Origin of the sequence: Prescottella agglutinans (assembly GCF_004011865.1) — a bacterium.
In the GTDB taxonomy this organism is placed as follows: Bacteria; Actinomycetota; Actinomycetes; order Mycobacteriales; family Mycobacteriaceae; genus Prescottella; species Prescottella agglutinans.
In genome coordinates this window covers 113,428-170,598 of sequence record NZ_RKLP01000010.1, presented here as the reverse complement: position 1 = coordinate 170,598, position 57,171 = coordinate 113,428, and the positions used below count along the sequence as shown (strand labels likewise).

Genomic DNA, 57,171 nt, shown 5'->3' with positions numbered 1-57,171 from the left:
GGAAGCTACCGTCGGCGACGCCGGCCTCGAGCACCCCGACCCACAGGTCGCGGAACTCCTGGTTACGCTCGGCGAGGTATGCGAACCGCTCGTTGGCGGCGAGGTGCTTGACCTCGTCCTGGTAGATCGCGACCGCACTGTGCGAGGCGTCGATGGCCTCGAACGACGCGATCACGAGGGCCTCGAACGTCTCGCGCGAGCCCATGCCCGCGCCGACGATCTCGTGGTAGCGGCCGAACAGGTCGTCCTGGAAGCCGCGCAGGATCTCGTCCACCATGGACTCCTTGGAGTCGAAGTGGTGGTAGAGGCTGCCGGACAGGATGCCCGCCGCGTCGGCGATGTCACGCACGGTGGTGGCGCGCAGACCACGTTCGGCGAAGAGGCCCGCGGCGAGTTCGAGGAGTTCGGCGCGACGCCCGGACTTGTTCGAAGACTCGTCGGCGTCTCGGGGTGGAGTCATGCCGGACATCCTACCAACCAAGCGATTGCTAGGGTATCGGCGCATTTCGCCCAGCGGGCGCTTTTGCGCAGCGGCCGAATGTCGCATCGGTTCAGTTCAACTGCACCGATGTGACATTCGGCCACCACGATCACGGTCGGCTACCTACGCGCGCTGGCTGGAGACCGAGACGATCTCGCCGGTCATGTAGGTGGTGTAGTCGCTCGCGAGCATCGCGATGACGGACGCGATCTCCCACACCTCGGCGGCGCGGCCGTAGGCCTCACGCGACGCCAGGTTGTCGAGCAGTTCGTCGCTGGTGACCTTCGCCAGGAACGGGTGCTTGGCGATGGACGGCGAGACCGCGTTGATGCGGACACCGAACTCGGCGGCCTCGATCGCGGAGCAGCGGGTCAGCGCCATGACGCCGGCCTTCGCGGCCGCGTAGTGCGACTGCGAGTGCTGTGCACGCCATCCGAGGACGGAGGCGTTGTTGACGATGACGCCGCCGTGCTCGACGCCCTTGAAGTAGCGCAGGGCGGCGCGGGTGGCGCGGAAGGTGCTCGTCAGCGTGATGTCGACGACGCGGTCCCACTGCTCGTCGGTCATGTCGACGATCGGGGTCTCGCCGCCCAGGCCGGCGTTGTTGACCAGGACATCGATGCGGCCCAGCTTCTCGGCGGCGCCGGCGATCAGCGCGTCGACCTGCTCGGTGCTCGACACGTCGCACACGAACGACTCGACCTGCTGGCTGCCGAACTCGGCCGACAGCTTCTCGACGGTCTCGCCGAGACGACGCTCGTGGAAGTCCGAGACCAGGACGTCGGCGCCCTCGAGCAGCGCGCGGCGCGCGGTGGAGTAGCCGATACCGGTGCCGGCCGCGGCGGTCACGACGACCTTCTTGCCCTTGAGCAGGTCGTGGCCCGCGACCTCTTCGGGGGCGACGGCGAGCGGGGACTTGATGGTGGCGGTCACGGGCGTGCCTCTCGGGGAAGGCCGAGCACACGCTCGGCGATGATGTTGCGCTGGATCTCGTTGGATCCGCCGTAGATAGTGTCGGCGCGCGTGAACAGCCACAGGCGCTGCAGGTCGTTCAGTTCCTCACCCGGCTCGGTGTTCTCCACACCGACCAGCGAGGCGGCGCCCTGGACCTCCATGGCGAGTTCGCCGAGACCGCGGTGCCAGTTGGCCCACAGCAGCTTCGCGACGGACGCCTCGCCACCGTTGGCGCTCGCGTCGACGCTCGCGAGGGTGCGCAGCGCGTGGGCGCGGATGACCTGCAGGCTCATCCAGGCGCGGGAGATCTTGTTGCGGATCGCCAGGTCCTCGGCGGCGCCGTTGCGCTCGGCCAGTTCGACGATCGACTCGAGCTCACGCGCGAAGCCGATCTGCTGACCGAGGGTCGAGACGCCGCGCTCGAAGGTGAGCGTGCCCATCGCGACGCCCCAGCCGTTGCCCTCGCCACCGACGACCAGGTCGGCGTCGGTGCGCGCGTTGTCGAAGAACACCTCGTTGAACTCGGAGGTGCCGGTCAGCTGGATGATCGGGCGAACCTCGACGCCCTCCTGGTTCATGGGAACCAGCAGGTACGACAGGCCCTTGTGACGCGAGGAGCCCGGCTCGGTGCGGGCGACGACGAAGCACCAGTCGGCCAGGTGAGCGAGCGACGTCCAGACCTTCTGGCCGTTGACCGACCACTGGTCGCCGTCGAGGCGCGCGGTGGTCGACACGTTCGCCAGGTCGGAGCCGGCGCCGGGCTCGGAGTAGCCCTGGCACCACAGCTCGGCGACGGTCTTGATGCCCGGCAGGAAGCGCTGCTTCTGCTCCTCGGTGCCGAAGGCGATGAGCGTCGGGCCCAGCAGCTCCTCACCGATATGGCTCACGCGCGCAGGTGCATTCGCGCGTGCGTACTCCTGATGGAAGATGATCTGCTGGCTCAGCGTCGCCTCGCGGCCGCCGTACTCCTTCGGCCACCCGAGGCAGGTCCAGCCGGCGGCAGCCAGGTGACGGTCCCACTCGAGGCGTTCCTCGAACGCCTCGTGTTCACGTCCCGGCCCGCCCAGACCCTTCAGCGAGGCAAACTTCCCGGAGAGGTTCTCTTCGAGCCATTCACGAATTTCCTTCGCAAAGGCCGCGTCGGCGGCCGCGTTCTCGCTGGTCGCACTTCCCTGGCTAACGTCCACAGCGATACGGTACCCTACCAAGCACTTGCTTTGTATAGAGGTTCCGCCTCGCCTTAGGAGAGATTGTGAGCACGAATGTGACCACCGAGCCCCGGACGACCCCGGCCGCGCTGTGGCGCGCCGTTGAACAATTCGGATCGAACGAGGCTGTAGCGGACGGATCCGACCGCACTACTTACACCGAACTGCTCGAGCGCGTGCGCCTCGCGGCCCGCGCACTGATGGCCAAGGGCGTCGAGGCGGGTGACCGCGTTGCGGTCTGGGCGCCCAACACCCATCACTGGATCGAGGCGTTCCTCGCCGCGCAGTACGCCGGTGCGACGCTGGTGCCGATCAGCACCCGCTACACCGGGCACGAGGCTCTGGACCTGCTCGAGCGCACCCGGGCCAAGGTCCTGGTCGTGCCGGACCGGTTCCTCAAGAACGATCGCCTCGCGGCCGTCCTCGACGCCGCCGGCCCCGGGGGCATTCCCACGCTGGAGCTGGTGCTGCGCACCCCGTCCGACGACCCGACGTCCGGCGCCCCCACCACCGAGTTCCCCGGTGGCGAGATCCTCGAGTGGGATCAGCTCGCCGCGGCCGCCGCGCCGGTCACGGTGGAGGAGGCCGACGCTCGTGCCCGCGCCGTCTCCCCCGACGACGTCGCCGACATCCTGTTCACGTCCGGCACCACCGGTAAGAGCAAGGGCGTCATGACCGCGCACCGCCAGACCGTCGGCATCGCCGATGCGTGGGCCGACTGCGCCGAGGTCGACGAGAACGACCGCTACCTGGTCATCAACCCGTTCTTCCACACCTTCGGCTACAAGGCCGGACTGATGGTGTGCATCCTGCGCGGCGCCACTATGGTCCCGGCGGCGGTCTTCGACGTCCCCACGATCATGGCGACGATCGCGAACGAGAAGATCAGCGTGCTGCCCGGCGCCCCGACCATCCACCAGACGATCCTCGACTTCCCGACCCGCGACGACTACGACCTGTCGAGCCTGCGCGTCGCGATCACCGGCGCTGCCGCGGTGCCCGTCGTCCTCGTCGAGCGCATGCAGGCCGAACTCGGCTACGACGCCGTCATCACCGCCTACGGCCAGACCGAGGCGGTCGTGGTGACGATGTGCCGCATGGACGACGACCCGGTGACGGTGTCGACGTCGTCCGGCCGGGCGATCCCCGGCATGGAGGTCAAGATCGGCGAGCACGGCGAGATCCTGGTGCGCGGCGAGAACGTCATGCTCGGCTACCTCGACGACCCCGAGTCGACGAAGAAGACGATCGACGCGGACGGCTGGCTGCACACCGGCGACGTGGGCGTGCTCGACGAGCGCGGCTACCTCGACATCACCGACCGCCTCAAGGACATGTACATCTCCGGCGGGTTCAACGTGTACCCCGCCGAGATCGAGAACGCCCTCGCCCGAATGGATTCCCTCGCCGAGGCTGCCGTCATCGGCATCCCGGACGAGCGGATGGGCGAGGTCGGCCGCGCGTACGTCGTGCCGAAGCCCGGCGTCGCCGTGACCGTCGAGGACGTCATCGCGTTCTGCAAGGAGCGCCTGGCGAACTTCAAGATTCCGCGCGAGGTGACGATCGTCGGCGCGCTGCCGCGCAACCCCTCGGGCAAGGTGCTCAAGAACGATCTGCGGGAGGGCAAGGCATGACCGTCCCCCACAGTGTTTCCGACAGGGGCGGTGTTCCCGACGAGGGGGACGTCGTCACCTACGAGGTGCGCGACCACGTCGCGTTCGTGACGCTGAACCGTCCCGACTACCGCAACGCCCAGAACTCGGTGATGACGTACGCCCTCGACGCCGCCTTCGAGCGGGCCGTCGAGGACGACGACGTCAAGGTGATCGTGCTGGCCGGCAACGGCGAGCACTTCAGCGCCGGCCACGACATCGGCACGCCCGGCCGCGATCACCACGTGCACTACGAGAACAAGGCCGCGCTGTGGTGGGACCACCTCGGCAAGGCCGGCGGTGACCAGCGTTTCGCCCGCGAGACCGAGGTGTACCTGGGCATGTGCCGTCGGTGGCGGGAGATCCCGAAGCCGATGATCGCGCAGATCCACGGCGCCTGCATCGCCGGTGGCCTCATGCTCGCGTGGTGCTGCGACCTGATCGTCGCATCCGAGGATGCGTACTTCTCGGATCCCGTTGTGCGCATGGGCGTTCCGGGTGTCGAGTACTTCGCGCACCCGTGGGTGCTGGGATCGCGGTTCGCGAAGGAGATCCTCTTCACGGGCGATCGCTTCTCCGCGCAGCGCGCGTACGAGGTGGGCATGGTCAACCGGGTGGTGCCGCGCACCGACCTCGAGACCGAGACCCTCGCGCTGGCCGCCCGCGTCGCTGAGATGCCGCGGTTCGGCCTGGCGCTCACCAAGAAGGCCGTCAACCAGTGCGAGGACCTCATGGGTCAGCGCGCCGGCATGGATTCGGTGTTCGGCCTGCACCACTTCGCCCACGCACACAATGCCGAGGTGGGCAGGGACTCGCTGGGTGGAATGGACGTCAACAGTATGAAAGCGAAGGCGAAATAGTGGATCTCGAACTGGATGAAAAGGCCCGCGCCTTCCAGCTGGAAGTGCGCGAATGGCTCGCTGCCAACGTCCCGGCGGAACCGCTGCCGTCGATGGACACCGCGGAGGGCTTCGAGGCCCACCGCGAGTGGGAGCACAAGCTCGCCGACGCCCGCCTGTCGACCGTCGCGTGGCCGGAGGAGTTCGGCGGCCGCGACGCGTCGATGATCGAATGGGTGCTCTTCGAGGAGGAGTACTACAAGGCCGGTGCCCCCGGCCGCGTCAGCCAGAACGGCATCTTCCTGTTCGCGCCGACGCTGTTCGAGCACGGCACCGAGGAGCAGCTCGCGCGCATCATGCCGCGCATGTCCCGCGCCGACGACATCTGGGCGCAGGCGTGGTCCGAGCCGGAGGCCGGCAGCGACCTGGCGGGCATCCGTTCGACGGCCCGCCGCACCGAGGGCGGCTGGATCCTCAACGGCCAGAAGACGTGGAGCTCGCGCGCCGTGTACGCGGACTGGGGCTTCGGCATGTTCCGCACCGACCCGGAGGCGCAGCGCCACAAGGGCCTGACGTACTTCATGTTCCCGCTGAACCAGGACGGCGTCACCGTGCGCGCCATCCCGCAGCTGGACGGCGAGCCGGGCTTCGCGGAGATCTTCTTCGAGGACGTCTTCGTCCCGGACACCGACGTCGTCGGCGAGGTCAACAACGGCTGGCGCGTCGCGATGAGCACCGCGTCCAACGAGCGTGGTCTGTCGCTGCGCAGCCCGGGGCGCTTCATCTCCGCGGTGAACCGCCTGATCGAGGTGTGGAAGGCAAACGCGGACGACACCGACACCGCCGCCCGGGACCGCGTCGTCGACGCGTGGATCGGCGCCGAGGCGTACCGCCTGCACACGTGGGGCACCGTCACCCGCATGCTCGAGGGTGTCCCCCTCGGCGTCGAGGGCTCGATCAACAAGATCTTCTGGTCCGAGCTCGACGTCCGCATCCACGAGACGGCGCTCGACCTGATGGGCGCCGACGGCGAGCTCGCCGGCAAGTGGCAGGACGGGTACCTCTTCTCGCTGTCCGGCCCGATCTACGCCGGCACCAACGAAATTCAGCGCAACATCGTTGCCGAGCGGATGCTCGGACTCCCGAAGGCGGATCGATGAAATTCTCTCTGTCCACCGAGCAGCGCGATTTCGCGGAGAGCCTCCGCGGCCTGCTCGCCAACGCCAACACCCCGGCCGTCGTCCGGTCGTGGGGTGAGAACGACACCGCTCCGGGCCTGGCGCTGCTGCAGCAGCTCGCCGAGACCGGCGTGACCGCGCTCGCCGTGCCCGAGGAGTTCGACGGCATCGGCGCCCACCCGGCCGACCTGGCCGTCGCGTTCATCGAGCTGGGCCGCGCCGCGGTTCCGGGTCCGATCCTGGAGACGGCCGCCGCCGTCCCCGCCCTGCTGTCGGCGCTGAACGACCAGCAGCTGGCCAAGCGCTTCCTGCCCGGCATCGCCGAGGGTTCGCTGGCGTCGCTGGTGCTCGAGCCGTCCACGCCGCGTGCCCTCGATGCCGATGTCGCCGAGCCGGTCCTGCGGGTCTCGGGCGACACGCTCGAGCTGGTCCGCCCGACCACGCAGCTCGAGTCGGTCGACCCGGCCCGTCGCCTGTTCGAGGTCGAGTCGGTCGAGACGCTCGCGCAGGGCGCGGACGTCGCCGCCGCCGCGGAGAAGGCGTACGACCTCGCGGTGCTGGCCGCGTCGGCGCAGCTGATCGGCGCCGGCCACGCGATGATCGAGACCGCCACCGAGTACGCCAAGAACCGCTCGCAGTTCGGTCGCGTCATCGGCAGCTTCCAGGCCGTCAAGCACCACATGTCCGACGCCCTCGTGGCCGTCGAGATGGCGACCCCGCTGGTGTACGGCGCGGCGATCTCGATCGCCGAGGGCTCCGACACGATCGCCCGCGACGTCTCGGCCGCCAAGGTCGCCGCCGCGAACGCCGCCTACGTGGCGTCCCGCAAGGCGCTGCAGGTCCACGGCGCGATCGGTTACACCCTCGAGTGCGACCTGTCGCTGTGGCTGACCAAGACGCGGGCGCTGCAGTCCGCGTGGGGCACCGCCGCCGCACACCGCGCACGGATTGCGAGCGCGCTGTGAGCGGGGTCGGAGTGTTCGCGGAGGAGCAGATCGAACTCCGCAAGACGGTTGCCCAGCTGCTGGCCAAGCGCGCCGACGCGGCCGCGCTGCGCAAGACGCTCGAGTCGGGCGAGGCGTTCGACCGCGGCCTGTGGGACGTGCTGTGCCAGCAGGTCGGTGTCGCGGCGCTCGCGATCCCGGAGGAGTTCGGCGGCTTCGGTGCCACCCTCGTCGAGCAGCACCTGGTGCTCGAGGAGCTCGGCGGCGCGCTGACGCCGTCGCCGATGTTCGGCTCCGCGGTCCTGGCCGCGCAGGCGATCCTGGCGACCGGCAACGACGAGGCGTGCGAGCGCCTGCTGCCCGGCATCGCCGAGGGCTCGTCCATCGCCGCGCTGTGCTGGGTGGGCCCCGAGGGCCACTGGCGCAGTGACGAGGTCGCGTGCACGGCCACCGGCAGCGACGCCGACGGCTACACCGTGTCGGGCACCGCGCACTACGTGCTCGACGGCGCGCACGCCGACGTGCTGATCGTGGCCGCGTCGGTGGACGGTGCGATCGCACTGTTCGAGGTCGACCCGTCCGCCGACGGCGTCGCCCGCCGTCAGCTGCCGACGATGGACCTCACCCGTCCGATGTCGTTGGTGGAGTTCGATTCCGCCCCGGCCGTGCGGCTCACCGCCGACGACGCCACCGCGGCGCTCGAGAAGGTCCGCACCATCGCGATCGTCGCGCTGTCGGCCGAGCAGGTCGGTGCCGCCGAGCGCTGCCTGCAGATGACGGTGGACTACAGCAAGGACCGCGTCCAGTTCGGTCGCGCGATCGGCAGCTTCCAGGCGCTCAAGCACCGCATGGCGGACCTGTACTTCCTGGTGGAGACGGCCCGCTCGGCGTCGTACGCGGCCGTGTACTCGCTGAGCGAGGGCCTGCCGTCGGCGGCCGCCGACGCCGCGGTCGCGAAGGCGTACTGCTCGGAGGCGCTGCTCGCGGTCACCGGCGACTCGATCCAGCTGCACGGCGGCATCGCGATCACGTGGGAGCACGACGCGCACCTGTTCTTCAAGCGGGCCCACGGCAGCGCGCAGCTGCTCGGCCAGCCGGAGGAGTTCATCAAGGAGATGGAGACGCTCGCGGGTCTGCCCGCCTGATCCCGTCCCCAGCACGAGGGCCGGCCCGGAATCTCCGGGCTGGCCCTCGGCGTATCGCGGTTCGGCGGTTCGGTTCAGCCCTCGGCCGGCGGGGTCCAGCGGGCCGCGCGGATCCGATCGATCTTGTGTCGGCGCCGCGGAGGCATGATCCCGGGCAGCACCAGCGTCAACATCTGGTCGATGCGCTCGTACAGGTCTTCCCGGCCGGTCAGCACGTTCGACACCATCTGCACCCCGGTGAAGGCGCCGACGATGAAGCGGCCCAGTTCGGCGGGAACGACCGTGTCGACGACGTCCCCCTCCGCGACCGCTGCGGCCGCGACGTGTTCGCAGCTGGCGATCCAGTCGACGTACGGTTCGCGGGGACCACCCACCGCACTCATCTCCAACGTCAGGCGGATTCCCGCCCGCACAATCGAGTCCTCGATGATCTCCCGGCTCATCTCGTAACAGAGCATGACGAGTTGCTCGAGTGCGGGCGCACCCGACGACGAGATGGCTTCGACGGCCTTCATGGAGATGGCGTGCTGTTCCTCGATGACGACACCCGCCAGGTCATCCTTCGACTTGAAGTGGAAGTACAGCGCTCCCTTGGTGATCCCGGACAGCTCGACGATCTCGGCGAGGCTGGCCCGCTCGTACCCGACGCGGTCGAACATCTCGGCAGCACCGTTGACGATCTGCTGCCTGGTGATCAGCGCCCGCTCCTGCTTGAGCATCGGACCGCCCTTCGTCTCGCTTTTCCGACGAATGCATCATTGCCGACGACAACGAATCGGGCCAGTATCAATCCTGCCGACTGGTCAGGCCACGAGTTCCTCGAGATACTGCGCGACGCCGTCGTCTTCGTTCGACGGCAACACCCGGTCCGCGAGCGCGCGCACCTCCGGCAACGCGTTGTCCGGACACAGCGCGGTGCCGGCCCACATCAGCATCGGGATGTCGTTCACCGCATCCCCGATCACGGCAACCTCGTGCGCCGCAATCCCTCTCACCGCACACAGCCGCGCGAGGGCGCTGGCCTTCGACACCCCCGTCGCCGCCATCTCGACGTACGGGGCCCCCGAGTGGGTCAGTTCCACGCCGTCGACACCTGCCGCGACGGCGAGCCGGTACAACTCGTCGCTGGGCAGCTCGGGATGCCGGGCGACGATCTTGACCATCGGCTCCCCCATCCGCGGCAACTGCTCCTCGAGGATCATCTCGTCCAGCGTCCGGTGGTGGTCGGCGTAGTCGCACAGTGCCGCATACTCGGGTTCGGCCACGAACGTCGTCGGCCCGACGTTCGCGAACACCACGCCCGGCACCAACGTGCGGACCCGCTCCATCGCGGCCAGGGCCTCGGTGACCTCGATCGAGACCGTGCCGGTGATCGCGGCGGTGCCGTCGGCCAGGTCGAGCGTGACCGCACCGTTGGCGCAGATCGCCTCCCCACGGAAGCCGCACGACCGCGCCAGGGTGTCCACCGAGTGCCGCGCGCGGGCGGTCGCCCACACCACCTCGATGCCGGCGGCGCGGGCTTCGGCCATGGCCCGGGTGGTTCGCTGCGAAACCGTCCGGTCGGACCGCAGCAGGGTCCCGTCGAGGTCGGATGCCACCAGTCTGATTCGCGTCACCCGACGATGATCCCAGCCTCCCTGATCGCGCCCCCATCCGGACGGCTCCGCGCGCTCGTCGACGGATTCTGCGCACTGCGGCGAAATCGTCGGAAGCTGCCCGGACGGACGGCCCGCCGTGTGATGCTCCGCGAGTGACCAGATCCAGTGAAGAACTCGGCATCCTGGAAGACCTCCGTCAGCTCAAGTACCGCTATTTCCGGACCCTGGACCTCAAGCGCTGGGACGAGTTCGCGGACACGCTCGCCGAGGACGTCGTCGCCGAGTACGGGACTCATGCGCTTCGTGAGCCGCTCGTCTTCGAGGGGCGCGACGCGCTGGCCGGGTTCATGCGGAAGGCCCTCGGCCCGGCGGTCACGTCGGTGCACATCGCCAACCATCCCGAGATCACCGTCGACGGCGACATCGCCGAGGGCTCGTGGGCGTTCGAGGACACGGTCATCGTCCCCTCCGCCCGCCGCCTCATCCGGGGCGCCGGCTACTACCGGGACCGCTACCGCCGCGACGACGATGGCCGGTGGCGCATCGCGCGGACGTCGTACGAACGCATCTACGAGTCGATCATCTCGCTCGACGACCTCCCCAGCTTCGAGTTCCTCTCGCACATGTGGGCCGAGCCGCCGGCGAAGGGCGCCTGAGCTCGACCGCAGCCGCCACTCCCAGTGAGGGCGTCATCGGCGAGATCCTGGCGCAGGCCACGGTCGACGGTCGCGACTACGTTCTGCGCCGCATCACGATCGCGTCGGACGGCACCACGGGCTGGCACTTCCACGACGGAATGCTGTGCGGGCTCGTCACCGAAGGCACACTGACGCACTACAAGTCGGACTGCAGGGTCGACGGCGTCTACAACGTCGGCGGCACCATCGTCGAACCGAGCGGGCACGGCTACGTCCACATGGGACGCAACCTCGGTCCGACGCCGATGGTGCTGCACGTGCTGTAGGTGAATCCGGCGGGCAGCCCGCTGTCCGAGGACGACCCGGCGCCGGCCTGCGCGTAGCCTCTCGCCCCGCGGCCCGACACCGGTCCGGGCGTTCGCTCACGCCCGTGCCGCCCGCTCCGTAGGGTGCCCGTTATGGGGGCTTCGAAGATCTTCGTGGGGTTGCTGGCGATCGGATTGGCCGCGGGCTGCGGCGCATCGGACGACACCGACGAGACGGCTGCACCCGCGCCACAGTCGACGACGGCGGGCCTGGTGGAGCCGACCTGCCTGGCCGGCAATCTCCTCGGCTTCTCGGGGCTCCCCCAGGAGGCGCCGCCCGCGCCCGACCCGATGCCGATCGCCGCCGACTTCGTCCCGGTTCGCGCCGTCGTCTGCGAAGGCGACTGGGGTTCCGGTGTCGCCGACGATCACACCGTCTCGTGGGTCGAGGAGCGGCGCGAGGGCGACATGACCGCGGTCCTCGCCGGGTACGCGTTGCCGTCGGATCCACCACCGGAGCAGTTGACCTGCCTGGCCGATCAGCCGACGCCGCCGATCGTCTGGCTCGTCGACGAGAGCGGGCTCGGCATGCGGGCGCCCGGGCTGCCGACCGGCGAGTGCGGCGTGTTCAAGTGGGACGCGATCACCGCGATCCGCGAACTGCCGCTCACCGAACGGATCGTCCACCGGATTCCCGTGTCTCCGGGGACGGAATCCCTGTTCCGGGGCGAACCGGGCTAGATCAGCTGCGCGGCACCGCCGCGGTTTCAATTGCGCGGCACCGTCGCGGTGAACTTCACCGGCATCGCCTCGAGCCCGGACACGAAGTTCGCCGGACGGCGCGGCAAGGGCTCCGACGTCGCCGGTGTCATGTCGGGCAGGCGCGCGAGCAGTCGCTCGAACATCATCGCTCCCTCGAGCCGTGCGAGTTGGTTGCCGAGGCAGAAGTGGGTGCCGAAACCGAACGCCACGTGTGGGTTCGGGGATCGTCGGGTGTCGAACCGGTCGGGGTCCTCGAACATCGTCTCGTCGAAGTTCGCCGACTCGAACAGCAGCAGCACCTTCTCGCCCTGCCGCAGGTCGGTCCCGAAGAACGTGGTGTCGCGGGTGACGGTCCGCGCCATGTTCTTGATGGGCGACACCCACCGCAGCATTTCCTCCACCGCGAGGGGAATGCCCGAGGGGTCGGACACCAGCCGATCCCGTTGATCGTCGTGGCGCATCAACTGCTCCATGCCGCCGCTGAGCACGTGCCGGGTGGTCTCGTCGCCGCCGATCAGGATCAGCAGCGACTCGTTGACGATCTCCTGGTCGTCGAGGCGCTGTCCGTCGATCTCGGCGTGCACGAGGACGCTGATCAGGTCGTCGGCGGGCTCCTTGCGACGCTCGGCGATGGTGCGGAAGGTGTACTCGTTGAACGCAACGTACGCGTCCATCATCGCCTTCAGCTGCGCCTCGGTTGCGTTGCTGCCCAACGCCTTCACCAGATCGTCCGACCACTGCAGGAAGGTGTCCCGTTCTTCGGGCCGGACCCCGAGCATGTCGCCGATCACCGCCATCGGCAGCGGCGCGGCGAGGTCGGCGACGAAGTCGCACTCCCCGTTCCCGCACACCGCGTCGATCAACTGTTCGCAGATCTCGCGGATCCGACCGATCTTCGCCTCCACCTTCTTGCGGGTGAAGCCGGTGTTGACGAGTCGACGCCGCTGCAGGTGGGCCGGATCGTCCATGTCGATCATCTGCGGCAGCGGCCCGGTCTCCGGTCGGATGCCGCCTGCGTTGGAGAACAGACCGGGATCGCGCTCGGCAGCGATCAGCGCCTCGTACGTCGACACCCCGGCCACACCGTTGCGGTCCCGGAACACGGGCCGATGCGTCCGCATCCACGCGTATGCCTCGCGAGGATCACCGAACTCGCCGGCGTAGAAGCGCCCGTCGAGCAGATCGGTCTCGTCCCAACTCGTCATTCCGCATGCTCCTCGGTCTCGCACCGATACATCCGAAAGCCTCGAGAATCTCCCAAACCTTTCCCGATAGTAGAACTTGTTCCTACTATCGGCGGGGTATCGGACGCACGAGGGGAGAGGCCATGACTTCGGATGCGAAACCCGGAGCGTTTGCGGGCAGATCGATCCTGGTGACGGGCGGCGGCAGCGGCATCGGACTCGGTATCGCGCAGACCCTCGTCGCCGACGGCGCACACGTCACGATCTGCGGCCGCAGCGCAGACAAGCTGTCGGCCGCCGCCGAGAAGATCGCTGCGTCCGGCGCGTTCGCGTCCGGCGGATCGGTCACCACCGTCGCGGCCGACGTCACGAACGAGTCAGACGTCGAACGCGCCGTCGCCCGGGCGATCGAGACCACCGGACGCCTCGACGGTGTCGTCGCCTGCGCGGGCGGCAACGAGACGATCGCGCCCGTCACGCAACTCGACACCGACGCGTGGCGCCGCACGGTCGACCTCAACGTTACCGGCACGATGCTCACGATCAAGCACGGCGCGCGGGCCCTCGTCGCGGCCGGCGGCGGCTCGATCGTCGCCATCTCGTCGATCGCGGCCGGCAACACGCACCGCTGGTTCGGCGCGTACGGCGTCTCGAAGTCCGGCGTCGACCACCTGGTGCAGCTCGCGGCGGACGAACTGGGCGCCAGCAATGTTCGGGTCAACGCGATCCGGCCCGGACTCACCCGCACCGACCTGGTCGCGCTGATCACCGACGGCGGACCGATCCTCGACGACTACATGGAATGCACTCCCCTGGGCCGGGTCGGCGAGGTCGAGGACGTCGCCGCGCTCGCCGCTTTCCTCCTCGGCCCGCAGTCCACGTGGATCACCGGACAGGTCATCAACGTCGACGGCGGTCAGATGCTGCGCCGCGGCCCGGACTTCCGGTCCATGCTCGAACAGGTCTACGGCGCCGACGGTCTGCGCGGGGTGGTGTCGCAGTGAGCTCGCACATGGTGCTCGGCAAACGGGTCGACATGCCGGTCCAGATCCGGACCGCGTCGGCGTTCATGGCCATGTACTCGGTCCCCACGAAGGCTGCCCAGCGGCTCATCAGCCACACCGGCCTCGAGATCCTGCAGTACCGCCCCGGCCGCGGACTGTGCGGGCTGGTGTTCGTCGACTACGTCGACGGCGATCTCGGGCCGTACAACGAATTCGGCGTCACGTTCATGGTCCGGAACCATCGCCGCCGCGGGCGGTCGTCGGTGCTCGGCGACCTCCGCTCGCTGGCCGGAGGCACCGCCGGCGCGCTGATCCATCAGCTCCCCGTCGACGGCGAGTTCACCCTCGCCGCCGGCCGCGGCATCTGGGGCTTCCCGAAGATCCTGGCCGACTTCGAGGCCGACCACGTCAGCCGGGTCCGACGCGGCGCGGTCAGCCAGGACGGCCGGCTCATCGCGGAACTGACCGTCAAGCAGGGCATCCCGACACCGGGGGCCGGCACCAACACCTCCGTGGAGGCCTACTCGCACCTCGACGGCATCACCCGCCACACCGCCTGGGACATGAATCCCTCCGGGGTCCGCACCCGGATCGGCGGTGCCGAACTGCACCTCGGCAGCCATCCGATCGCCGACGAGCTGCGCTCGCTCGGCCTGCCCCGACGGGCCCTGATGACGACCACGATCCCGGATCTGCGGATGACGTTCGGCGACGCGGCCGTCGCCTGATCGGGCTCCGGACTTCGGCGCCACACCCCTTGCGAATCCCGACCAACTGGTGTGTGCTGAAGACTTGGACATTTGATCAACTTCGGTATTCCACCTCGCGCAAAGGATTACGTCTTGACGATCAGCCGACGCAGCGTGCTGGCCGGAGCCGCGGCCGCACCGGCGCTCGCAGCCATTGCCAACGCAACCGGTTCCACCGCTTCAGCTCAGCCCCGTTCCGCGTCCGCCCCCGTTCGCCGCGCCGGATCGGAGCAGGGATTCCGCGTCGGTGTGGGCCTCTCGGACATGACCGGGCCCGTCGCCGAGAACGGCATGATGGGCTACTCGCAGTTCGACCAGCGGGCCGAGGGCCTGCACCAGCGGACCCGCGTGCGCGCGTACGTCTTCGCCGACGCCGACGACAACCGCGTCGTCTACACCTGCGCCGATACCTGCATGGTCTTCCAGGCCGTCCACGACGCGGTCCTCGCCCGACTGGCGGCCAAGTACGGCGACCTGTACACCGAGAAGAACGTGATGCTCACGGCCGTGCACTCGCACGCGGCGTGCGGCGGCGCGTCGCAGGACTACGCGTACAGCCTCGCGACGCTGGGCTTCCAGCCGCAGGTGTTCGACGCCGAGGTCGACGGCGTCGTCGAGGCCATCAGCGCCGCGCACGACAACCTCGCGGCGGGCACCGTCGCCTACGGCCGCAGCGAACTGAAGGACGCCAGCGTCAACCGGTCGCGTGCAGCCTTCGATCGGAACCCACAGCGCGACAGGGACTACTACCCGCTCGGCATCGACACCGCGATGCGGGTCCTGCGGATCAGTCAGGGTGACACCAACGTCGGCGGCATCGGCTGGTTCCCCACCCACGGCGCGTCGCTCACCAACAAGAACCACCTGATCTCCGGTGACAACAAGGGTGCGGCCGCGTACTTCTGGGAGCACGACATCGCCGGGGTGCGTTACCTCGACGGCAAGCCCGGATTCGTCGCCTGCTTCCCGCAGACCAACACCGGCGACATGTCCCCCAACCTCGACCTGGAGCCCGGACACGGCCCCACGGACGACGACTTCGAGAACACCCGGATCATCGGCGAACGCCAGGTCGCCGCAGCACGCCAGGCGTTCAAGCAGGCGGCGCCCCTGTCGTCGACGACGATCGACAGCCGAATCATGTACCTGGACATGGCGAATCAGCTGGTCGACGGCAAGTACACCTCCGACGGTCAGCCGCGCCGCACGGCACCGGCCTGCATCGGCGCCGCGATGGCCGCCGGCAGCACCGAGGACGGGCCCGCGATCGAGATCTTCACCGAGGGCACGCACAACCCGGTGATCGACGCACTCGGCGGCATCGACGCCGAGACCCCGCAGTGGCTCGCGGACGCGCAGGCCCCGAAGCTGGTGCTGGTGCCCGTCGGTCTGCTGCCCCCGGACGGCTGGGTTCCGCACGTGCTCAAGATCCAGATCATCCGCATCGGCGACGTCTACGTCGTCGGCGGCCCGGCCGAGTTCACCATCGTCTCGGGTCTGCGTATCCGCCGCACGGTCGCGGAGGAACTGGGCGTGCCGCTCGAGAACGTCATCTTCAACGGCTACGCCAACGCGTACTCGAGCTACTGCACCACGCCCGAGGAGTACGACGCCCAGCAGTACGAGGGAGGCTCGACGCTGTTCGGCCGCAACACCCTTCCCGCCTACCAGCAGGGCTTCGCGGCACTCGCGGCGGCGATGAAGGCGGGCGCCGACGTCCCGCGCGGACCGGCGCCGCGCGACATGTCCGGCTTCCAGCCCGGGTTCGGCCGCGACTTCCCGTTCGACGCACCGCTTCCCGGACGCAACTTCGGCGACGCCGTCGTCCAGCCGGCGGGCGGCGTCGGCGCAGGCGAGCAGGTGGCCGTCGAGTTCGTCACCGGACATCCCAAGAACGACCTGCACCGTCGCGGAACGTTCTTCGAGGTGCAGCGGCGCGACGGCGACCGCTGGATCCGGCACGCCGACGACGGCGACTGGGCCACCAAGTACCGGTGGCGCCGCGAGGGCCTCAACGCCTCCGTCGCCCGGATCACCTGGGACGTCCCGTCGGGCACCCCGTCGGGCACGTACCGGATTCAGCACTTCGGCAACTGGAAGAACCCGGCCGGCGAGGTCTTCCCCCTCACCGGCACGTCGGCGGAGTTCACCGTCCGCTAGGTCCTGGAGCTGAAGGGTCCCTTCGTGCGCTGCCCGCGCGTGAAGGGACCCTTCAGCCGTTCGGGGTCTCGAGGATGGTCTTCGCGTTCTCCAGATTGCTGCGGATGTCGCGGGAGTACAGCTTCAACGCGACGGCGTCTGCGAACTTGAACAGACCCGTATTCGGCTCGGCGCCCATGTGGAACGACACTCGCGTGGCACCGTCACCGCCGCTGTCGAAGTCGAGTTCACGCTCGTACTCGACGCGCGAGTCCTTGGACTTCAAGCCGATCTTCTTGTTCCGCTCGAAGGCGGTGACCTCCTCCGTCGCGTGAACCTTCGCGCCGGCCACCCGCACGTCGATCGACGCCAACGCGCCCACCTCGTCCGGTGCACCCGAGAGCATCTTGTAGTCGGTGACGTTCGTACCCCATTCCATCGCGTGGGCGGGGTCCGTCATGTACTGGAAGACTTCCGGAAGCGGGCGGTTGATGACGATGGACTCGTCCGTCCGCAGCGTCTTGGCCATGGATCTCACATCCTCGGGCTAGAGGCGACCGTCGACGCGTCACGCAAGCGGTGAGCACACCCGCGCCGATTCGGCACTCGGGCAATATATTTCGCGGTAGGCATACAATCCGAGGGATGCGCTGACCGCCGGATCACGCGGCTCATCGAGCTGACCTGCGTGTACCAGTACCGATCCTAGCCCCGGATCCGAGTCAACTGAAGGCCCCGACCGGCTCGAGGGCCCCTTCCTGCGCGCAGAGCGCGCGAAGGGGCCCTCCGGCCTTCGGTGAATCAGTTCAGTGGGAGACTGCAACCTCGGCGCCGATCCCGGTCTCCGCTCGGACCAACATCTCCGCGAATTTCTCCTCGGAGTCCTCCCGCACCTCGATCCGCCGCTCCCCCAGCAACGAGCCGACGATGCAGGCCACGAGGCCGAGGGGCAACGTGATGATCACCGGCAGCTGGATGTGCAGCGGCGCCGAGCCACTGCCCATCCACAGCGCTTCGGTGAACATCAAACTCACGATCGTCGACACCAGTCCGACGACGATGCCCCACACCGCACCGGTGCTGTTGAACCGTCGCCAGTTCAGGCTCAACAGCAGGCTCGGCAGGTGAGCGCTGGCCGCGACCATGAACGCCATACCCATGAAGTACGTGATGTTCGTGCTGTCGCCGATTGCCATGGTCAGCAGAATCGCGATGACGCTGAACCCGACTGCGCCGAATCGCGCGACCTTCGCCTCCTGCACGTCGTCGACGGCGGTATCCGTGGGGACCCCCGCGTTGTTCCCACGGTCGCGGCGGACCAGTGTCGGCCACACGTCGTGTGCGAAGGTGCCGGCGGCCGAGATGACCACACCGGCGACCACTGCCACGATGCTGGCAAACGCAACTGCGGATACCAGGGCCAGTGCGATCGAGCCACCGACCGTTCCGATGCCTCCGCCGAGTTCGGTCACCAGCACCGGTGCGGCGAGATTTCCTCCGGCACCGACACGTTCGGCGCCATCGTCACCGAGCAGCGCGGCGGCGCCGAACCCCATGAGCACCACGATGAGGTAGAAGCCGCTGCACAGTGCGACGGTCCAACCCAGCGAGCGCCGAGCCGTCGCCGCCTCGGGCACAGTGAAGAATCGAATCAAGATGTGCGCCATGCCGGCTGTGCCGAGCGCGAAGGTGAGGCCGTACGAGATGAGATTGACGGCGCCACCCGACGCGAAAATCAGCCCGGGCGACAGGACCGCGTCGCCGGCAACCGCATGCTCGGTGGCGTTCGACAACACCTTCGGGAAGCTGAAGCCGAACTTCGACAGGATGCCCAGTCCGACGATCAGTGCCAGCACCGACAGGATCGACGACTTGATCACCTGCACCCAGGTGGTGGCGAGCATGCCTCCGACGAAAACGTAAATGCCCATGAGACTTCCGGCGACGATCACCGACAGCCAGAACGGAATCCCCGACACGGACTCGAGCAGCACGCCGGCCGCCACGAGCTGCGCCAGCAGGACGAACATGCCTGTCGCGATGGTGCTGAACGCGACGACCACCCGCACCCGCCGTGCCTGGGTACGGAACACCAGCACGTCGGCGAGCGTGTACTTGCCGACGTTGCGCATCTTCTCCGCGAGTAGGAACAGCACCGGCAAGAAGGAGACCACCGACGCGCACAGGATTACCGTGCCGTCGACGCCCTTGTAGAAGATCAGGCCGGTTGTTCCGAGGAAGCTTCCAGCCGAGATGAACTCGCCCGCGATCGCGAAGCCGTTCTGCCAGCCTGTGATCGAACGGCCGGCGGCGAAGAAGCCGTCTGCACTGCGACTGCGACGTGACGCTGCGAAGGTGACCCACAGCGTCAGGGAGATCACCGCCGCGCAGATGGCGATGGCAAGGAAGTCGGGTTCGCCCGTCATGCCACGTGCTCCTGTCGGTAGTCGTCGATGGCCGTGAGAGCTGCGTCGGCAGCGGGCTGGATGTACGTACGGGTGAGACGGAAGTACAGGTAGACCAACACCCATGTTCCGGCGAACTGCGAGAACATCAGCCACAGCGACAGCGGGACGCCCGCCACCGAGGTGCCGCCGAGCTGGTCAGGGAAGTACGCGAAGCCCAGCAGGAAGACCGCGAGCAGCACGATCGCCGCGGTTCCGAGACTGTTGGTGACCACCCGCCGGCGCCGGCGCAGTTCGACGAACTCGGCGATGGTGAGCATGTCCGACCACCGCCCGTCCGCGGCCGAGGCCGGACGGTCCCCGTGGACCGGCGCGCTCACGGGTTGACCGCCGCACGCCGCGCGGTGTCCAGCGCGAACAGGTTCTCGTCCCAACCGTCGGCGAGGGGGCCGAAGAAGTGGAAACGGACCTGCTTGGTGCGATAGAGCCAGCGATCGCCGATCCTGACCACCTGATCCTCGTAGCGGCCGGCGGCGATCGACGGTGCGCCGTCGGTGACGCACGGCTGCCACAGGAATGACCGGACGGTCGCACGATCGCCATCGAGCTCGATCTCCATGTTGGTGATGAAGTGCCAGAACGACGTGAGACCTCCCTCGGCCAGCCCGGCGAAGAACTCCCGCATGGCCGTGCGGCCCTTCGGGTGTGAGAGTCCGTCGAACTCGCCGTCCTCGGTGAACAGGGCCATCAGGTCGTCCCAGTTGCCGTCGTCCAGGTGACGGCAGTACCGGGCGTCGAGTTGCCGGATGGCTTCGATGTCCTCCAGTCGACGGATCCGGTCTTCGAGTCGGTCTTCGGAAGTGCTCATGGGGATAAGCCTCCTCGTGAGGGGTATGAGCAGCGGGATCGGGAAGATTCGTCGGCGTGTTGGTTAACGCACGTTCATGTGATGCAGACCATAAGTCGCCGGCATCGAATTGGTCAAGCCCGCGAGGATCGTCCTTGATCAGCGGGGTCGAGCCGCTCTACCCTCCGAGGCATGAACACTCGATCGGGCGCGAAGGCCCTGACCAGGACGCGAAGCGCGGCATACGAGGGCGTACGCGAACGCATCCTCGACACCGCGCTCGACGAGTTCTATGCGGCCGGTTTCCACGGCGCAACGATGCGGAACATCGCCACCAACGCCGGTTGCAGCGCCGCCAACGTCTACAACCATTTCGAGAACAAGGCCGAGTTACTGGTCGAGATCTTGCGGGCCGCCAGCGACGAACAGTTCACCGCCACACGCAATGCGCTGCGCAAAGCCGGTTCCGAGCCGGCCGAGCAGTGGCGAGCGGCCGTCACCGCCCATGCGCTGTACACGGCCCGCAACCAGCGGGCCTGCCTCGTCGCGAACACCGAACTGCGCTATCTCGAAGAGATCGACCGCAAACGCGTGGTGGGGTCCCGCGACGCGCAGGAGCACCTGTTCGTGACGATCGCCGAGGAAGGCATCGCCCAGGGGGCATTCGATGTTCCCCACGTTCACCAAGCAGTGACCGCCGTACTGACCATGTGCGCGGGAATCGCACTGTGGTTCCGCCCGGACGGCGCCCTCTCGGCCCAGGAAGTCGCCGACACGCACGGGATTTACGCCCTCAACCTGGTCGGATACCGACCCGCCTGAGGGAACGCACGCTCCCCCTGCCACGTTCGCCCGACACCGGATCCGTTGACTCGCCGCGCGATTGCATGCTCTACTTGGTTAACAAGCGTTAATCTTTACTAGGGAGAGCGCATGACTCACCGACCTTCACAGCCGCGTGTCGATTCCCCGCGGTACCTCACCGAAGAACGCCTCGCCATCCGCGACCTGGCTCGCGAGTTCGCCATGAAGCAGGTCCTGCCGGTCGCCAACGAACTCGACCCGGTGCAGGGCACGATTCCCGACTCGCTGAAGCAGGCGATGGCCGACATCGGCTTCTTCGGAATCATGATCCCCGAGGAGCACGGCGGCCTGGGCCTGGGCGTGTTCGAGTACTGCCTGGTCGCAGAGGAGCTTTCGCGCGCCTGGATGAGCGTGTCGGGCCTGCTGGCCCGCGGGAACGGGATGGGCGGCGGTTTCACCATCGAGCAAGAAGCGGCGCTGCTGCCCAGGGTCGCACGCGGCGAGTACCTCGGCGCGTACGCACTGTCCGAGGCCGAGGCCGGATCGGACGTCGCGAACATCTCGTGCCGCGCGGTGCGTGACGGTGACGAGTGGGTGGTGAACGGCACCAAGATGTGGTGCACGTATGCCGACGACGCCGACTACCTCGTGCTGTTCGCCCGCACGGATCCGAACAAGGATCCCGCCAAGCCGCACCGCGGCATCAGCGCCTTCCTGCTCGAAAAGGAGCGGGGCTCGTTCCCCCGCGGCATTTCCGGGACCAAGGTCCGCAAGATCGGCTACTTCGGTTGGAGCACATGGGAGTTGTCTTTCGACAACTTCCGGGTTCCGGCCGACAAGATGCTCGGCGAGGAAGGCAAGGGCTTCTACCTCGCCGTGAGCGGTCTCGAGGTGGGCCGCGCCCACACCGCTGCTCGCGCGATCGGCCTGGCCCGCGCCGCCCTCGAGGACTCGATCGAGTACGTCCACACCCGACGCCAGTTCGGCAAGCCGATCGGCGACTTCCAGCATCTGCGGTTCAAGATCGCCAAGATGGCCGCAAACATCGAGGCGGCCCGCCAGCTCATGTACTCCGTCGCCACCGACATCGACACCGGTCGACGCTGCTCGCTCGAGGCCTCGATGGCCAAGCTCGTCGCCACCGAGATGGCCGAACAGGTCACCAGCGAGGCCGTGCAGATTCACGGCGGCGCCGGCTACACCACCGACTTCCAGGTCGAGCGGCACTGGCGTGATGCTCGTCTGACCAAGATCTTCGAAGGCACCAGCGAGATCCAGATGCGGATCATCTCCGACGAGCTGCTCGGTCGGGCCACGTCATGAGCATCGGCACAACCTCACGCGCCGTGCTCCGCGTCGGTACGCGGACGCAGAGCCGGTACGCGCGGGTCAACGCGCTGCTCGCCGAGTCCGACATCGCGCTGCCCGCGGGCAGCGCACTCCTGGGTCCCACCGTCGCCGAGCTGTTGACGCCGCGTCCCGGGTCCGCGTCGGCGGTGCGCGAGCGTCTCTCGTGGCGCGCGCACGATCCCATCGATCCCGACGACAGCGTCCGCACCGAGTCGGTGATCACGCAGGTAGCGGCGGACGGCGACACGGCCGTGGTGGTACGTCGGGTTGTCTTGCGGGACAATGTGAACACCCTGCGCGAAGAGATCGTCGAGACGTGGCGGGTTCGCGATGGCGACACCGCTCCCACCGTGCCCGCCACCGACTTCTGCACCGACCGATGGGGTGTGCTCGTGCGCGACTCCCTTGCGGCAGACCCTGACTTCGCCTCGTCCCTCGCGACGTGGGACGGGACGATCGGATTGCGCTGCGACGACCGTGAGATCCACCTACGCGTCTACCGCGGCCGGATCATCGACGTCACCCGGCGGACCCCGGGCGGCGCGACGTTCACCTTCATCGCGCCCGGACACACGTGGGTGGACCTGATGCTCGGTGAGCGCAACGACTTCATGCGCCGCGCCATCACAGGCGAATTCTCCTCCGCTGGAGATGGATACGAGTATCTGCGGCTGACCAAGCCGCTCAACATCGTCATCGCGCACGCTCGCGCGATCGCTCAGGAGGCACAGTCGTGATCGAAGCCCGCTACCTGACGATCGACTCTGCGCTGGGCTTCGTCGAGATCGTTCATCCGCCAGTCCGAACCGATGTGACCGACGAGGATGCACCGACGGTGTTGTGCATCCACACCGCCGGCCAGAGCGGTGCGCAGTGGCGTCACGTCGCTTCCGCGATCGCCGACAAGGGCTACCGAGTGATCGTGCCCGACCTGCCCGGCCACGGCCGATCGGAACCGGCCGCCGGAGGTCCGGTCGTCGATCTCGCGGTGTACGGCGACTGGCTGTGGAAGCTCCTCGACGCCCTCGACATCGAGCGCCCGTTCGTGATCGGCTGCTCGATCGGGGGGAAGCTGACGCTCGACCTCGCCACGCGACCCGAGCGCCCCCTGGCCGGCGCGATCGCCATGGCTGCCGAAGCCGGGCCGGGCCGGGTGAACGTGTCCGGCCTGCGACGGGAACTCGAGGACGTCGCCGGACCGTCCCGCGGCGAACGCACGTACCTCGGCACCCTCGCCTCGGTGGGCGACACCGTACCCGTCGACCGAGCCCGACTGATCGCGACCATGCACCGTCGCGAGGATCCGGTCATCTCGTCTTCCGACCTGATCGGCTGGGGTGGCCACGACGTCCGGGACCGCCTGTGCCTGACGACCTGCCCTGTGCACCTGGTTGCGGGAGAACAGGACCCGTGGATCACACCGGAGACCGTCAAGGCCGACGCGTCCCGCGTTCGCGGCGCCCGCTTCACACTGTTGGCCGGGATCGGCCACTATCCGATGGAGGAGGTCGAGAGCTTCGCCGACGTCGCGGCCGCATGGCTGAGCGAACTGGCGTCAGCGGCACGAGTGGAGGCCGCATCATGACCCGTGCAACTCTCGCGTCGTTCCTCGACGAGTTCGTCGCCGCGGCCCCGGAGGCGGCGGCGGCGATCGACCTGATCGGCACGAGCACCGTCACGAGTACCCGCGACCGGCTACGGACGCGTGTACGACTCCTCGAAGCCGAACTGGCCGAAGTCGGACTCGGGCGTGGTCAGTGCGTCGCGGTGTTCCTGCCCAACTGGTCCGACGCCCTGGTCTGGCAGTTCGCGGTGTCGGCGCTCGGAGCCCACGTCATCGGCATCAACACCCGCTACAACATCGGCGAGGTCGAGCACGTTCTCCGAGCCGCGCGGCCCGCCGTCGTGGCGGTTGCCGACAACTTCCATGGCCTCGACCTGTTCGGCACGCTCCGCCAGGCACTGTCGGCCACCGGCGGCGAAGTTGATCCCCCGGCCGTCGCGGTGGTGCCGGCACCCAGCCATGAACCTGCACGCCAGGCCGATTTCGACTCCACAGCATTCGATCTCGGCTCCGGATCGTGGCTTGCCGGTGGCGGACACACGCATACCGCGGCAGCGCCTTGCACACCTGCGACCGTGGCCGCGACTGCGGCGGGCCTCCTCGGTGCCCCGGATGACCCGTTGGCCGTCGCCTTCACCACCTCGGGTTCGACAGGCATCCCGAAGCTGGCCGCTCACAGGGAGTCAGCCGTAGTGGCGCATGCCCGTGCCGACGCCGCCGGGATGGGCATCGTCCCCGGCAACGTGACGCTGTGTGTGCTGCCGCTGTCCGGAGTGTTCGGCTTCAACACGGCGTTGGCGACCCTCGCGGGCGGCGGCGCCGTCCTCATGGTCGCGGTGTTCGATCCTGTCGCGACACTGCGCGCCATGGAGGCAGAACGGGTGTCGCACATCGTGGGCGGTGACGATCTCTACGGCAGGCTCCACGACACATGGCGAGACGTCCGCGCGGACCTGTCGTCACTCGAGTGGCTCGGCATCGCGGATTTCCTCGGACGCTCGCACGCGATCGCGCGCTGGGCGCGCGACGAGTTCGACGCCCTCACCACCGGCGTGTTCGGGTCGTCGGAGATGTTCGCGCTCATGCTCTTCTGGAACGCCGACGATCCGGAATCGGTGAGGTGGAACGGCGGTGGCCGGCCGGTGAGCCCGGAGATCTCGGTACGTATAGCCGACCCGTACGACGACTCCGTGCTGCCCTACGGTGAGCAGGGCGAACTCCAGGTCCGGGGGCCGAACGTCGTGGACGCGTACCTGGGCGATCGCGAGGCGGCAGCGCAGGCGTTCACGACGGACGGCTGGTTCCGCAGCGGCGATCTGGCGATCGCGACCGGCGACGGCGGGTTCACCTATGTGTGCCGCGCCGGGGACGCCCTGCGGCTGCGCGGTTTCCTCGTCGACCCCGCCGAGATCGAGACCCGTCTCGCCGCACACGCCGACGTACGGACCGCCAAGGTCGTGGGGATCACCGGGCCCGGAGGCTACGCCCAGGCGGTCGGGTTCGTCGTTCCCGCCGAGGATGCGACGGTCACGGCTGCCGACCTCAGGCAGTGGTGTGCGAACTCGCTGGCGCCATTCAAGGTGCCGTCGGCCGTTCACGTGATCGCGAAGATGCCCACCACCGTGGGCGGAAATGGCACCAAGATCCGAGCCGTCGAACTGCGCGAGTGGGCGCAACAGTGGACCGATCGTGAAAGGGATTTTCGCAGTGAGTAACTCAGCCACCGATATCGTCGTCTGCGAGCCGCTACGAACCCCAGTCGGGCGCTACGGCGGGGTCTTCCGCGACGTTCCCGCCGCCGACCTCGGCGCCCGAGTTGTCTCGGAGCTGGTGCGACGCACGGGGATTGACCCCGAGTCCGTCGACGACGTGATCTTCGGTCAGTGCTACCCCAACGGTGAGGCCCCGGCGATCGGCCGGGTCGCCGCGCTCGACGCCGGACTGCCCGCTACCGTGCCCGGCCAACAATTGGACCGGCGCTGCGGCTCCGGTCTGCAGGCGGTACTCGACGCGGCCATGCGCGTCCAGACCGGCGTCGCAGACCTGATCATCGCGGGCGGCGTCGAATCCATGAGCCGCGCCGAGTACTACACCGAGACCATGCGCTGGGGAGCCAAGGGCGGACCCGCGGCTCTCCACGACCGTCTGGCCCGCGGGCGCGTCACCGCCGGCGGCCGGAACCATCCGGTTCCCGGCGGCATGCTCGAGACCGCCGAGAACCTGCGTCGTACCTACGGCATCGGCCGGCAGGAGCAGGACGAGCTCGCCGTGACGTCCCATCGACGCGCGGTGGCGGCAATCGAGTCCGGGGTGTTCGCGGAGGAGATCGTGCCGGTCGACATCCCGGTCAGGGGCGGTACCGAGACAGTCACACGGGACGAGCACCCGCGCGCCGACACCACCATCGAGTCGCTCGCCCGGCTGCGGCCGGTCATGGCGAGGACCGACTCGAAGGCCACAGTCACCGCGGGCAACTCCAGCGGCCAGAACGATGGCGCGGCAGCCTGTCTCGTAGCGACGCGAGCCACTGCGGAGCGGCTGGGGCTGAATCCGCTCGCTCGCCTGGTCACATGGGCCGTTGCAGGCGTGCAGCCGTCGATGATGGGCATCGGCCCGGTCCCGTCGACGGCGCGCGCACTCGAGCGGGCCGGACTGGGCCTGTCGCAGATCGATCTGATCGAACTCAACGAGGCCTTCGCGGCACAGGCCCTCGCGTGTATGCGGGAATGGAACTTCGGTGCGGCCGATCACGAGCGCACCAACGTCAACGGATCCGGAATCTCGCTGGGGCACCCTGTCGGGGCCACCGGCGTGCGTATCCTCGCCACACTGTTGCGCGAGATGCAGCGCCGCGATGCGCGCTACGGCCTCGAGACGATGTGCATCGGCGGCGGGCAGGGACTGACCGCGATCTTCGAGAGGGTGTCATGACCGCACGGCCACTGGACGGTACCCGCGTCGTCGACATGTCGTCGTTCGTCGCCGGCCCCACCGCCGGGCGCATCCTCGCCGAACTCGGCGCCGAGGTGATCCGAGTCGATCCGATCTCCGGCGCCGTCGACGGCGCCCGCTGGCCCGTCACCGACGACGGCGTCAGCCTCTATTGGGCGGGCCTCAACCAGGCGAAGAAGTCGGTGACCGTGAACCTGCGCAGCGACGCCGGTCGCGAGTTCGTCACCGGCCTCGTCGCCGAGGCCGGAATCCTGTTGGAGAACGCGGCCCACGCGCGGTGGCTGGACAACGACGTCCTCGCCCAGCGCTGTCCCGATCTGATCCATCTGCACATCGAGGGTCACGCCGACGGCACACCCGCCGTCGACTACTCCGTCAACGCCGAGGTCGGGTTGCCACTCATGACGGGACCGCGGGGTTCCGACTCTCCCGTCAATCATGTTCTGCCCGCGTGGGATCTCCTGACCGGGCTGTACGCCGCACTCGGGCTGGTGACAGCGCTGCGCCGCCGCGAGCAGACCGGCGAGGGCGCGTATCTACAACTGGCACTGGGTGATGTCGCGCTGTCCACGGTCGCCAGCATGGGATGGGTCGCGGAGGCCGACCGGCGCGGCACCGGGCGCGCACGTCAGGGCAACGCCCTGTTCGGTAGCTACGGCGCCGACTTCCCAACCGCCGACGGCCGCGCTGTCATGGTCGTGGGCCTCACTGCCGGCCAGTGGCGGGCCCTCGTCGACGTCACCGACACCGCCGACGTCTTCGCCGCACTCGAACGCCACCGCGGGCTCGATCTGAGCGTGGAGGCCGATCGGTACGCGGCCCGGGACACGATCACCGCGGTCCTGTGCCCCTGGTTCGAGTCCCGCACACTCGGACAGATCGCGACCGAGTTCGACGGCACTCGCGTTCTGTGGAGCCCGTACCGCACCCTCGCCGAGGTAGCCACCGATCTCCGCCACATCGCGGACGAGGTCGTCGTGCAGGAGGTCGACCAGCCTGGCATCGGAGCCATGCTGACCTCACGCTCCCCGCTCCGCTGGTCCGGTGTGTACACCGACGCCGCGCCGGCACCGGCATCCGGAGCACACACCCGGCAGATCGCCGCGGCTGCCGGACTGGACGACGCCGCCATCGACGCCCTCGTGGACGCGGGCGTGCTCGGTGACCCGGAGGCGACGTGAGCCAACCGACGACACCGATCCGGCGCCGATGTGCCCTGGTCGCCCCGGGCTCGGACGAACGCAAGATCGCCAAGGCCCTCGAATCGACTGCCGACGAGGTGGTACTCGACCTGGAAGACGCGGTCACGCCCGCGCGTAAGGCCGAGGCACGGGTCCTCGTGTGCCGGATCGTCAGCGAGCACCGGAGCGATCGAACGGTCACCGTCCGCGTCAACGGCCTCGGGACGGCGTGGGCGCTGGACGACCTCAGCGCGGTCGGGATGCTCGACGGCGTCGGAATCGTGCTGCCGAAGGTCGACGACGCCGACGACCTGATCACCGCCGACCGGCTGCTCACCGAACTCGGCTCGACTGCCCGGCTGCAGGCCCTGATCGAGACTCCGCGGGGAGTCCGGTCGATCGACGAGATCTGCAGCGCCACCGATCGACTCGAGACCGTCGTGATCGGGTACGCCGATCTGGGAGCCGAACTGGGCCGAGGTGACGGATACGTGCCCGAGCGTTGGCTCCACGTCCAGGATCGCGTCCTGATCGCCGCCCGCGCCAACGGCATCCAGGCGGTCGACGGACCGTACCTGTCCATAGCCGACGACGTCGACTTCCGGGCAGCGGCGCAGTGGACCCGCGATCTCGGGTTCGACGGAAAGTGGGTCATCCATCCCCAGCAGGTCGGAGCGGCTACCGAGATCTTCACGCCCTCGAGCAAGGCCGTCGAACGCGCCCGCCGCGTTCTCGATGCCATGGTCGAGGCCGAGGCCGCCGGGGCCGGTGCCGCACAACTCGACGGTCAGATGCTCGACGAGGCGGTCGCAGTGGCCGCCCGACGCGTACTCGCACAGATCGGAGGCTGACGACATGACCGGACCACTCTTCGTCGGGGGGCCCTACTTCGACGAGTTGACCCTTGGCACGGTGTTCGACACCGCGCCCGGCGTCACGCTCACCGAGGGACTCTCCGCCGCGCATCAGGCGATTCTCGGCGACCGGATGCGGCTGGCTCTCGACGCCCACCTGTCGCGCGCGGTCACCGGCGCGCCGACTGCGGTCGCGAATCCGGGTCTGGTGTGCGACATCGCCATCGGGCAGTCGACGCTGGCCACGCACCACGTGAAGGCCAACCTCTTCTACCGAGGGCTCCGCTTCCACCGGTTCCCGCATCTCGCCGACACCTTGTACACGCGGACGGAGGTGGTGGGTCTACGGGAGAACTCGGCACGTCCAGGTCGGCGGCCCACCGGTCTCGCAGCGCTGCGGATGACGACGACCGACCAGGAAGGTCGGACCGTCCTCGACTTCTATCGGTGCGCCATGTTGCCGTTGAGCGACGACCCCGACCCGGAACGGGTCGTTCACGCCGCCGACCTGTCGTCGATCGGGCCGTCCGACGCTCCAACGTGGTCGGTCCCGGAGGGCTGGGACCTGGCCGCCTATCGGGAAAGGGTCGCCGGTCAGCACTTCTCCCCCGACCTGGTGGGCACGGAGTTCGCTGTCAGCAGTGACGTCGTCACCAGTGCACCCGAACTCGCGCGGATGAGCCTGAACATCGCCGCCGTCCACCACGACGAGCGAATCGCCGGATCCCGTCTGGTGTACGGGGGGCACACGATCGGCATCGCACTCGCGCAGGCGACTCGGGCCCTCCCGAATCTGGTGACCGTACTCGGTTGGCGCTCATGCGATCACACCGGACCGGTGCAGGAAGGCGACATTCTCACGAGCACGTTGCGGGTTGTGCGCGCCGACCCGGTCGGTGACGCGTGGGCTGTCCAGTTGCGCTCCTTGGTGCACGCTCACGGTTCCGCGGGTGCCGACCGGCCGGTACTTGATTGGGAATTCACCGCGCTGATGACCTGAATCGTTCCCCACAACAGACGAAGCGTCCCTTCATCGGACCGCTCCCCGAAAGATGAAGGGAACCTTCAGCTGTCGGCGCTCTCGAGAATCGCCTTGGCGTTCTCGAGGTTGCTGCGCACGTCGCGGGCATACATCTTGACCACGACGGCGTCGGCGAACTTGAAGAGACCCGACCCGGCGTCCGCCTTCTGCCGAAATGTCACCTGGGTCGCACCGTCCCCGTCGCTCGCGAAGTCGATTTCGCGGTCGTATCCGATCTTCGATTCCTTCGACCGGATCCGCAGCACCTTGTTCTCCTGGTAATCGGAGAGTTCCTCGGTCGCGTGGATCCGGACGCCCGCGACACGCACGGTCACGTCCATCACCGCGCCGACCTCGTTCGGCGCCCCGGAGAGCACCTTGTACTCGATTACGTTGCTACTCCATTCGGGAAGATTGTCGGGATTGGTCATATATCGGAAGACCTCGGGGAGCGGCCGATCGATAACAACCGTCTCGCTCGTCTCGAGTGTTCTGGCCATGGATCTCACATCCTCGACTACACGACTGGTCGGCGCACATCGCCACATCCGATCCGTCACGGACGAATACGGAAGCGAGCAAGGCAAAGGCACCAACCCGGCACGCGGACAACCGATCCGGTCACACGCCCGATGCGCGCTGGAAACCGCGGGTCCGACACGCGCCTGCCCCAATCGTAACCCGGCCGGACCCGCATTTGAAGGCGTCGGGATCCACGCCGGATACACGAAGGGCCCCTGCCTCCCACGCCGGAAGCGCGTGCGACAGGGACCCTTCGATCTCCCCCTCCCCCTGAGGTGGTCTCCTACAACCAGATTTCCTCGCCGGCGGTCCAGCCGACACCGGCGCATCGACGGAGTTCACGGTCCGACGCAGTCTCGCCCCGCACGACTACCCCGCGGGGAGGACGAACGTGTCGTTGACGAAGCGCTCGGCACGGCCGGAGAAGGCGACGCCGGTCGCGGTGTCGCCACCGAGGATCCGCTGAACGACACTTCCCTCCGGAGCCGTCACCGTCCCGACGCCCACCGCAGGCTGGTCGATCGTCATGTTCGCATTCGTGGTGACCACGTTGCGGCCCTGCGCATCCCGGGTCCACAGCTTGTAGACAATCCCCGGGTTCGGTACCCGCACCCCGTCGGGCAGCAGGGTCGGTGTCAGCTGTGCTGCAGCGGAGGTCGGCGCGAGATCGCCGCCGGCCGTCGCGGACGCGCGCCGAGCGAGTCGGCCGGGTGCGCCGAGGTCGAGCGTGATGTCGGCGAGTTCGCTTCGGTAGCCGACGCCGGACTTGAATTCGGACAGCAACGCGTTCGTGTCCAACTGCGAGAGCATGTAGATGTTCTCGGCAACGACCTCGCCCAGTCGCGGCGACGCGATCGCCGCCGGTGGCTCGACCGACAGCGCGGCCTCGGACAGGTGGAACCGGCCGATCTCGGTTCCGTTCACGTTCGCATCCGCACAGGTCGAAGTCTCGATCAGCATCGTCGGCATCGCGGCGAGGACGAATCCCGCCGGGAGCAACGCGCGGGCCCGCTCCGCCTGCATCGCGTCGAGTGGGATCGTGACACCGAGATTGGTACACGATCGCGCCTCCACGACCCCCACATGCGTTGCACCCGCTGCCGCCGAATCGGCAGCAGCGGGCGCAACGAACACCAAGGGAAGTGCAAGTGCGCTGATCACGCCCCGCGTCAACATCTTTCGTCGCACACGAGACACATGCACTGCGTTCCGCCTTCCTGTCGCGACACCTACAGCCAGGTGTCCTCGCTGGCCGTGGTGAGGAACGCCTCGAGGTCGTCCCGCCACTTCGCCGGCACGGTCTTGTCCGGCTCGATGCCGGTGTACTGACCGCGGTAGAACAGCAGTGGCCGCTCGGTCTTGATCTCACTCATCGAGTGGACCCGGCCGAACACCACGAAGTGGTCGCCGCCGTCGTGCACGGTCTCCACCGTGCAATCCATGTGCGCGAGCGAGCCGTCGAGGATCGGCGACCCCAACGGTGAAGGCGTCCAGTCGATCCCGGCGAACTTGTCGGGCTCACGAGAACCGAACCGCGCGCAGGTGTCCTGCTGCTCCTCGGCGAGGACGTTGACGCAGAACCGGCCCGACCGCTCGATCGCCGCCCACGACCGCGATGCCTTCGTGGGGCAGAACAGCACGAGCGGAGGATCGAGCGACAGTGCCGCGAACGACTGGCACGCGAACCCGACGGGGGCGTCGTCGTCGACGGTCGTGATGATCGTGACGCCGGTGCAGAACTGCCCGAGGACGTTGCGGAACTGGCGCGGATCGATCTCCGTGCCGGTCCCCACCCCGGACGTCTCGTTGGCGGACATTACTTGAACCCCACCGTGAAGTCGTGTCCCCACAGGCTCACGGCGGTGCTCTCCTTCGCGATCCACTTGTCGTCCTCGACCTCGAGTCCCTCGCACCCGAACTCGACGTCGAAGCCGCCCGGCGTCTTCATGTAGAACGACAGCATCAGGTCGTTCACATGGCGACCCAGCGTCGCCGACATCTTCACGTTCTTGCGCAGGGCGCGATCCAGGCAGAGGCCGACGTCGTCGGAGTTCTCCACCTCGACCATGAGATGCACGATCCCCGTGGGGTTCGGCAGCGGCGCGAACGCGAGGCTGTGGTGACGCGGGTTGCAGCCGAGGAAGCGCAGCCACGCCGGCTCGCCGTCCGCCGGACGCCCGACGACCTGCGGAGGCAGTCGCATCGAGTCGCGCAGCTTGAACCCGAGCACGTCACGGTAGAACTCGAGGTCCGCCTCGTCGTCCTTGGTCGCGAGCACCACGTGCCCGAGACCCTGCTCGCCGGTGACGAACTTGTGCCCGTACGGGCTCACGATGCGACGGTGCTGCAGGGCGACGGTGTGGAAGATCTCCAGGCGGGAACCGGAGGCGTCGCGGCACTTGATGAACTCGACGACGTTGCGCTCGGCCGCCTCCTCCTTGGTGCCCTCCTCGAACTCCCAGTCGGCCTTGGCCAGGCGCTCGCGGATCTCCTGCAGGCCTTCGGCGTTCGCACATTCCCAGCCGGCCGAGTAGAGCCCGTCGCGCTCACCGGGAACGATGACCAGGCGCGCCGGGTAGTCGTCCATGCGCAGGTACAGGTTGTCCGGGTTGGTGCCCTTGCCCTCGATCATGCCGAGCACCTTGAGGCCGTACTCGCGCCACGCGGCCATGTCGGTCGCCTCGATACGCAGGTACGCCAGCGAACGGATACTCATCAGTTGCCCCCTTCTCGGGCGGAGCCTCGGGCAATGTCACTGTCGGAGAGGAAGTCGCTCGCGAGCCGGTTGAACTCGTCGAACTTCTCGAGCTGCGCCCAGTGTCCGCAGCCACCGAAGACGTGCAGTTGCACCCGCGGAATCATCTTGAGCGCCACCAGCGCACCGTCGATCGGGTTGACCCGGTCCTCGCGGCCCCAGATCAGCAGCACCCGCTGACGCAGCTTGTAGGCGTCGCGCCACAGCATGCCCAGCTCGAACTCGGAGCTCGAGAACGACTTGCCCATCGCCTTCGCCGCCGCGAGCGACTCCGGCGTGCTGGCCGCCGCGAACCGCTCGTCGATCAGCGCGTCGGTGATGAGGTTCTGATCGAACACCATGATGCGCAGGAACGCCTCGAGGTTCTCCCGCGTCGGCTGGTAGCTGAACTTGCCGAGGTTCTTGACGCCCTCGGTCGGGTCCGGCGCGAACAGGTTGACGCTCAGCCCGCCCGGTCCCATGAGCACGAGCCGGCCGGCCCGATCCGGGTAGTCCAGCGCGAACCGCACGGCCGCACCGCCTCCGAGCGAATTGCCCAGCAGGTGAACGCGTTCGGTGATGCCGATCGTGTCGAGCAGATCCTTCAGTGCCGACGCGCTGTGCCGGAAGTACTGCGGATGCTCGGTCGGCTTGTCGGACTTGCCGTAGCCGGGCTGGTCGACCGCGATCACGTGGAACTGCTGCGCCAGGACGGGAATGTTCCTGGCGAAGTTGGACCACGACGACGCGCCCGGCCCACCGCCGTGCAGCAGGACGATCGTCGGCCCGTTGCCGACGCCCGCCTCGTGGTAGTGCAGCTTCAGGTCCGGACGGACCTGCGCGAAACGTGACGTCGACTCGTAGGTGAGTTCGTCGGTTGCCGTCATCTCTCGCCCCTAGACCATCGTGTCGGTGAGCGGCAGACCGAACTCGGCACCACCGAACATCACGTACGCGCGCTCGGCATCGTTGGCCGCGTGCACCCGGCCGGCGTGCGCATCACGCCAGAAACGCTGGATCGGCGTGCCGTTCGCGAGGGCGGTGGCACCCGAGTTCTCGAACAGCAGGTCGATCGACGCGATCGCGCGGCCGGTGGCACGAACCTGGTCACGACGGGCGCGCAGGCGCAGCTCCATCGGAATGTCCTCGCCGGCAAGGAGATGCGCGTACTCGTCGGCGACGTTGCCGGACAGCTGACGCCACGCGGCGTCGATGTCGCTGGACGCCTCGGCGATGCGGATCTTGGCGAACGGGTCGTCCTTGGCCTTCTCGCCGGCGTAGGCCGCGCGCACGCGCTTGCCCTGATGCTCGACGTGTGCGGCGTACGCGCCGTACGCCATGCCGACGATCGGGGTCGAGATCGTCGTGGGATGGATGGTGCCCCACGGCATCTTGTAGAGCGGAGCGGTGTTCTGCTGCAGACCCGGAGCGGTGAGGTCACTCATCGCCTTGAAGCTCAGGAAGCGGTGGCGCGGCACGAAGACGTCCTTGACGACGACGGTGTTGCTGCCGGTGCCCTTGAGCCCGACGACGTTCCACACGTCGTCGATCTCGTAGTCCTCACGCGGGATCAGGAAGCTGCCGAAGTCGACCGGGCGGCCGTCCTTGATGACCGGTCCACCGACGACGACCCACGTCGCGTGGTCGCTGCCGGACGACCAGGCCCACGCGCCGTTGACCTTGTAGCCGCCGTCGACGACCTCGCCGGCACCCATCGGCGCGTACGACGACGAGATCCGGACGTCGGTGTCCTTGCCCCAGACGTCCTCCTGGGCCTGCTGGTCGAACAGCGCCAGGTGCCAGTTGTGGATGCCGAGGATGCCGGCGACCCAGCCGGTCGACCCACAGGCGCTCGCGATGTTGCGCACCGCGGTGTAGAAGGTGACGGGATCGGCCTCGATGCCGCCCCACTGCTTGGGCTGCACCAGCCGGAAGAAGCCGGTCTCCTGCAGAGCCTTGATGGACTCGTCGGGGATGCGGCGAAGATCCTCGGTCTCCTGCGCGCGTTCACGCAGCACCGGCAGTAGCGCGTCGATCCGCTGCATCACCTCGCGGCTGTCATGGTCACCCACTGGACGCTCCCGTCTGTAATCGATGTTCACTTGTTCCTGAGACTAGAACACGTTCTCTTCCATGTCGAGGAAACGTGAATTCCACTGGTAATCGGTAGTCGGTGCCGATACCAGGCACGCGAAATCTAGCGGAATCTCGCGAAGTTCTATAACGTGTTCTACCAACAGCTAGAAGGGATGTGAGGTACTGATGGCGCAGATTCGTGAGATCGATGTGGGAGCTCCGCAGACGCGTTTCGCACGCGGTTGGCACTGCATCGGCCTGGAGAGCGAATTCCTCGACGGCAAGCCGCACGCGGTGGAGGCGTTCGGCACCAAGCTGGTCGTGTTCGCCGACAGCCAGAACAAGCTCCACGTGCTCGACGCGTACTGCCGGCACATGGGTGGCGATCTGAGCCAGGGCGAGATCAAGGGCGACTCGGTCGCGTGTCCGTTCCACGACTGGCGCTGGGGCGGCAACGGCAAGTGCACCGACATCCCCTACGCCCGCCGAGTGCCGCCGATCGCGCGGACCCGCTCGTGGATCACGCTGCAGGAGAACAAGCAGCTGTTCGTGTGGAACGACCCCGAGGGCAACCCGCCGCCGGACGACGTCACGATCCCGCACCTGCCGCAGGTCTTCACCGACGAGTGGACCGACTGGAAGTGGAACCGCATCCTCGTCGAGGGTTCCAACTGCCGCGAGATCGTCGACAATGTCGTGGACATGGCGCACTTCTTCTACGTCCACTTCGGGTTCCCGAAGTACTTCAAGAACGTCTTCGAGGGCCACGTCGCGACGCAGTACCTGCAGAACCACGGCCGGCCCGACGTCGGGAACATGGGCACCCAGTACGGCGAGTCCATCCTGGACTCGGAGGCGTCGTACTTCGGTCCGTCGTACATGGTGAACTGGCTGCACAACAACTACAGCGGCTACAAGGTCGAGAGCCTGCTGATCAACTGCCACTACCCGGTCACGCAGGACTCGTTCATGCTCATGTACGGCGTCAGCGTGGAGAAGCCCAAGGGCCTGGACGACGCCACCAGCGACAAGCTGGCGAGCAAGTTCACCCAGGGTGTGGCGATGGGCTTCGAGCAGGACGTCGCGATCTGGAAGAACAAGACCAAGATCGAGAACCCGCTCCTGTGCGAGGAGGACGGCCCGGTCTACCAGCTGCGTCGCTGGTACGACCAGTTCTACGTCGACGTCGCCGAGGTCGACGAGAAGTCGACGCAGCGCTTCGAGTTCGAGATCGACACCACCAAGGCCGTCGAGGCGTGGCAGCGCGAGGTCGACGCGAACCTGGCACGTCAGGCAGCCGAGAAGGACGCCGCCGAGGCCGCCGATCACAAGACGGGGGTGTGACATGACCTCGACCTGGGCCAAGGCCCCGAACTACGCAGACAGCCCGGCCCGGGTCGAGGCCGTCCGCGCACAGACCGCGGCCGATCTGCACTCGTACCTCGAGGAGGGGCTCCACGAGGTGCAGTGCCGCGCATGCGGAACCTGCGTTCTCGTTCGCAAGAACAGCTACAAGCACACCAGCATCCAGTGGCAGGCCGACCCGGCGGAGGTGTGTCCGGAATTCACCGGATCCGGCGGCCGGACCGGGTCGCGGCAGACCTGCCCGCGTCTGCTGAACAGCATCAACCACGCAGTGATGGAGGGCATCCTCGAGGTGCGCGACACACAGTCGTAGTGGGTGTGGGGGGAGGCAGGAGAAGGGGCGCGCATCCGGCGGATGCGCGCCCCTTCTTCGTCGGTCCGGGTGCGGGACTAGCGGTTCGCGGCCTCGCGCTGCAGCTCGAGCGCGATGTCGATGAGCTGGTCCTCCTGGCCGCCGACGAGCTTGCGCTTGCCGGCCCGCACCAGCATCTCCGCGGCGGAGACGCCGTAGCGCTCGGCCTGCAGTTCGGCGTGCTTGAGGAAGCTCGAGTACACGCCCGCGTAGCCCATCATCAGCGCCTGCCGGTCGAGCAGGCACTCCGACGGCATCGTGGGGCGCACGACGTTCTCCGCGGCCTCGGCGATCGCGAAGAAGTCGATCCCGGTCTTCACCCCGATCTTGTCGAACACTGCGACGAGCGCCTCCACCGGCGCGTTACCGGCGCCGGCCCCGAAACGCCGGGTGCTGCCGTCGATCTGCTCGGCTCCCGCCCGGACGGCCGCGATCGAGTTCGCCACGCCCAGGCCCATGTTCTCGTGCCCGTGGAAGCCGACCTGCGCGTCCCTGCCGAGTTCCTGGACCAGCGCCTCCACCCGCTCGGAGACCTGCTCGAGTACGAGCGCTCCGGCCGAGTCGACGACGTACACGCACTGGCAGCCGGCGTCGGCCATGATGCGGGCCTGCTCCGCGAGCTTCTCCGGTGGGACGGTGTGCGCCATCATCAGGAAGCCGACGGTCTCGAGACCGCGGTCGCGGGCCAGCCCGAAGTGCTGGATCGAGACGTCCGCCTCGGTGCAGTGCGTGGCGATGCGACAGATCGACGCGCCGTTGTCCTGTGCCGCGACGATGTCCTCCTTCACGCCGACGCCGGGCAGCATCAGGAACGCGATCTTCGCCCGCTTCGCCGTGCCGACGGCGATCTTGATCAGTTCCTGCTCGGGGGTCTTCGAGAAGCCGTAGTTGAACGACGAGCCGCCGAGGCCGTCGCCGTGGGTCACCTCGATGACGGGCACGCCGGCCCCGTCCAGGGCGGTGACGATGTCCCGCACCTCCGCACCGGTGAACTGGTGTCGCTTGTGGTGCGATCCGTCGCGGAGCGAGGTGTCGGTGATGCGGATGTCCCACGCGCTGTCGAAGTGGATGCTGCCGGGCAGGTTCGCCGTTTCGGCGCCGCTGTTGCTCATGTCGCTCACGCCTCCACGCTCAGAAGCTGTCGGGCGATCTCCTCGCCGACCCTGGTGGCCGCCGCGGTCATGATGTCGAGGTTGCCCGCGTACGGCGGCAGGAAGTCGCCCGCACCCTCTACCTCGACGAAGGTGGTGACGGTGGCGTGCCCGCCCGACACGACGGTCGGGTCGCCGAACTGCGGCTCGTTGAGCAGTCGGTAGCCGGGCACGTACTGCTGGATGTCGGCGACCACCCGGTGGATCGACTCGGTGATCGCGGCCCGGTCGGCGTCCTCGGGGATGGCGCAGAAGATGGTGTCGCGCATGATCATCGGCGGATCCGCCGGGTTGAGGATGATGATGGCCTTGCCGCGGCGGGCGCCACCGATCACCTCCACGCCGCGACTGGTGGTCTTGGTGAACTCGTCGATGTTCGCGCGCGTACCGGGTCCGGCGGACACCGACGCGACCGACGCGACGATCTCCGCGTAGGGCACGTCGACGACGCGGGAGACCGCGTACACGATCGGAATCGTGGCCTGACCCCCGCACGTGATCATGTTGACGTTCGGGGCGTCGAGGTGCTCGCGCAGGTTCGCCGGCGGCACGACGGCCGGGCCGACCGCGGCCGGGGTGAGATCGATTGCGCGGATCCCGTGTTCGGCGTACCTGGGGGCGGCGTCACGGTGCACGTACGCGGACGTCGCCTCGAAGATCATGTCGGGCTTCTCGGCCCGGTTCAGCAACCAGTCGACGCCCTCGGCCGACGTCTCGAGCCCCATCTTCCGGGCCCGCGCGAGGCCCTCGCTGGCGGGATCGATGCCGAGCATCCAGCGCGGCTCGAGCCATCGGGATCTCTGCAACTTGTAGAGCAGGTCCGTGCTGATGTTGCCGGAACCCACGATCGCGACACTTGCCTTCGTCATGTGAACTCCTACTCGAACCGCAGGATTTCCGCGACGAGCACGGACGAACACAGGCACCACGACGAAAACTGCAACCCGTGTTCGTTTGCCAACGTCACGGTCGGACGCTCCCGGCCATACTTACTGGCAGAAAGCATGGACTGGCAGCCCCCCCATTCTATAACGTGTTCTACATGAGCAAGCAGGAATACGACATCATCGTCGTCGGTAGCGGTGCTGCCGGTATGACCGCCGCCCTGACCGCCGCGCACCAGGGCCTGAGCGTGGTCGTCATCGAGAAGGCAGCCCACTACGGCGGCTCGTCCGCACGGTCGGGCGGAGGTGTCTGGATCCCGAACAACGAGGTGCTCCAGCGTGACGGCGTCACCGACACCACCGACGCGGCCCGCACCTATCTGCACAGCATCATCGGCGACGTCGTCGCCCCGGAGAAGATCGACACCTACATCGATCGCGGCCCGGAGATGCTCTCGTTCGTGCTGAAGAACAGCGCGCTGGAACTGCAGTGGGTGCCGAACTACTCGGACTACTACCCGGAGGCGCCCGGCGGACGGCTCGGCGGTCGCTCGGTCGAGCCGACCCCGTTCGACGGCAACCGTCTCGGCGACGACCGCAAGAACCTCGAGCCGGACTACGTGAAGGCACCCAAGAACTTCGTCATCACGCAGGCCGACTACCGCTGGCTCAACCTGCTGATGCGCAACCGCCGCGGCCCGCTGCGTGCGATGAAGGTCGGCATGCGATTCCTGGTCGCGAAGGCACGCGGCAAGGACCTGCTCGTGCGCGGCCAGGCGCTGATGGCCGGTCTCCGGATCGGTCTGCGCGACGCCGGTGTCCCGATCCTGCTGAACACGCCGCTGACCGATCTGGTCACCGAGGGTGACGTCGTGCGCGGCGTGAAGGTGCTCGTCGACGGCGAGGAGCAGATCATCCACGCCCGCCACGGCGTCGTCCTGGGCTCCGGCGGCTTCGAGCACAACGACGAGATGCGCAAGAAGTACCAGCGCGCCCCGATCGGTACGGAGTGGACCGTGGGCGCCAAGGCCAACACCGGCGACGGCATCGCCGCGGGCCAGAAGCTCGGCGCGGCAGTCGACTTCATGGACGACGCGTGGTGGGGTCCGTCGATCCCGCTCACCGGCGGACCGTGGTTCGCGCTGTCCGAGCGGACGCTGCCCGGCTGCATCATGGTCAACACCAGCGGTAAGCGGTTCGGCAACGAGGCCGCCCCGTACGTCGAGGCCGTCCACACGATGTACGGCGGCGAGTACGGCCAGGGCGAGGGCCCGGGCGAGAACATCCCCACCTGGATGATCCTCGACCAGCGCTACCGCAACCGGTACACCTTCGCCGGCATCACCCCCCGCTCGCCGTTCCCGGGCCGCTGGCTCAAGGCCGGAATCATCGTCAAGGCCGGCACCATCGCGGAGCTGGCGGAGAAGACGGGCCTGCCCGTCGACGCCCTCACCGAGACGGTGGAGCGGTTCAACGGCTTCGCGCGCAACGGCAAGGACGAGGACTTCGGTCGCGGCGACAGCGGATACGACCACTACTACGGCGATCCGCGCCTGAAGAACCCCAGCCTCGCCGAGATCGGCAAGGCGCCGTTCTACGCGATCAAGATGGTCCCGGGCGACCTCGGCACCAAGGGCGGCATCGTCACCGACGTCAACGGCCGCGCGCTCCGCGAGGACGGCTCCGTGATCGCCGGCCTCTACGCCGCGGGCAACTGCAGCTCCCCGGTCATGGGCCACACCTACGCCGGCCCCGGCGCGACGATCGGTCCCGCGATGACGTTCGCGTACCTCGCAGTGCTCGACATCGCCGACCGCGCCCGTGCCGCTGCGGAATCCGTGACGAACTGACAGGAGACAGACCAGTGCCCATCGATCCGTCGATCGCGATCGGAGCCGAGCTCCCCGCGCAGGAGTTCTCCTGGACACCGTCCGACGTGCAGCTCTACCACCTCGGCATCGGTGCGGGCTCCCGCCCGCTCGATCCGAGCGAGCTGCGCTACCTCGACGACGCCAAACCACAGGTGCTGCCCACGTTCGCGACGGTGGTGGCGAACATCCACGCGACCGAGGCGCCGCGCGTGTCGTTCCCGGGCGTCGAGATCGACCTCGCCAAGGTCGTCCACGGTAGCCAGGAAGTGACCGTGCACCAGCCGATTCCGGCCAGCGGGTCGGCGCGGACCACCACCCGGATCGCGGAGGTCTGGGACAAGGGCAAGGCCGCAGTGATCGTCCAGGAGTCCTCGACCGCGGCGCTCGACGGATCACCGCTGTGGACGGCGCGGTCGTCGATCTTCGCCCGTGGTGAGGGCGGTTTCGGAGGCGAACGCGGGCCGTCGGAGTCCGTCGCGCTCCCCGACCGTGCGCCCGACGCGGAGGTGCTCTCACCGGTCCTCCCGCAGCAGGCGCTGCTCTACCGCATGTGCGGAGATCGCAATCCTCTCCATTCGGATCCCGCATTCGCCTCCGCAGCAGGCTTCCCTGCGCCTATCCTGCATGGGCTGTGCACATACGGAATCGTGTGCAAGGCGGCAACCGATACCGTCCTCGACGGTGATGCCGATCGGGTCAAGGGATTTCGGGCCCGGTTCGCCGGTGTGGTATATCCCGGCGAGACACTTCGGACACGGATCTGGCGCGAGAGCGACCGGTTGCTGCTTTCGGCAACGGTTCCCGAGCGCAACGATTCACCGGCCCTGGCGGACGTCGTGCTCACCGTCGCCTAGCGGACGCCCAGCCGAATAGCTGTACCGGTCGGGTCGACGTGCTCGTCGACCCGACCGGACATAACTGCACCCTTTTCTGTTTCCCCCTCACACCCTTGGAGTACACGAATGACGTCAATCGACGAGCAGCCCCGGCTGTCGCGGCGAGGATTCCTCGCTGCGGGTGCCGGTGCTCTGGCGGCCGGTGCTGTGGTCGGCGGCTGGACCCCCGCGTTCGCAGTCCCCGCAGGCTCTCTCGGATCCCTGGGTGCCGGCTCCTCCGGCTCCCTCGGATCTCTGGGTTCGGGCGCCCCGCTCCCCCCGCCGCCGAACTTCCCGGAAGACATCTCGCTCTTCCAGCAGGCGTACCAGAACTGGTCCAAGGAGATCATGCTGGACGCGACCTGGGTGTGCTCGCCGAAGACGGCGGACGACGTCGTGCGGCTCGTCAACTGGGCGCACGAGAACGGCTACAAGATCCGTCCCCGCGGCGCGATGCACGGCTGGACGCCGCTGACGGTCGTCAACGGCTCCAACGTCGAAAAGGTGATCCTCGCCGACACCATGACGCACCTGAACAGCGTCAGCGTGAATGCCGGCGGCTCGCCGGCGACCGTCACCGCGGGCGCGGGCGCGAGCATCGACGCGATCGTGACCGAACTGCAGAAGCACAACCTGGGCTGGGCCAACCTGCCGGCTCCGGGTGTGCTGTCGATCGCCGGCGCGCTCGCCGTCAACGCCCACGGCGCGGCACTGCCCGCCGAGGGTGCAGAAACGTTGCCGGGCCATACCTACGGCTCGCTGAGCAACCTCGTCACCGAACTCACCGCGGTGGTGTGGAACGGCACCACGAACAAGTACGAGCTGAAGACCTACCGCCGCAACGATCCCGGCATCCTGCCGCTGCTCACCAACCTGGGTCGCTGCTTCCTGACCTCGGTGACGATGCAGGCCGGTCCCAACTTTCGTCTGCGGTGCCAGAGCTACACCGACATCCCCTGGGAAGAGCTGTTCGCGGAGAAGGGCGCGTCGGGCCGGACGTTCGAAAGCTTCGTCGCCGCGTCCGGTGGCGCCGAGGCGATCTGGTACCCCTTCACCGACAAGCCGTGGATGAAGGTCTGGACGGTCACGCCGGACAAGCCGGAGGGGAACGGCAGCTCCGGCTCGTCCGGTTCGCTGGGCTCGCTCGGCTCGCTCGCGGGCAAGCCTGCGCAGTCGCGTGCGGTCGACGGCCCCTACAACTACGTGTTCTCCGACAACCTCCCGGAGGCGCTCACCGACATACTCGGCGCGATGAACGCCGGAAACCCCGCGATGGCGCAGCAGTTCGGTCCGCAGATGTACGAGATCACCAAGCTCGGTCTGGCCGCGACGAACTCCAGCGACATCTGGGGCTGGTCGAAGGACGTCCAGTTCTACATCAAGCCCACGACGCTGCGCCTCACCGAGGGCGGCGGCGCCGTCGTCACGAGCCGAGCCAACATCGCTACCGTGATCCACGACTTCACGCAGTGGTTCAACGGCCGCATCGAGCACTACCGCAGCCTGGGCCAGTTCCCGCTGAACGGGCCTGTCGAGATCCGCTGCTGCGGCCTCGACAAGCCTGAGGACGTCAAGGTGGACTCGGCCGGCTCGCCGACCATCGCAGCGACCCGTCCGCGTCCCGATCATTCCGACTGGGACGTCGCCATCTGGCTGAACGTTCTCGGCGTTCCGGGCACCCCCGGCATGTTCGAGTTCTACCGGGAGATGGAGCAGTGGATGCGCGGGCACTACAACAACAACGCCGCCACGTTCCGTCCCGAGTGGTCGAAGGGCTGGGCGTTCGGCCCCAACCCGTACACCGACGACAACATCGTCAGGAACGGGATGCGGGCCACCTACATGGAAGGCGTCCAGAACGTCCACAACTGGGACACCGCCAACGCGCGGTACAACGAGCTCGACCCGCACCGGATCTACTCGAACGAGTTCATGGACAAGCTGCTTCCGCCCTCGTAACCCGAGCTGATCCTGCACCGACGCCGGTGGCGCCGCGCACACAACGCGCAGGCGCCACCGGCGTCGTCGTGTCCACGCGTGACCCTCCGTCGGCGTACCGTCGGAAGTGATCGGTGACAGACGCGAACGAGGGAGTGCTGTCATGACATCGAGCAATCCGGACCCGGTTCCTCCCCCGCCTCCTCCCGGCCCGTCGGAACCCGCGCCACCCCCTCCGCCTCCCCCGCCGCCGGCTGCCCCGCAGCAGGCCCCCGGACCGCCTTCGAGCAACGCCGGATGGGCGGTCGCCGCGCTGGTCGCATTCTGGCCGCTCGCATTCGCGGCGTTCAGCAACGCGTTCGAGGTGTACCCGCGGTGGGCCCGCGGCGACTACGCCGGTGCCCAATACGCGTCCGACCGCGTCCGCAAGCTCGGTCAGCTGTCACTGTGGATCCTCGGCGGCATCCTCGTGTTGCTCGCAATCGCCTACATCGTGATGGCCGCGGTGTGGATCTCGCACGGCGGGTACGACGACAACTGGCACCACCACGGGAGGGGCTGGTAGTCGCTCACCGGACCGGGAGCACGTCGTCGACCGTGCACGCGCCGTCGCGTGCCGTCGGGCCCTGGGCCGTTCGGGGCCGGGCGAGCGGCACGCACAGCATCACCACCAGCGCCGCGGTCGCCACGACCGCCCCGAGCCAGAAGAGCCTGTCCAACCCGATCTCCGCCGGCACGATGGCGGCGCCGACCGTCACGGTCGAGGCGGCGAGCACGGCCGCGCCCACCGCACTCGCGGTCGACGTTCCGACCGCCCGAACCAGGCTGTTGACGCTGTTGGCCGACGCGGTCTGGTCGAGCGGGACGGCGTTCGTGATCAGCACCGGCATCGCGGCGAGCGCGAACGCGACGCCCACCGAGACGACGAACGCGCTGATCCCGACGACCAGGACACTGCTGCCGAGCACGCCGCGTTCGGCGAATCCCAGGGCGATCGCGCCCGCGCCGACGGCGAGCGTCACCCGGGCACCCCAGCCACGGATCATCGCCGCCGACACCGGTGCCAGCAGGATCATCACGACGCCGCCGGGCAGCATCACCAGACCGGCGGCCGCCGCGCTGAGCCCGAGGCCGTACCCGGTCGACGCCGGAACCTGGAGTTCCTGCGTGGACGCGTAGGAACTGAGGAACATCGCGAAACCGAGCAGCAGCGCACACACGTTGGACACCAGCACCGGGCGCAGCATCGACGTCCGGAGGTCGACGAGCGGATGGGAAGTCCTCAGCTCCAGCGGAATCCACACCATCAGCCCGATCGCTCCGGCGACCGCGAGACCGACGGTCGGTGCACTCCCCCAGCCCCACGCGCCGCCCTTGGAGATCGCGAGCAGCACCGCGGTCAGCGCCGACGTCAGCAACACTGCGCCCCGGTAGTCGAACCGCCCGGCGGCGCGGGTGTTCGATTCCGGAACCACGAACGGCAGCAGCGCCGCCATCACGACCGCGAACCCGGCGGGAACCCAGAACAGCGACTGCCAGCCGAGGTGCTCGTGGAGGACCCCCGACAGGGGCATCCCGAGCACACTGCCGATGCCGATTGTCGCGCTCATCAATGCGACACCGCCGCCGAGCCGTTCGGGTGGCAGGACGTCACGCATCATGCTGATCCCGACCGGCATCAACGCCATCGCGAAGCCCTGCAGGCCGCGTCCGGCGACCACCGTCGCGAATCCCGGTCCGACGGCGGCCAATACCGAACCCGCGATCATCAGCCCCAGGCACACCAGCATCATCGCGCGCTTGCCGAACATGTCGGCGAGCCTGCCGATCAGCGGTGTGCCCACGGCCGCGGTGAGCAGCGTGACGGTCACCAGCCACGACGCGCTGGTCGGCGTGACGCCGAGGTCGACGGCGAATGCCGGCAGGACCGGCACCACGAGCGTCTGCAGGAGCGCGACGAGGACGCCGCTCAGACTCAGGACGCCGATGACGGGCCCGCTCCGCGCCGTGCGCGGAGCGGGCGCCAGGCCGGCGATCACCCGGTTACACGGGCGGCGTTACCGGCGTCGATCGGAAGCACGGTGCCGCTGATGTGAGCGCTGGCCTCGGCGGCGAAGAAGAGCACGGCGCGGGTGATCTCGAACGGATCGAGCCACGGAACCGGCTGTGCGTGCAGGGACTGGAAGACCGGGGCGACGTCGTCCATCGTCGGTTCTTCCAGGTCGGGGCGCATCATCGAGTAGAGCGCCTTGTTGTGGATCATCCCGGTCGAGATGTTGCCCGGCGCAATCGCGTTGACGGTGATGCCGTTCTGCGCGAGGTCCAGCGCGGCGCTCTTCGTCATGCCGATGACGCCCCACTTGGACGCGGCGTAGGCCACCATGTTGGTGTTGCCGGCGCGGCCGAGCATCGAGGAGATGGTGACGATCCGGCCGTAGCCGCGCTCGATCATGCCGGGCGACACCGCGCCGATGGTGTTGAAGACACCGGTGAGGTTGCTGCCGATCGCTTCGTCCCACTGCGCGGACGTCATCGACTGCACCGGTGCGGCCACCGAGACGCCCGCGTTCGCGACGGCGATGTCGACGCGGCCGAACTCGGACTCGGCGCGCTTGACCAGGTCGTCCATCGCCGCACGATCGGCGGTGTCCGCCTTGACCGCGATGCACTTGCGTCCGGTCGCCTCCACGAGGCGGACGGTCTCGGCCATGTCCTCCTCGGTGCCGAGCGGGTAGAACACCGAATCGCTGTCCTCGCACCGGTCACAGATGACGATGTCGGCGCCGCGCTCGGCGAATGCCACGGCGTGCGACCGGCCCTGTCCCCGGGCTGCGCCGGTGATCAGTGCGACCTTGCCTTCGAACTCCTCCATGCTGCTGCTCTCCTCGAGATCGGGGACCGTGACGACACACGGGGTCCGCAACTATCACTACCCGCCCAGGGTGTGACACCAGCCACAAGTCCCGGCCAGCGGGAAGTTCGTGCACCACTCCCACGGAATCACAATCGACGGTCCGGTTGGGGAATGCGACGGGATCGTCACCGACCGACGACGAGAATGACCACGGCCGACACCGCGGCGAGGGCCACCACCGTGGCGGCCAGGCCGAGCATGATCGCGAACGGGTACACGACGCGACCGGCGCCGAAGTGCTCGCTGGCCCGTTCGTGCCGGCGGCGCGCGGTCACCACGACCACGGACGCCGCCGCGATCGCCCACACCCCGATCACCTGCACCACAACCGACGATCCCGGCACGTACCGCAGACACAGGAATGCGACCGCGGCCAGGCTCGCGGCGGTGCGCACCCATGCGAGCGTCGTCCGCTCGGGCTGCAGGCCCGGATCCCGGTGGGCCGGGTCCGCCACGGTCAGCGCACCACCACGATGAGCAGGGTTGCGCCGGCACCGGCGATCAGGCACGACAGCACTGCCGCGATGGCGGGTACCGGCAGGCTCCGCCCGGTACGCATCGCTGCCTCGACCGCCATCCACCGGGCGAAGGCGAACATCACGAGCAGAATCGCGCCGACGAGCAGGGCCACCACGAGGACGGTGTGGACCGCGGGACCGACGACGTCGGACCCGAAGGCCTCGAGACCGACGGCAGCCGCGATCAATCCCAGCCCGGTGCGGACCCACGCGAGGAAGGTCCGCTCGTTCGCGAGGGTGAATCGCGGATCCGGATCGTCCCCTTCCCGGAACGCCTTGGGTCGCCAGCCTCGCATCGTCACCGCGCCCGATCCTCCTTGCTCGTCGATCCGCTCAACGGACGTAACGCCTCAGCACCGCCGCGCGTCGGCGACCGAGCACCGCACGCCGCTCGTCCGAGCCCACCCGTTTCGTGGCGGCGGGCAACTCGGCCGGTACATCGGCGAACCTCACCTTACGCACGGTCGGCGTCGGAAGATCCGTGGCCGTCGCCAGCCACCACCGGTAGACGCAGCGGGTGACGGCGTTCCCGGCGGTGTCCAGCCAGTTCGCCACCCCGGGATCGCGATGCGCGACGACCGCCCGGAACACGCCGTCATCGTCCAGTACCGCCTGGTGGCCGTTGAGCGACGTCTGCCGATAGGTGTAGTCGAGCGACTGCCCCCAGTAGTCGCCGAGGTGGATGTTCCAGAAGTGGCAGTCCGGCGGCGTCACCTCGAGTATCAACGCCTCGTCGGGGCCGATCTCGAAAGTCCCGCCGCCGTAGGCGATGTGTCCGTCATCGCTCGCATACGACGTACTCACCGCGGGCTGGGTCCGCAGCACGTTGCGTTCGCGGTCGCGCAGGCGGTACATCGTGGCCCAGTACTCGGCGAAACCGTCGACGAAGCGCCCGACGGATTCCACCTGACCGGTCACCACGACGGGTTCGGCGAGCGGCCCCGGGCCGTCGACGTCGATCCGTTCGATCGAGACGTGGTACGGCTCCTCGGCGTCCCAGTCGTAGAAGTACTGGCGCGTGATGATGTCCTTCGTGTTCGGCGGCATCGGCAACCAGTTGCCCCCGTGCGGCTCGGCGCTGATGATCACCTCGAAATCGCCGTTGTCGCGCGACGTGATTCCGCCGGGATTCGAGATCGCGCCGAGCGTGGACCCGGTGGCCGCCTTGAACGCGGCACGGAAGTCCGTCGGCCGGTCCCGGTCGGACCGAACCTTCTCGTACAGGCTGACGGTGTCGTAGAGCGTCAGCCCGATGTACCGGGCGCGCCCGCCGGTTCCGGTCAGCCGATACGTCCCGCCCGGATCGAGCACCGCATGACCGAACAGGCAGTCCGGTGACTCCGTGGCGTACCGCTTGGTGTTGTCCTGCAGGTGCCCCACCTCGGGGTAGTCCGGATCGGCACTGAAGACCACCTGTTCCAGTCCGGCGTTGAGCAGGTTGAGCAGGTACCGGTAGCCCGCCGCCCGCATGACGGGGTCGTCGGACCGCGGATCCGTCGAGATCACCTTCGACGCCCGAGAAAGGTTGTCGCACAGACTCTGCCAGGCGGCGTCGAGCTCCGCATTCCGGATTTGGCGCTCGTCGAGAGGTCGAACCATGAAGAGCCTCACTCCCTGTGGTCGTTCGATGCCCGGTCAGGCCGGGACATCGCCGAGAATGGCGACCCGCTCCATCACCCGCCGGTGGGGGAAGTAGTCGCTGGCGGCGTAGTGCTGGGTGGCGCGGTTGTCCCAGAACGCGATCGAGTTCGGCTGCCACCGGAACCGGCACTGGAAGTCCGGCACCTTGGCCTGGTCGAAGAGGTGACGCAGCAACGCCTCGCCCTCGACCGGATCCATGTCAGCGATGTGAGTGGTGAACAGGCTGTTGACGAACAGCGTCCGGCGACCGGTCTCGGGGTGGATCCGGACGATCGGGTGCGCGACGGGCGGGTACTGCTCCTTCATGGCCGCCAGCTTCTCGGGCCCCATCGAGCGGCCGAACGACGGCACGAAGTCGTGAATCGCGACGCGACCCTCGATCTGCTCCTTGACCTCGTCGGACAGGCAGTCGTACGCGTTGCCCATGTCGGCCCACAGCGTGTCCCCGCCTGTCGGCGGTACCTCCAACGCGCGCAGCACCGATCCGAGCGGCGGCCGCTTCTGCCACGTCACGTCGACGTGCCAGATGTTCTCGGTGCCGGGGTTGTCCTCGCCGCGATCGAAGTGGACCACCTCGGGAACCTCGCCCTGTGGGAGAAGAGGGTGCACCTCGAGTTCTCCCCAGTGCCGCGCGAAGTCGCGGTGCTGGGTTGCGGTGATCTGCTGATCGCGGAAGAACACGACCTTCCACTCGAGCAGGGCCCGACGCAGTTCCTCGACCACCGCCGCGCTCGGATCGCGCAGGTCCACGCCGTGGATCTCCGCGCCGATGTACGGCGTCACCGGTCGCACCTCGAACTGCGTATACGGACGCGACTCGAATCCGTCTGCACACCTGCGCATTCCGCGAGGTCCGAACTCGATCGAGTGACCACCGATCTCGACCGTTCGACTACTGGTCAGCGTTGCCATGCCAGCCTCCTTCTCTCGTGAGATCCCGCCCCGAACACACCGCCGCCGTCGACGCCCTCCACTCAACCGAGCCGTCGAGGACGTCCCCGGCAAGCTATCAGTCAGTGACTTAAACCGTCAAGACACTGCCTTAAATGTCGAAACATGCTGCACGGTAGATTTATTGACGCCTCCACCGCGAGCGAAACGGCCGAACCCGGCGCCCGCGAACCTTCCACTGAGTGGGACCCGCGTCACACGACGTGGTGCGGCCGGGGCTAAGGTCCCCTTCCCGGGGCGACTCACCCGCCCGCCCCGGAACATCGAACGCGCCACCGCCAGGCAGATTCCTCTCGACGACGAAACACTCTGCGCCCCAGACATCTCATGCGCAGTCGTCGCCGCTCTTCACACGAAACGAAGGACAACGATGGCGCTCGCCCTCACTCCGGTTCGAGGCAAGGTCCCACGGGCTCGAATCTTCGCCGTACTCGCCGTGATCATCTTCTTCTCCGAGATCGCGACGTTCGAGATCCTCATGGTCTACCCGGCCATGCCGCACATGGCACCGGTCTTCCAGACGCTCGACATCGCGTGGGTGGTCTCGATCGTCACGCTGACCGGTGCGACGCTCATGCCGCTCATCGGCAAGGCGTCGGACAAGCTCGGGAAGAAGCGCGTGATCCTCGGCCTGGCCGTCGTCTTCGTACTCGGCAGTGTCGTGTGCGCGACGGCGACCTCGTTCGCCGTCCTGCTCGCCGGCCGGGCGATGCAGGGCGTGCTCGTCGGCATCGTCGCCCTCTCGTACAGCCTGGTGCGCGACATCATGCCGCGGGACTTCGTGCCCGTCGCACTGGGCATGGTCGCGACCGGCATCGGGATGTCCGCGGTCGCGGGACCGTTCATCGCCGGGTGGCTGATCGACGGATTCGGCTTCCACGGGATCTTCTGGTTCATGGCGATCTACCTCGCCGTGTTGATCCCCGTGTACTGGGCGGTGGTGCCGGAGAGCCCGGTGCGCACCGATCGCCCGGTGGACTACCTCGGCACGGCGCTGCTCGGCCCCGGCGTCGCGGTCCTGCTCCTCGGCATCACGAAGGGCAGTTCGTGGGGCTGGTCCGCGACGAGCACCCGCGGTCTCCTGCTCGCGGGCGTCGTGATGCTCGTGGCGTTCGTCGCGTGGCAGCGCGTCGCACCGCATCCGCTCATCGACCTGAAGATCCTCTTCGGCCGCAAGTTCGGCCCGACGATCCTGGCGGTCACCGGACTCGCCTACATGATGAACGCGCACTCGATGCTGATGCCGACCCTCCTGCAGACCCCCGCCGGACTTTCCGGGATCTCCTACGGCGCCGGCCTTTCCGCCACCCAGTACGCGCTGTGGACCTGCCCGCTCGGGATCATGGCGATGCTCGCCGGTCCGCTGGGCGGCTACCTCGCCAAGCGAATCGGGGCACGGCAGGTGCTGCTCGCGTCCGGAGTCTTCTTCCTCATCACCATGTACCTCGGCAGCGAACTGCTGACGCTGCAGTGGCAGGTGGCGCTGCTGAGCGCGATCGCGGGTTTCGCGGTGGGATTCCTGCACTCGTCCAACGCCAACCTGGTGCAGGACTCGCTGCCGCCGGAGACGAGCGGTGTGGGCACCGCGATCGCGGGCGTGACGATGCAACTGTGCTCGGCGGTCGCGGTCACCGTCACCGGCGTCGTCATGTCGCATCACGTGCAGGCGGTCAACCCGAAGACGCACGCGGTCCTCTATGCGGACGAGGCGATCTCGCGCGGCTTCCTCTACGCGGGGGCGGTGGGCCTCGTCGGCATCGTCGTCGCGCTCGTGATGAAGCACGGACGCCGGCCCGCCACCGGCGGTCTGGTGTCGCAAACACCCGACGATCAGGCCGAGGTGGACTCCGGAGCCTCCAACGCCCCTACCGACATGTCGATCAGATGACGCACGGTCTCGTCGAAGTCCGCGTCCACCACGGGATTCCCGCTGTTGCGACGCTGCTCGAACACCGCGAGTGCCGACACCGCCATGTTCAGCATCAGGTCCACCCGGATCACGGCGACGCGGCGCGGCAGGTGGTCGAGCGCGCGCATCAGCCGACCGGACACCTCGCGACTGGCCTCGGTGACCTCGGACAGATCGGGGTTCAGGATGTCGACCGACGGGGAGACCCGGGCGATGAACTGCGCGTAGTAGGAGTCGGTGCCCGAGGTCCGGAGGTAGTCCGCGAGGGGCACGACGACGGCCTCGACGAGGGCGCGCACGTCGCCGCCGCGGCCCTCCTCGTCCAGATCCGCGAGGAACGCCGCGCGGTTGCGGTTGATCTCCTGCATGCGGCGCCGGAACACCTCGAGCACGAGACCGTCCCGCCCACCGAAGTGGTACTGCACGGCCGAGTTGTTCTTCTGGCCGGCGGCCGCCGCGACGTCGCGCATCGACACGCCGTCGATGCCGCGTTCGGCAAACATGCGCTCGGCGACTTCGATCATGGCGCTTTTCGCGTTTCCAGGGTTCGACACGCCGAGAGAGTAGTAAGTCATCGCTTTAAGGGTCAAGGCGCAGCCTGTACCCTCCCCTGTTCCACCGCCCAGAGAGGTGCACCATGAACCGCCACTCGATTCCCATCGTCCGCACCGAACCTGCGGTCTCGACCGCGGTCGACTATCGCAACCAGCAGGAACCGTTCACCCGGCCGCAACCGGTCCGCCCGCCGGTCGGCGCCCCCAACGTCCTGCTGGTGATGCTCGACGACGTCGGCTTCGGCGCCCCGTCGGCGTTCGGCGGCCCGTGCCGCACCCCCACTGCGGAACGCCTGGCCGCCGACGGCGTCAAGTACACCCGCTTCCACACCACGGCGCTGTGCTCGCCGACCCGGGCCGCGACCCTGACCGGCCGCAACCACCACAGCGTCGGCTTCGGCGTCATCGCCGAACAGGCCACGGCAGCACCGGGTTACAACGGCACCCGACCCGACTCGGCGGCGACGGTGGCCCGCGTCCTGCAGGGCAACGGATACGCGACGGGCGCGTTCGGCAAGATGCACCAGACGCCGACGTGGGAGATCAGCGAGGCCGGACCGTTCGACCGCTGGCCCACCCGGGAAGGGTTCGACCGGTTCTACGGCTTCCTCGGCGCCGAGTCGGACCAGTTCTCCCCCGTCCTGTACCGGGACTTCACCGTCGTCGATCCGCCGTGCACACCCGAGGAGGGCTACCACATGTCGGAGGACCTGGTGGACCGTGCGATCGAGTGGATCGAGTCGGTCGGGACGATGGACCCGGACAAGCCGTGGTTCTGCTACCTGCCGTTCGGTGCGTGCCACGCGCCGCTGCAGGTACCCGACAGCTATCTCGACAAGTACCGGGGCGAGTTCGACCACGGCTGGGACCGGCAGCGGGAGATCACGCTCGAACGGCAGAAGCAGCTCGGGGTGGTCCCGCCGGAGACCGAACTGGCGCCGTGGTCGGGCGATCTGCCGCACTGGGACGAGCTGGACGACGACCAGAAGAAGGTCTCCGCCCGTCTGATGGAGCTGTACGCGGCGTTCCTCGAGCACACCGACGACCAGGTCGGCCGGCTCGTCGACCGGCTGCAGGAACTGGGTGCGCTCGACAACACGCTCGTGCTGTACATGCTCGGCGACAACGGCGCCTCCGCCGAGGGCGGCATGGAGGGCTCGTTCAACTACCTCGCCGGGCTCAACGGCTACAAGCAGACCACCGCCGAGGTGCTCGAGCGGTTCGACGAGCTGGGCACCCCGACGAGCTATCCGCACTACCCCGCGTCGTGGGCGTTGGCGCTCGACACCCCCTACCAGTGGGCGAAGCAGGCGGCATCGCACTACGGCGGCACCCGCAACGGGCTGATCGCGCACTGGCCCAACGGAATCAGCGAGACCGGACTCCGCCACCAGTGGCATCACTGCGTCGACATCACCCCGACGATCCTGGAGGCGGCGGGCGTCCCGGCGCCGCACACCGTCGACGGCGTACCGCAGAAGCCGATGGAGGGTGTCGCGATGAACTACACGTTCACCGACGCCGACGCGACGGACCGGCACACCACGCAGTACTTCGAGATCTACGGCAACCGCGGCATCTACCACCACGGATGGACGGCGGTGACCCTGCACCGGGCACCGTGGCTGATGGCCACGTACGGGCTGAAACTGCCCACCTTCGACGAGGATCGGTGGGAACTGTACGACACAAGCGTCGACTGGTCGCAGGCGCGCGACCTCGCCGCCGAGTTCCCCGAGAAGCTCGAGGAGCTCAAGCAGAAGTTCCTGGTCGAGGCCGCCCGCTACCAGGTGCTGCCACTCGACGATCGCACCGTGACGAGAAACGCTGCACCGCAGGACCGCCCGCCGCACCCACTGCGGGGCCGCACCAGCATCACCCTGTACCCGCACATGCACGGCCTGCCGGAGAAGGCGGCACCGCCGTTCTTCAACCGCTCCTACGTGATCACGGCGTCGCTCGAGACCGGCGGCGAGCCGTGCGAGGGTGTGCTGGCGAGCCTCGGCGGACATTTCGGTGGTCTGGCACTGTACGTCGCCGACTCGAAGCCGGTGTTCTGCTACAACTTCAGCGGCGGCGGCCGCACCTTCGTTCGACCGGACGTCGAACTGACGGCGGACACCCGAGAGGTCAGCCTCGAATTCGACTACGACGGTGGCGGTATCGGCCTCGGCGGCACCGCCCGGCTGTCCGTCGACGGGGTCGAGGTGGGCAGCGCCCGCGTCGAGCAGACGACACGCGCGATCTTCAGCATGAACGAACAACTCGACATCGGCGTCAACCGCGGCAGCCCGGTGTGCGACGACATCGTGGGCCGCTTCGCGTTCACCGGACGCCTGCACCACGTCCGCGTCGACCTGCCGGGCGACGGCCGTCCGGAAACCGCCGACGAGCGGCGGCGGGTGGCGCTGGCGACGCACTAGGCACTTCGCGCCCGTGCGCCTTTCCGGTGGGAGGAACCACCAGAAAGGCGCACGGGTAGCAAGGGCTACCTGCGTCGCGTTCGGACCACGAGCCAGCCACCGATACCGCACAGAACGACCACCGCTGCGGCAACAGCAATGAAGACACCCGTGATCGAAGACGAGGCGGGCGCGCCCGCAGGTGCCGCGACATCGCCGGCGGCATCGGCTGCCGCGGCGCCCTCGGCAGGATCATCGGAGGCCTTGCCCTCGGCGGGGGCGGTGGCAGCGTTCTCTCCGAAGATCCCGTCCGCGAACGCGGTCGAGTACGCGGGACCGGCTTCGGGTGTCCCGCTCACGGTCAGGTCCAGACGGATCGACACCGGCCGCTTGTCGCCCCCGGCCGCGGTGGAGCCCACCTTCACGGCGATGTAGTACCACCCCGGCATGCTTTGCCGGCGGGTCTCGAGGACGTCGGACGTTCGGTTGCCGTAGCGAATCGGTACCGTGGCGAAAGCCGGTTCGTTGGCCGGCAACACGGCGTCGGCGCCGGTGTACGCCCCGAAGTCCCGGTCGATCTCCTCACGAGTCGGGGCATAGAGCACGGACTGAATGTTCGAGACGTTCTCCACGCCGCGGCCACCGTTCGCGTCGTAGTGCACGCGATACGCCAGTCCCTGGCCCCAGTCCAGTTCGACCTTGTAGAACACGAACTCGCCGGTCTGGAGGGTGTCGGTGTAGCGGCCGCTCCCGTCGAGCTCGGTGGCGATGTTGAAGGATCCGCCTCCGACGGCAGGGGTCCCGGCGCCGACGGGTTCGGTGAAGACGGTCGGCGTCGTGGCCGCTGCGGGACCGGGATCGGTTGCGGCGGGTTCGATTCCGACGAGCAGCTCGATCGGCAACCGTTCCGGCACCCCGCGGGAGACCCTGTCCCAGGTCGGTGCGAAGTAGTAGCGTCCACCGCCCTTGCACGTGTCGGCGACGCTGCCCTTCTTCGTCGCCCCGTCGAATTGCGTGGCGACCGTCAGCGCCGCGCCGTCGCTCGAATTCGTCACCTGCTCGAATTCGTACTCGTTGCAGTCTCGGCCGTCCCTGCCGTACACCCGCAGGCTCAGGACATTCATGTCCTCGACGCTGGGAACGTCGGGTACACGGGGAAAGGAGATGGTTCCGCTGAAGTAGGCGGTGGCCCCGTCCGGGACGTCGACCGCGTAGTAGCGAGATTCCTTCTGCCCGATCGTGTCCAGGTGCTGTCCCGGCCGCGCCACCGGCGCGCTGTCGTACTCGGCAGTTCCGACGATCCGGGTACCGGCCGACTCGTAGTTGCGCAGCGCGGCTGCGGTGACTCTCGGCAGAATTCGTTCCAGAGCCGGTCCGTCCGCGGCGTCGGTGTAGGTGCCCCCGGTCGCCTGCGCCATGCACGTGAGCTGGGCGCGGGCGGCGCTGTCGACCGCGAAGCCGATCGCGTGCATCACCAGATCGACGCCCTGTGATTTCAATTCCCTGGCAACCTCACAGGGTTCGGGTGGCGAACAGGTGTCCTCACCATCGGAGACCAGCACGATCGAGCGCGGTCCCGAGCTCGGCATGGCTGCGGCGGCCTCCCGTAACGCATTGCCCATCGGCGTCCATCCGCTCGCCCGGACACCGTCGACCGCACTGCCGAGTGCGGCTCTGTCGAGGCGATCCGCCTTGTGCAGCACCTGGATGTCACGACAGCCCGCAGCCTTCTCGGCCTCGTCACTGCCGGTGCCGGTCCCGTACACCGTCAGTCCCACCTGCGAGTCGAGCGGCGCTGCATCGACGAACGTGTGGACCGCCTTCTTGGCTGCATCCATCATCGTGCCCGCGGGATCGGGACGCTGCATGGACCCGGACGCGTCGAGGATGAGCATGGTCGGCGCGTACCGCGAACCCGATTCACCACTCTCCTGCGCCGCGGCCGGCGAGGCGGCCGTCGTCAGACCGACCAGCACTGCGGCCATCCCCATGGTCAGTTTCGTCAGTCGCTCAGCAATCTTCGGCATCGTCCCCCGCCTGATTCGTAGCTCTATTCAGTTCCGGGCCCGACCATACAGTGACGAGGCACGCCCTCGTCCACCCTGATTCCCCGGTGACCACGTAGAGGGTGAGCCGCCCCCACCCCTGTCGACAACACCCGAAACCACGCAGTCCCCGCCGACGGCCGATGCGAGATCGGCGGTCGACGGGGACCAGGAACGGCGCGCGCGTTTCGGCGGCCGGTCTTACACGCTCAACACGAGTCCCGAAGTGGGAACGCCGGTTCCGGCGGTGACGAGCACGTTCTCGACGTCGGGCACCTGGTTGACGGAGGTGCCGCGGATCTGGCGGACGCCCTCGGCGATGCCGTTCATGCCGTGGATGTAGGCCTCACCCAGCTGGCCGCCGTGGGTGTTGATCGGGAGCCGGCCGCCCAGTTCGACGGCGCCGTTGGCGATGAAGTCGCGGGCCTCGCCGCGACCGCAGAAGCCGAGTTCCTCGAGCTGCATCAGTACGTACGGGGTGAAGTGGTCGTACAGCACGGCGGTCTGCATGTCCGACGGCCGCAGACCCGACTGCTGCCACAACTGGTCGCCGACCAGACCCATCTCCGGTAGACCGGTCAGGCCGTCGCGGTAGTAGCTGGTCATGATGTACTGGTCCGGCCCGCTGCCCTGCGCGGCCGCCGCGATGATCGCCGGCTTGTTCGGCAGATCCTTGGCCCGCTCAGGCGAGGTGACGACGATCGCGATGCC

55 protein-coding genes (2 of these 55 cut by a window edge) are annotated in these 57,171 nt (G+C 68.1%); 28 read left to right on the top strand and 27 right to left on the bottom strand.

Annotated features, from left to right (window positions below; translation table 11 throughout):
• The 3 genes from EGT67_RS19070 to EGT67_RS19060 form a co-directional block, all read right to left on the bottom strand.
• Positions 1–460 carry the 5' portion of a TetR/AcrR family transcriptional regulator gene (locus tag EGT67_RS19070; RefSeq protein WP_127917659.1) on the bottom strand. It extends 164 nt beyond the left edge of the window, so only the first 460 of its 624 coding nucleotides appear in the window; it begins with the start codon at positions 458–460; the stop codon falls past the left edge of the window.
• A gap of 144 nt (positions 461–604) precedes the next feature.
• A complete protein-coding gene (locus tag EGT67_RS19065; protein ID WP_127917658.1) occupies positions 605–1,414 on the bottom strand; it encodes an SDR family oxidoreductase in 810 nt (269 codons plus the stop codon).
• Positions 1,411–2,622: an acyl-CoA dehydrogenase family protein gene (locus EGT67_RS19060; protein WP_127917657.1), complete on the bottom strand. Its 1,212-nt coding sequence runs from the start codon at positions 2,620–2,622 to the stop codon at positions 1,411–1,413. The genes EGT67_RS19065 and EGT67_RS19060 overlap by 4 nt, the downstream gene beginning before the upstream one ends.
• A 77-nt stretch (positions 2,623–2,699) precedes the next feature.
• Here EGT67_RS19060 and EGT67_RS19055 point away from each other — a divergent pair, with 77 nt between their 5' ends.
• From EGT67_RS19055 to EGT67_RS19035, 5 genes are read left to right on the top strand one after another with little or no spacing between them, the layout of a single operon-like run.
• A complete protein-coding gene (locus EGT67_RS19055; protein ID WP_127917754.1) occupies positions 2,700–4,277 on the top strand; it encodes a FadD3 family acyl-CoA ligase in 1,578 nt (525 codons plus the stop codon).
• On the top strand, positions 4,274–5,155 hold the full coding sequence (locus EGT67_RS19050) for an enoyl-CoA hydratase (RefSeq protein ID WP_127917656.1): 882 nt from the start codon (positions 4,274–4,276) through the stop codon (positions 5,153–5,155). The genes EGT67_RS19055 and EGT67_RS19050 overlap by 4 nt, the downstream gene beginning before the upstream one ends.
• Positions 5,155–6,294: an acyl-CoA dehydrogenase family protein gene (locus tag EGT67_RS19045; protein ID WP_127917655.1), complete on the top strand. Its 1,140-nt coding sequence runs from the start codon at positions 5,155–5,157 to the stop codon at positions 6,292–6,294. The genes EGT67_RS19050 and EGT67_RS19045 overlap by 1 nt, the downstream gene beginning before the upstream one ends.
• Entirely contained in the window at positions 6,291–7,277 is a 987-nt protein-coding gene (locus EGT67_RS19040; protein ID WP_127917654.1) for an acyl-CoA dehydrogenase family protein, read from the top strand. Before EGT67_RS19045 ends, EGT67_RS19040 begins: the two co-directional genes overlap by 4 nt.
• Positions 7,274–8,401 carry an acyl-CoA dehydrogenase family protein gene (locus EGT67_RS19035; RefSeq protein WP_241566120.1) on the top strand — a complete coding sequence of 376 codons (1,128 nt, stop codon included), beginning with the start codon at positions 7,274–7,276 and terminating at the stop codon, positions 8,399–8,401. The genes EGT67_RS19040 and EGT67_RS19035 overlap by 4 nt, the downstream gene beginning before the upstream one ends.
• A 74-nt stretch (positions 8,402–8,475) precedes the next feature.
• Here the strand turns inward: EGT67_RS19035 and EGT67_RS19030 are convergent, their stop codons facing one another.
• Positions 8,476–9,120, bottom strand: a complete 645-nt coding sequence (locus EGT67_RS19030; protein WP_127917653.1) for a ScbR family autoregulator-binding transcription factor — start codon at positions 9,118–9,120, stop codon at positions 8,476–8,478.
• A gap of 84 nt (positions 9,121–9,204) precedes the next feature.
• Positions 9,205–10,017 (bottom strand): HAD family hydrolase, encoded by an 813-nt coding sequence (locus EGT67_RS19025; RefSeq protein WP_127917652.1) that lies wholly within the window; start codon positions 10,015–10,017, stop codon positions 9,205–9,207.
• Between the two features lie 134 nt (positions 10,018–10,151).
• Here EGT67_RS19025 and EGT67_RS19020 point away from each other — a divergent pair, with 134 nt between their 5' ends.
• The 3 genes from EGT67_RS19020 (at position 10,152) to EGT67_RS19010 (ending at position 11,683) form a co-directional block, all read left to right on the top strand.
• Positions 10,152–10,655, top strand: a complete 504-nt coding sequence (locus tag EGT67_RS19020; protein WP_164877604.1) for a nuclear transport factor 2 family protein — start codon at positions 10,152–10,154, stop codon at positions 10,653–10,655.
• Positions 10,625–10,963 (top strand): cupin domain-containing protein, encoded by a 339-nt coding sequence (locus EGT67_RS19015; RefSeq protein WP_127917650.1) that lies wholly within the window; start codon positions 10,625–10,627, stop codon positions 10,961–10,963. Before EGT67_RS19020 ends, EGT67_RS19015 begins: the two co-directional genes overlap by 31 nt.
• 132 nt (positions 10,964–11,095) lie before the next feature.
• Positions 11,096–11,683 (top strand): hypothetical protein, encoded by a 588-nt coding sequence (locus tag EGT67_RS19010; protein ID WP_127917649.1) that lies wholly within the window; start codon positions 11,096–11,098, stop codon positions 11,681–11,683.
• Positions 11,684–11,709: 26 nt separating this feature from the next.
• Here the strand turns inward: EGT67_RS19010 and EGT67_RS19005 are convergent, their stop codons facing one another.
• Entirely contained in the window at positions 11,710–12,909 is a 1,200-nt protein-coding gene (locus EGT67_RS19005; RefSeq protein WP_127917648.1) for a cytochrome P450, read from the bottom strand.
• A 122-nt stretch (positions 12,910–13,031) separates the two neighbouring features.
• Here EGT67_RS19005 and EGT67_RS19000 point away from each other — a divergent pair, with 122 nt between their 5' ends.
• From EGT67_RS19000 to EGT67_RS18990, 3 genes are all read left to right on the top strand, one after another.
• Complete coding sequence (locus tag EGT67_RS19000; RefSeq protein WP_127917647.1) at positions 13,032–13,892, top strand: SDR family oxidoreductase; 861 nt, start codon at positions 13,032–13,034, stop codon at positions 13,890–13,892.
• Complete coding sequence (locus EGT67_RS18995; protein ID WP_206612437.1) at positions 13,889–14,620, top strand: acetoacetate decarboxylase family protein; 732 nt, start codon at positions 13,889–13,891, stop codon at positions 14,618–14,620. Before EGT67_RS19000 ends, EGT67_RS18995 begins: the two co-directional genes overlap by 4 nt.
• A 114-nt stretch (positions 14,621–14,734) precedes the next feature.
• Positions 14,735–16,801, top strand: coding sequence for a neutral/alkaline ceramidase (locus tag EGT67_RS18990; protein ID WP_127917646.1), 2,067 nt, complete (start codon positions 14,735–14,737; stop codon positions 16,799–16,801).
• Positions 16,802–16,853: 52 nt separating this feature from the next.
• Here the strand turns inward: EGT67_RS18990 and EGT67_RS18985 are convergent, their stop codons facing one another.
• The 4 genes from EGT67_RS18985 to EGT67_RS18970 all read right to left on the bottom strand — a co-directional run bounded on the left by EGT67_RS18985 (position 16,854) and on the right by EGT67_RS18970 (position 20,053).
• Entirely contained in the window at positions 16,854–17,309 is a 456-nt protein-coding gene (locus tag EGT67_RS18985; protein WP_127917645.1) for an SRPBCC family protein, read from the bottom strand.
• A gap of 277 nt (positions 17,310–17,586) precedes the next feature.
• Positions 17,587–19,206, bottom strand: coding sequence for a solute symporter family protein (locus EGT67_RS18980; RefSeq protein WP_127917644.1), 1,620 nt, complete (start codon positions 19,204–19,206; stop codon positions 17,587–17,589).
• Positions 19,203–19,505: a DUF485 domain-containing protein gene (locus EGT67_RS18975; protein WP_127917751.1), complete on the bottom strand. Its 303-nt coding sequence runs from the start codon at positions 19,503–19,505 to the stop codon at positions 19,203–19,205. Before EGT67_RS18975 ends, EGT67_RS18980 begins: the two co-directional genes overlap by 4 nt.
• A gap of 56 nt (positions 19,506–19,561) precedes the next feature.
• On the bottom strand, positions 19,562–20,053 hold the full coding sequence (locus EGT67_RS18970; protein WP_127917643.1) for a nuclear transport factor 2 family protein: 492 nt from the start codon (positions 20,051–20,053) through the stop codon (positions 19,562–19,564).
• A gap of 171 nt (positions 20,054–20,224) precedes the next feature.
• Here EGT67_RS18970 and EGT67_RS18965 point away from each other — a divergent pair, with 171 nt between their 5' ends.
• The 9 genes from EGT67_RS18965 to EGT67_RS18925 all read left to right on the top strand — a co-directional run bounded on the left by EGT67_RS18965 (position 20,225) and on the right by EGT67_RS18925 (position 29,737).
• The gene (locus tag EGT67_RS18965; protein WP_127917642.1) at positions 20,225–20,854 is read left to right on the top strand and encodes a TetR/AcrR family transcriptional regulator; all 630 of its coding nucleotides are present in this window, start codon (positions 20,225–20,227) and stop codon (positions 20,852–20,854) included.
• 111 nt (positions 20,855–20,965) lie between these two features.
• Positions 20,966–22,159 carry an acyl-CoA dehydrogenase family protein gene (locus EGT67_RS18960; protein WP_127917641.1) on the top strand — a complete coding sequence of 398 codons (1,194 nt, stop codon included), beginning with the start codon at positions 20,966–20,968 and terminating at the stop codon, positions 22,157–22,159.
• Entirely contained in the window at positions 22,156–22,923 is a 768-nt protein-coding gene (locus tag EGT67_RS18955; protein WP_127917640.1) for a hypothetical protein, read from the top strand. Before EGT67_RS18960 ends, EGT67_RS18955 begins: the two co-directional genes overlap by 4 nt.
• Positions 22,920–23,771, top strand: a complete 852-nt coding sequence (locus EGT67_RS18950) for an alpha/beta fold hydrolase (RefSeq protein WP_127917639.1) — start codon at positions 22,920–22,922, stop codon at positions 23,769–23,771. The genes EGT67_RS18955 and EGT67_RS18950 overlap by 4 nt, the downstream gene beginning before the upstream one ends.
• Entirely contained in the window at positions 23,768–25,465 is a 1,698-nt protein-coding gene (locus EGT67_RS18945) for an AMP-binding protein (protein WP_127917638.1), read from the top strand. Before EGT67_RS18950 ends, EGT67_RS18945 begins: the two co-directional genes overlap by 4 nt.
• Positions 25,458–26,681, top strand: coding sequence for an acetyl-CoA C-acetyltransferase (locus EGT67_RS18940; RefSeq protein ID WP_241566119.1), 1,224 nt, complete (start codon positions 25,458–25,460; stop codon positions 26,679–26,681). Before EGT67_RS18945 ends, EGT67_RS18940 begins: the two co-directional genes overlap by 8 nt.
• Positions 26,678–27,883 carry a CoA transferase gene (locus EGT67_RS18935; protein WP_127917636.1) on the top strand — a complete coding sequence of 402 codons (1,206 nt, stop codon included), beginning with the start codon at positions 26,678–26,680 and terminating at the stop codon, positions 27,881–27,883. The genes EGT67_RS18940 and EGT67_RS18935 overlap by 4 nt, the downstream gene beginning before the upstream one ends.
• Positions 27,880–28,734, top strand: a complete 855-nt coding sequence (locus EGT67_RS18930) for an HpcH/HpaI aldolase/citrate lyase family protein (RefSeq protein WP_241566118.1) — start codon at positions 27,880–27,882, stop codon at positions 28,732–28,734. The genes EGT67_RS18935 and EGT67_RS18930 overlap by 4 nt, the downstream gene beginning before the upstream one ends.
• 4 nt (positions 28,735–28,738) lie before the next feature.
• Positions 28,739–29,737, top strand: coding sequence for a MaoC family dehydratase (locus tag EGT67_RS18925; RefSeq protein ID WP_127917635.1), 999 nt, complete (start codon positions 28,739–28,741; stop codon positions 29,735–29,737).
• 65 nt (positions 29,738–29,802) lie between these two features.
• On the opposite strand, the gene EGT67_RS18920 is transcribed toward EGT67_RS18925, so the two are convergent.
• The 6 genes from EGT67_RS18920 to hsaA all read right to left on the bottom strand — a co-directional run bounded on the left by EGT67_RS18920 (position 29,803) and on the right by hsaA (position 35,086).
• The gene (locus EGT67_RS18920; protein ID WP_127917634.1) at positions 29,803–30,258 is read right to left on the bottom strand and encodes an SRPBCC family protein; all 456 of its coding nucleotides are present in this window, start codon (positions 30,256–30,258) and stop codon (positions 29,803–29,805) included.
• A 391-nt stretch (positions 30,259–30,649) separates the two neighbouring features.
• Positions 30,650–31,354 (bottom strand): hypothetical protein, encoded by a 705-nt coding sequence (locus EGT67_RS18915; protein ID WP_127917633.1) that lies wholly within the window; start codon positions 31,352–31,354, stop codon positions 30,650–30,652.
• A gap of 155 nt (positions 31,355–31,509) precedes the next feature.
• Positions 31,510–32,097 (bottom strand): 3-hydroxy-9,10-secoandrosta-1,3,5(10)-triene-9,17-dione monooxygenase reductase subunit, encoded by a 588-nt coding sequence (gene hsaB, locus EGT67_RS18910; protein WP_127917632.1) that lies wholly within the window; start codon positions 32,095–32,097, stop codon positions 31,510–31,512.
• The gene (gene hsaC, locus EGT67_RS18905; RefSeq protein WP_127917631.1) at positions 32,097–32,996 is read right to left on the bottom strand and encodes an iron-dependent extradiol dioxygenase HsaC; all 900 of its coding nucleotides are present in this window, start codon (positions 32,994–32,996) and stop codon (positions 32,097–32,099) included. The genes hsaB and hsaC overlap by 1 nt, the downstream gene beginning before the upstream one ends.
• Positions 32,996–33,901 (bottom strand): 4,5:9,10-diseco-3-hydroxy-5,9,17-trioxoandrosta-1(10),2-diene-4-oate hydrolase, encoded by a 906-nt coding sequence (gene hsaD / locus EGT67_RS18900; protein WP_127917630.1) that lies wholly within the window; start codon positions 33,899–33,901, stop codon positions 32,996–32,998. The genes hsaC and hsaD overlap by 1 nt, the downstream gene beginning before the upstream one ends.
• A 9-nt stretch (positions 33,902–33,910) precedes the next feature.
• A complete protein-coding gene (hsaA, locus tag EGT67_RS18895) occupies positions 33,911–35,086 on the bottom strand; it encodes a 3-hydroxy-9,10-secoandrosta-1,3,5(10)-triene-9,17-dione monooxygenase oxygenase subunit (RefSeq protein WP_127917629.1) in 1,176 nt (391 codons plus the stop codon).
• Between the two features lie 190 nt (positions 35,087–35,276).
• On the opposite strand from hsaA, the gene EGT67_RS18890 reads away from it, so the two are divergent.
• Positions 35,277–36,434 carry a 3-ketosteroid-9-alpha-monooxygenase, oxygenase component gene (locus EGT67_RS18890; protein WP_127917628.1) on the top strand — a complete coding sequence of 386 codons (1,158 nt, stop codon included), beginning with the start codon at positions 35,277–35,279 and terminating at the stop codon, positions 36,432–36,434.
• 1 nt (position 36,435) lies between these two features.
• A complete protein-coding gene (locus tag EGT67_RS18885; protein ID WP_127917627.1) occupies positions 36,436–36,768 on the top strand; it encodes a hypothetical protein in 333 nt (110 codons plus the stop codon).
• A 77-nt stretch (positions 36,769–36,845) separates the two neighbouring features.
• Here EGT67_RS18885 and dmpG read toward each other — a convergent pair whose 3' ends face one another.
• Together dmpG and EGT67_RS18875 are read right to left on the bottom strand one after the other, a co-directional pair.
• On the bottom strand, positions 36,846–37,919 hold the full coding sequence (gene dmpG, locus EGT67_RS18880; RefSeq protein ID WP_127917749.1) for a 4-hydroxy-2-oxovalerate aldolase: 1,074 nt from the start codon (positions 37,917–37,919) through the stop codon (positions 36,846–36,848).
• 5 nt (positions 37,920–37,924) lie between these two features.
• Complete coding sequence (locus tag EGT67_RS18875) at positions 37,925–38,827, bottom strand: acetaldehyde dehydrogenase (acetylating) (RefSeq protein WP_127917626.1); 903 nt, start codon at positions 38,825–38,827, stop codon at positions 37,925–37,927.
• A gap of 173 nt (positions 38,828–39,000) precedes the next feature.
• Between EGT67_RS18875 and kstD the strand changes: the two genes are divergently transcribed.
• The 4 genes from kstD (at position 39,001) to EGT67_RS18855 (ending at position 44,091) form a co-directional block, all read left to right on the top strand.
• Entirely contained in the window at positions 39,001–40,692 is a 1,692-nt protein-coding gene (kstD, locus tag EGT67_RS18870) for a 3-oxosteroid 1-dehydrogenase (RefSeq protein WP_206612436.1), read from the top strand.
• 14 nt (positions 40,693–40,706) lie between these two features.
• On the top strand, positions 40,707–41,567 hold the full coding sequence (locus EGT67_RS18865) for a MaoC/PaaZ C-terminal domain-containing protein (RefSeq protein ID WP_127917624.1): 861 nt from the start codon (positions 40,707–40,709) through the stop codon (positions 41,565–41,567).
• Between the two features lie 108 nt (positions 41,568–41,675).
• A complete protein-coding gene (locus EGT67_RS18860; protein WP_127917623.1) occupies positions 41,676–43,547 on the top strand; it encodes a cholesterol oxidase substrate-binding domain-containing protein in 1,872 nt (623 codons plus the stop codon).
• 142 nt (positions 43,548–43,689) lie between these two features.
• The gene (locus EGT67_RS18855) at positions 43,690–44,091 is read left to right on the top strand and encodes a CD225/dispanin family protein (RefSeq protein WP_127917622.1); all 402 of its coding nucleotides are present in this window, start codon (positions 43,690–43,692) and stop codon (positions 44,089–44,091) included.
• A gap of 4 nt (positions 44,092–44,095) precedes the next feature.
• Here the strand turns inward: EGT67_RS18855 and EGT67_RS18850 are convergent, their stop codons facing one another.
• The 6 genes from EGT67_RS18850 to EGT67_RS18825 all read right to left on the bottom strand — a co-directional run bounded on the left by EGT67_RS18850 (position 44,096) and on the right by EGT67_RS18825 (position 49,511).
• Positions 44,096–45,565 (bottom strand): MFS transporter, encoded by a 1,470-nt coding sequence (locus EGT67_RS18850; RefSeq protein ID WP_127917621.1) that lies wholly within the window; start codon positions 45,563–45,565, stop codon positions 44,096–44,098.
• A complete protein-coding gene (locus EGT67_RS18845) occupies positions 45,562–46,398 on the bottom strand; it encodes a mycofactocin-coupled SDR family oxidoreductase (protein ID WP_127917620.1) in 837 nt (278 codons plus the stop codon). Before EGT67_RS18845 ends, EGT67_RS18850 begins: the two co-directional genes overlap by 4 nt.
• Positions 46,399–46,565: 167 nt before the next feature.
• Complete coding sequence (locus tag EGT67_RS18840) at positions 46,566–46,895, bottom strand: DUF202 domain-containing protein (protein ID WP_241566117.1); 330 nt, start codon at positions 46,893–46,895, stop codon at positions 46,566–46,568.
• Between the two features lie 2 nt (positions 46,896–46,897).
• A complete protein-coding gene (locus EGT67_RS18835; RefSeq protein WP_206612441.1) occupies positions 46,898–47,254 on the bottom strand; it encodes a YidH family protein in 357 nt (118 codons plus the stop codon).
• Positions 47,255–47,291: 37 nt separating this feature from the next.
• Positions 47,292–48,557, bottom strand: coding sequence for a DUF1214 domain-containing protein (locus tag EGT67_RS18830; protein ID WP_127917618.1), 1,266 nt, complete (start codon positions 48,555–48,557; stop codon positions 47,292–47,294).
• Between the two features lie 36 nt (positions 48,558–48,593).
• Entirely contained in the window at positions 48,594–49,511 is a 918-nt protein-coding gene (locus EGT67_RS18825) for a TauD/TfdA dioxygenase family protein (protein WP_127917617.1), read from the bottom strand.
• Between the two features lie 409 nt (positions 49,512–49,920).
• Here EGT67_RS18825 and EGT67_RS18820 point away from each other — a divergent pair, with 409 nt between their 5' ends.
• Positions 49,921–51,438, top strand: a complete 1,518-nt coding sequence (locus EGT67_RS18820) for an MFS transporter (RefSeq protein ID WP_127917616.1) — start codon at positions 49,921–49,923, stop codon at positions 51,436–51,438.
• Here the strand turns inward: EGT67_RS18820 and EGT67_RS18815 are convergent.
• Positions 51,381–52,034, bottom strand: coding sequence for a TetR/AcrR family transcriptional regulator (locus tag EGT67_RS18815; RefSeq protein ID WP_127917615.1), 654 nt, complete (start codon positions 52,032–52,034; stop codon positions 51,381–51,383). The two genes, EGT67_RS18820 and EGT67_RS18815, sit on opposite strands and share 58 nt — an antisense overlap.
• A 62-nt stretch (positions 52,035–52,096) precedes the next feature.
• On the opposite strand from EGT67_RS18815, the gene EGT67_RS18810 reads away from it, so the two are divergent.
• Positions 52,097–54,436 carry an arylsulfatase gene (locus EGT67_RS18810; RefSeq protein WP_127917614.1) on the top strand — a complete coding sequence of 780 codons (2,340 nt, stop codon included), beginning with the start codon at positions 52,097–52,099 and terminating at the stop codon, positions 54,434–54,436.
• Between the two features lie 65 nt (positions 54,437–54,501).
• Here EGT67_RS18810 and EGT67_RS18805 read toward each other — a convergent pair whose 3' ends face one another.
• Positions 54,502–56,442: a vWA domain-containing protein gene (locus EGT67_RS18805; RefSeq protein ID WP_241566116.1), complete on the bottom strand. Its 1,941-nt coding sequence runs from the start codon at positions 56,440–56,442 to the stop codon at positions 54,502–54,504.
• 219 nt (positions 56,443–56,661) lie between these two features.
• Positions 56,662–57,171: the 3' portion of a lipid-transfer protein gene (locus tag EGT67_RS18800; protein WP_127917613.1), read on the bottom strand. The gene runs 660 nt beyond the window's last position; only the last 510 of its 1,170 coding nucleotides appear in the window; its start codon lies off the right edge, out of view — the gene reads right to left on this strand; its stop codon occupies positions 56,662–56,664.

What these genes read in the sequence shown, in the direction of transcription:
- EGT67_RS18890 (WP_127917628.1), top strand. Translation starts at nt 35,277, where the DNA reads ATGGCGCAGATTCGTGAGATCGATGTGGGAGCTCCGCAGACGCGTTTC.
- EGT67_RS18925 (WP_127917635.1), top strand. Translation starts at nt 28,739, where the DNA reads ATGACCGGACCACTCTTCGTCGGGGGGCCCTACTTCGACGAGTTGACC.
- hsaC (WP_127917631.1), bottom strand. Translation starts at nt 32,996, where the DNA reads ATGAGTATCCGTTCGCTGGCGTACCTGCGTATCGAGGCGACCGACATG.
- EGT67_RS18935 (WP_127917636.1), top strand. Translation starts at nt 26,678, where the DNA reads ATGACCGCACGGCCACTGGACGGTACCCGCGTCGTCGACATGTCGTCG.
- EGT67_RS19050 (WP_127917656.1), top strand. Translation starts at nt 4,274, where the DNA reads ATGACCGTCCCCCACAGTGTTTCCGACAGGGGCGGTGTTCCCGACGAG.
- hsaB (WP_127917632.1), bottom strand. Translation starts at nt 32,097, where the DNA reads ATGTCCGCCAACGAGACGTCCGGGGTGGGGACCGGCACGGAGATCGAT.
- EGT67_RS18965 (WP_127917642.1), top strand. Translation starts at nt 20,225, where the DNA reads ATGAACACTCGATCGGGCGCGAAGGCCCTGACCAGGACGCGAAGCGCG.
- EGT67_RS18960 (WP_127917641.1), top strand. Translation starts at nt 20,966, where the DNA reads ATGACTCACCGACCTTCACAGCCGCGTGTCGATTCCCCGCGGTACCTC.
- EGT67_RS18945 (WP_127917638.1), top strand. Translation starts at nt 23,768, where the DNA reads ATGACCCGTGCAACTCTCGCGTCGTTCCTCGACGAGTTCGTCGCCGCG.
- hsaD (WP_127917630.1), bottom strand. Translation starts at nt 33,901, where the DNA reads ATGACGGCAACCGACGAACTCACCTACGAGTCGACGTCACGTTTCGCG.
- EGT67_RS18980 (WP_127917644.1), bottom strand. Translation starts at nt 19,206, where the DNA reads ATGACGGGCGAACCCGACTTCCTTGCCATCGCCATCTGCGCGGCGGTG.
- EGT67_RS19010 (WP_127917649.1), top strand. Translation starts at nt 11,096, where the DNA reads ATGGGGGCTTCGAAGATCTTCGTGGGGTTGCTGGCGATCGGATTGGCC.
- EGT67_RS18835 (WP_206612441.1), bottom strand. Translation starts at nt 47,254, where the DNA reads ATGCGAGGCTGGCGACCCAAGGCGTTCCGGGAAGGGGACGATCCGGAT.
- EGT67_RS18815 (WP_127917615.1), bottom strand. Translation starts at nt 52,034, where the DNA reads ATGACTTACTACTCTCTCGGCGTGTCGAACCCTGGAAACGCGAAAAGC.
- dmpG (WP_127917749.1), bottom strand. Translation starts at nt 37,919, where the DNA reads ATGAGCAACAGCGGCGCCGAAACGGCGAACCTGCCCGGCAGCATCCAC.
- EGT67_RS19005 (WP_127917648.1), bottom strand. Translation starts at nt 12,909, where the DNA reads ATGACGAGTTGGGACGAGACCGATCTGCTCGACGGGCGCTTCTACGCC.
- EGT67_RS18805 (WP_241566116.1), bottom strand. Translation starts at nt 56,442, where the DNA reads ATGCCGAAGATTGCTGAGCGACTGACGAAACTGACCATGGGGATGGCC.
- EGT67_RS19000 (WP_127917647.1), top strand. Translation starts at nt 13,032, where the DNA reads ATGACTTCGGATGCGAAACCCGGAGCGTTTGCGGGCAGATCGATCCTG.
- EGT67_RS18970 (WP_127917643.1), bottom strand. Translation starts at nt 20,053, where the DNA reads ATGAGCACTTCCGAAGACCGACTCGAAGACCGGATCCGTCGACTGGAG.
- EGT67_RS18855 (WP_127917622.1), top strand. Translation starts at nt 43,690, where the DNA reads ATGACATCGAGCAATCCGGACCCGGTTCCTCCCCCGCCTCCTCCCGGC.
- kstD (WP_206612436.1), top strand. Translation starts at nt 39,001, where the DNA reads ATGAGCAAGCAGGAATACGACATCATCGTCGTCGGTAGCGGTGCTGCC.
- EGT67_RS18860 (WP_127917623.1), top strand. Translation starts at nt 41,676, where the DNA reads ATGACGTCAATCGACGAGCAGCCCCGGCTGTCGCGGCGAGGATTCCTC.
- EGT67_RS18845 (WP_127917620.1), bottom strand. Translation starts at nt 46,398, where the DNA reads ATGGAGGAGTTCGAAGGCAAGGTCGCACTGATCACCGGCGCAGCCCGG.
- EGT67_RS18830 (WP_127917618.1), bottom strand. Translation starts at nt 48,557, where the DNA reads ATGGTTCGACCTCTCGACGAGCGCCAAATCCGGAATGCGGAGCTCGAC.
- EGT67_RS18810 (WP_127917614.1), top strand. Translation starts at nt 52,097, where the DNA reads ATGAACCGCCACTCGATTCCCATCGTCCGCACCGAACCTGCGGTCTCG.
- EGT67_RS18820 (WP_127917616.1), top strand. Translation starts at nt 49,921, where the DNA reads ATGGCGCTCGCCCTCACTCCGGTTCGAGGCAAGGTCCCACGGGCTCGA.
- EGT67_RS18825 (WP_127917617.1), bottom strand. Translation starts at nt 49,511, where the DNA reads ATGGCAACGCTGACCAGTAGTCGAACGGTCGAGATCGGTGGTCACTCG.
- EGT67_RS18955 (WP_127917640.1), top strand. Translation starts at nt 22,156, where the DNA reads ATGAGCATCGGCACAACCTCACGCGCCGTGCTCCGCGTCGGTACGCGG.
- EGT67_RS19040 (WP_127917654.1), top strand. Translation starts at nt 6,291, where the DNA reads ATGAAATTCTCTCTGTCCACCGAGCAGCGCGATTTCGCGGAGAGCCTC.
- EGT67_RS18975 (WP_127917751.1), bottom strand. Translation starts at nt 19,505, where the DNA reads ATGCTCACCATCGCCGAGTTCGTCGAACTGCGCCGGCGCCGGCGGGTG.
- EGT67_RS18885 (WP_127917627.1), top strand. Translation starts at nt 36,436, where the DNA reads ATGACCTCGACCTGGGCCAAGGCCCCGAACTACGCAGACAGCCCGGCC.
- EGT67_RS18920 (WP_127917634.1), bottom strand. Translation starts at nt 30,258, where the DNA reads ATGGCCAGAACACTCGAGACGAGCGAGACGGTTGTTATCGATCGGCCG.
- EGT67_RS18875 (WP_127917626.1), bottom strand. Translation starts at nt 38,827, where the DNA reads ATGACGAAGGCAAGTGTCGCGATCGTGGGTTCCGGCAACATCAGCACG.
- EGT67_RS18985 (WP_127917645.1), bottom strand. Translation starts at nt 17,309, where the DNA reads ATGGCCAAGACGCTGCGGACGGACGAGTCCATCGTCATCAACCGCCCG.
- EGT67_RS19030 (WP_127917653.1), bottom strand. Translation starts at nt 9,120, where the DNA reads ATGCTCAAGCAGGAGCGGGCGCTGATCACCAGGCAGCAGATCGTCAAC.